The organism is Aerosakkonema sp. BLCC-F183, assembly GCF_041929145.1.
Lineage (GTDB): Bacteria > Cyanobacteriota > Cyanobacteriia > Cyanobacteriales > Aerosakkonemataceae > Aerosakkonema.
The window spans coordinates 1-57671 of the sequence record NZ_JBHFNU010000040.1 but is presented as its reverse complement, the minus strand read 5'-3'; the positions used below and the strand labels follow the sequence as shown (position 1 = coordinate 57671).

At 44.0% G+C, this 57671-nt stretch carries 47 protein-coding genes and 3 pseudogenes (1 of these 50 running past the window's edge); 28 read left to right on the top strand and 22 right to left on the bottom strand.

Annotated features, from left to right (window positions below; translation table 11 throughout):
• The 19 genes from ACE1CD_RS09765 to ACE1CD_RS09675 form a co-directional block, all read left to right on the top strand.
• Positions 1–1076 carry the 3' portion of a glycosyltransferase gene (locus tag ACE1CD_RS09765; protein WP_374823563.1) on the top strand. It extends 226 nt beyond the left edge of the window, so only the last 1076 of its 1302 coding nucleotides appear in the window; the start codon falls outside the window, past its left edge; its stop codon occupies positions 1074–1076.
• Positions 1077–1099: 23 nt separating this feature from the next.
• Positions 1100–1771: a class I SAM-dependent methyltransferase gene (locus tag ACE1CD_RS09760; protein ID WP_374796777.1), complete on the top strand. Its 672-nt coding sequence runs from the start codon at positions 1100–1102 to the stop codon at positions 1769–1771.
• A 34-nt stretch (positions 1772–1805) separates the two neighbouring features.
• On the top strand, positions 1806–2873 hold the full coding sequence (locus tag ACE1CD_RS09755; RefSeq protein WP_374796779.1) for an NAD-dependent epimerase/dehydratase family protein: 1068 nt from the start codon (positions 1806–1808) through the stop codon (positions 2871–2873).
• 486 nt (positions 2874–3359) lie between these two features.
• Positions 3360–4367 (top strand): hypothetical protein, encoded by a 1008-nt coding sequence (locus tag ACE1CD_RS09750; RefSeq protein ID WP_374796781.1) that lies wholly within the window; start codon positions 3360–3362, stop codon positions 4365–4367.
• 47 nt (positions 4368–4414) lie between these two features.
• Positions 4415–5518 carry a hypothetical protein gene (locus ACE1CD_RS09745; protein WP_374796783.1) on the top strand — a complete coding sequence of 368 codons (1104 nt, stop codon included), beginning with the start codon at positions 4415–4417 and terminating at the stop codon, positions 5516–5518.
• 2 nt (positions 5519–5520) lie between these two features.
• On the top strand, positions 5521–6204 hold the full coding sequence (locus tag ACE1CD_RS09740) for a class I SAM-dependent methyltransferase (RefSeq protein WP_374796785.1): 684 nt from the start codon (positions 5521–5523) through the stop codon (positions 6202–6204).
• A gap of 3 nt (positions 6205–6207) precedes the next feature.
• Positions 6208–7341 (top strand): glycosyltransferase family 4 protein, encoded by a 1134-nt coding sequence (locus ACE1CD_RS09735; RefSeq protein WP_374823560.1) that lies wholly within the window; start codon positions 6208–6210, stop codon positions 7339–7341.
• A gap of 53 nt (positions 7342–7394) precedes the next feature.
• Positions 7395–8078, top strand: a complete 684-nt coding sequence (locus tag ACE1CD_RS09730; RefSeq protein ID WP_374796789.1) for a class I SAM-dependent methyltransferase — start codon at positions 7395–7397, stop codon at positions 8076–8078.
• A gap of 16 nt (positions 8079–8094) precedes the next feature.
• Positions 8095–9531 (top strand): hypothetical protein, encoded by a 1437-nt coding sequence (locus tag ACE1CD_RS09725; protein WP_374796791.1) that lies wholly within the window; start codon positions 8095–8097, stop codon positions 9529–9531.
• Entirely contained in the window at positions 9476–10747 is a 1272-nt protein-coding gene (locus ACE1CD_RS09720) for a glycosyltransferase family 4 protein (protein ID WP_374796793.1), read from the top strand. Before ACE1CD_RS09725 ends, ACE1CD_RS09720 begins: the two co-directional genes overlap by 56 nt.
• A gap of 88 nt (positions 10748–10835) precedes the next feature.
• Complete coding sequence (locus tag ACE1CD_RS09715; protein WP_374796795.1) at positions 10836–11708, top strand: class I SAM-dependent methyltransferase; 873 nt, start codon at positions 10836–10838, stop codon at positions 11706–11708.
• A gap of 132 nt (positions 11709–11840) precedes the next feature.
• Positions 11841–12023, top strand: coding sequence for a hypothetical protein (locus ACE1CD_RS09710; RefSeq protein WP_374796797.1), 183 nt, complete (start codon positions 11841–11843; stop codon positions 12021–12023).
• A 6-nt stretch (positions 12024–12029) separates the two neighbouring features.
• The gene (locus ACE1CD_RS09705; RefSeq protein WP_374796799.1) at positions 12030–13190 is read left to right on the top strand and encodes a glycosyltransferase family 4 protein; all 1161 of its coding nucleotides are present in this window, start codon (positions 12030–12032) and stop codon (positions 13188–13190) included.
• A complete protein-coding gene (locus ACE1CD_RS09700; RefSeq protein ID WP_374823557.1) occupies positions 13190–14458 on the top strand; it encodes a glycosyltransferase in 1269 nt (422 codons plus the stop codon). Before ACE1CD_RS09705 ends, ACE1CD_RS09700 begins: the two co-directional genes overlap by 1 nt.
• Positions 14459–14481: 23 nt before the next feature.
• Positions 14482–15288 (top strand): 2OG-Fe(II) oxygenase, encoded by an 807-nt coding sequence (locus ACE1CD_RS09695; protein WP_374823554.1) that lies wholly within the window; start codon positions 14482–14484, stop codon positions 15286–15288.
• 115 nt (positions 15289–15403) lie between these two features.
• Positions 15404–16129 (top strand): class I SAM-dependent methyltransferase, encoded by a 726-nt coding sequence (locus ACE1CD_RS09690; protein WP_374823552.1) that lies wholly within the window; start codon positions 15404–15406, stop codon positions 16127–16129.
• A gap of 15 nt (positions 16130–16144) precedes the next feature.
• The gene (locus ACE1CD_RS09685; RefSeq protein ID WP_374823747.1) at positions 16145–16726 is read left to right on the top strand and encodes a YdcF family protein; all 582 of its coding nucleotides are present in this window, start codon (positions 16145–16147) and stop codon (positions 16724–16726) included.
• Positions 16723–17733 carry an SGNH/GDSL hydrolase family protein gene (locus ACE1CD_RS09680; protein WP_374823549.1) on the top strand — a complete coding sequence of 337 codons (1011 nt, stop codon included), beginning with the start codon at positions 16723–16725 and terminating at the stop codon, positions 17731–17733. The genes ACE1CD_RS09685 and ACE1CD_RS09680 overlap by 4 nt, the downstream gene beginning before the upstream one ends.
• A gap of 654 nt (positions 17734–18387) precedes the next feature.
• Entirely contained in the window at positions 18388–19752 is a 1365-nt protein-coding gene (locus tag ACE1CD_RS09675; RefSeq protein WP_374823546.1) for a glycosyltransferase family 4 protein, read from the top strand.
• A gap of 61 nt (positions 19753–19813) precedes the next feature.
• On the opposite strand, the gene ACE1CD_RS09670 is transcribed toward ACE1CD_RS09675, so the two are convergent.
• The 12 genes and pseudogenes from ACE1CD_RS09670 to ACE1CD_RS09615 all read right to left on the bottom strand — a co-directional run.
• The gene (locus ACE1CD_RS09670; RefSeq protein WP_374823543.1) at positions 19814–20287 is read right to left on the bottom strand and encodes a TspO/MBR family protein; all 474 of its coding nucleotides are present in this window, start codon (positions 20285–20287) and stop codon (positions 19814–19816) included.
• Positions 20288–20884: 597 nt separating this feature from the next.
• Positions 20885–21277, bottom strand: coding sequence for a hypothetical protein (locus tag ACE1CD_RS09665; RefSeq protein WP_374823541.1), 393 nt, complete (start codon positions 21275–21277; stop codon positions 20885–20887).
• A 151-nt stretch (positions 21278–21428) separates the two neighbouring features.
• Positions 21429–21845, bottom strand: a complete 417-nt coding sequence (locus ACE1CD_RS09660; RefSeq protein ID WP_374823538.1) for an Imm1 family immunity protein — start codon at positions 21843–21845, stop codon at positions 21429–21431.
• A gap of 623 nt (positions 21846–22468) precedes the next feature.
• Entirely contained in the window at positions 22469–23668 is a 1200-nt protein-coding gene (locus ACE1CD_RS09655; protein WP_374823535.1) for a ribonuclease III domain-containing protein, read from the bottom strand.
• A gap of 85 nt (positions 23669–23753) precedes the next feature.
• Complete coding sequence (locus ACE1CD_RS09650) at positions 23754–24242, bottom strand: hypothetical protein (protein WP_374823532.1); 489 nt, start codon at positions 24240–24242, stop codon at positions 23754–23756.
• A complete protein-coding gene (locus ACE1CD_RS09645; protein ID WP_374823529.1) occupies positions 24223–24660 on the bottom strand; it encodes a hypothetical protein in 438 nt (145 codons plus the stop codon). Before ACE1CD_RS09645 ends, ACE1CD_RS09650 begins: the two co-directional genes overlap by 20 nt.
• A gap of 136 nt (positions 24661–24796) precedes the next feature.
• Positions 24797–26059 (bottom strand): SufS family cysteine desulfurase, encoded by a 1263-nt coding sequence (locus tag ACE1CD_RS09640; RefSeq protein WP_374823527.1) that lies wholly within the window; start codon positions 26057–26059, stop codon positions 24797–24799.
• Between the two features lie 89 nt (positions 26060–26148).
• Positions 26149–27507: a Fe-S cluster assembly protein SufD gene (sufD, locus tag ACE1CD_RS09635; protein WP_374823524.1), complete on the bottom strand. Its 1359-nt coding sequence runs from the start codon at positions 27505–27507 to the stop codon at positions 26149–26151.
• Positions 27504–28292, bottom strand: coding sequence for a Fe-S cluster assembly ATPase SufC (gene sufC / locus ACE1CD_RS09630; RefSeq protein ID WP_374823522.1), 789 nt, complete (start codon positions 28290–28292; stop codon positions 27504–27506). Before sufC ends, sufD begins: the two co-directional genes overlap by 4 nt.
• Positions 28293–28461: 169 nt before the next feature.
• Entirely contained in the window at positions 28462–29328 is an 867-nt protein-coding gene (gene sufB / locus ACE1CD_RS09625) for a Fe-S cluster assembly protein SufB (RefSeq protein WP_374823744.1), read from the bottom strand.
• A 63-nt stretch (positions 29329–29391) separates the two neighbouring features.
• Positions 29392–29604: pseudogene (locus ACE1CD_RS09620) on the bottom strand (LAGLIDADG family homing endonuclease); the annotation flags it as partial.
• A 666-nt stretch (positions 29605–30270) separates the two neighbouring features.
• Positions 30271–30981 (bottom strand): annotated as a pseudogene (locus ACE1CD_RS09615) (Fe-S cluster assembly protein SufB); the annotation flags it as partial.
• A gap of 213 nt (positions 30982–31194) precedes the next feature.
• On the opposite strand from ACE1CD_RS09615, the gene sufR reads away from it, so the two are divergent.
• Entirely contained in the window at positions 31195–31887 is a 693-nt protein-coding gene (sufR, locus tag ACE1CD_RS09610) for an iron-sulfur cluster biosynthesis transcriptional regulator SufR (RefSeq protein WP_374796827.1), read from the top strand.
• 8 nt (positions 31888–31895) lie between these two features.
• A complete protein-coding gene (locus tag ACE1CD_RS09605) occupies positions 31896–32153 on the top strand; it encodes a hypothetical protein (protein ID WP_374796829.1) in 258 nt (85 codons plus the stop codon).
• Between the two features lie 46 nt (positions 32154–32199).
• On the opposite strand, the gene ACE1CD_RS09600 is transcribed toward ACE1CD_RS09605, so the two are convergent.
• The 4 genes and pseudogenes from ACE1CD_RS09600 to ACE1CD_RS09585 all read right to left on the bottom strand — a co-directional run.
• Positions 32200–32982: an SDR family NAD(P)-dependent oxidoreductase gene (locus ACE1CD_RS09600; RefSeq protein WP_374796831.1), complete on the bottom strand. Its 783-nt coding sequence runs from the start codon at positions 32980–32982 to the stop codon at positions 32200–32202.
• Between the two features lie 38 nt (positions 32983–33020).
• Complete coding sequence (locus ACE1CD_RS09595) at positions 33021–33506, bottom strand: DMT family transporter (protein ID WP_374796833.1); 486 nt, start codon at positions 33504–33506, stop codon at positions 33021–33023.
• Between the two features lie 192 nt (positions 33507–33698).
• On the bottom strand, positions 33699–35876 hold the full coding sequence (locus ACE1CD_RS09590) for a thioester reductase domain-containing protein (RefSeq protein ID WP_374823519.1): 2178 nt from the start codon (positions 35874–35876) through the stop codon (positions 33699–33701).
• A 140-nt stretch (positions 35877–36016) separates the two neighbouring features.
• A pseudogene (locus tag ACE1CD_RS09585) lies at positions 36017–36352 on the bottom strand (AMP-binding protein); the annotation flags it as partial.
• Between the two features lie 869 nt (positions 36353–37221).
• Here ACE1CD_RS09585 and ACE1CD_RS09580 point away from each other — a divergent pair.
• On the top strand, positions 37222–37860 hold the full coding sequence (locus ACE1CD_RS09580; protein WP_374796837.1) for a histidine phosphatase family protein: 639 nt from the start codon (positions 37222–37224) through the stop codon (positions 37858–37860).
• Between the two features lie 140 nt (positions 37861–38000).
• On the opposite strand, the gene ACE1CD_RS09575 is transcribed toward ACE1CD_RS09580, so the two are convergent.
• Positions 38001–39083 (bottom strand): ATP-dependent 6-phosphofructokinase, encoded by a 1083-nt coding sequence (locus ACE1CD_RS09575; protein ID WP_374796839.1) that lies wholly within the window; start codon positions 39081–39083, stop codon positions 38001–38003.
• A 182-nt stretch (positions 39084–39265) separates the two neighbouring features.
• On the opposite strand from ACE1CD_RS09575, the gene ACE1CD_RS09570 reads away from it, so the two are divergent.
• Positions 39266–40429, top strand: a complete 1164-nt coding sequence (locus ACE1CD_RS09570; protein WP_374796841.1) for a succinylglutamate desuccinylase/aspartoacylase family protein — start codon at positions 39266–39268, stop codon at positions 40427–40429.
• Between the two features lie 80 nt (positions 40430–40509).
• Here ACE1CD_RS09570 and ACE1CD_RS09565 read toward each other — a convergent pair whose 3' ends face one another.
• The gene (locus ACE1CD_RS09565) at positions 40510–41688 is read right to left on the bottom strand and encodes a class I SAM-dependent methyltransferase (RefSeq protein WP_374823516.1); all 1179 of its coding nucleotides are present in this window, start codon (positions 41686–41688) and stop codon (positions 40510–40512) included.
• A gap of 288 nt (positions 41689–41976) precedes the next feature.
• Positions 41977–43161 (bottom strand): NAD(P)H-quinone oxidoreductase subunit H, encoded by a 1185-nt coding sequence (locus ACE1CD_RS09560; protein ID WP_374796845.1) that lies wholly within the window; start codon positions 43159–43161, stop codon positions 41977–41979.
• A 136-nt stretch (positions 43162–43297) separates the two neighbouring features.
• On the opposite strand from ACE1CD_RS09560, the gene ACE1CD_RS09555 reads away from it, so the two are divergent.
• Together ACE1CD_RS09555 and rsmH are read left to right on the top strand one after the other, a co-directional pair.
• The gene (locus tag ACE1CD_RS09555; protein ID WP_374823513.1) at positions 43298–45151 is read left to right on the top strand and encodes a M48 family metalloprotease; all 1854 of its coding nucleotides are present in this window, start codon (positions 43298–43300) and stop codon (positions 45149–45151) included.
• A 148-nt stretch (positions 45152–45299) separates the two neighbouring features.
• Positions 45300–46196: a 16S rRNA (cytosine(1402)-N(4))-methyltransferase RsmH gene (gene rsmH / locus ACE1CD_RS09550; protein WP_374823741.1), complete on the top strand. Its 897-nt coding sequence runs from the start codon at positions 45300–45302 to the stop codon at positions 46194–46196.
• Positions 46197–46446: 250 nt separating this feature from the next.
• Here rsmH and ACE1CD_RS09545 read toward each other — a convergent pair whose 3' ends face one another.
• The 3 genes from ACE1CD_RS09545 to ACE1CD_RS09535 form a co-directional block, all read right to left on the bottom strand.
• Positions 46447–50484 carry a PAS domain S-box protein gene (locus ACE1CD_RS09545; protein WP_374823510.1) on the bottom strand — a complete coding sequence of 1346 codons (4038 nt, stop codon included), beginning with the start codon at positions 50482–50484 and terminating at the stop codon, positions 46447–46449.
• A 92-nt stretch (positions 50485–50576) separates the two neighbouring features.
• Positions 50577–51005, bottom strand: a complete 429-nt coding sequence (locus ACE1CD_RS09540) for a response regulator (protein WP_374823507.1) — start codon at positions 51003–51005, stop codon at positions 50577–50579.
• A gap of 179 nt (positions 51006–51184) precedes the next feature.
• Positions 51185–53290, bottom strand: a complete 2106-nt coding sequence (locus tag ACE1CD_RS09535; protein ID WP_374823505.1) for a PAS domain-containing protein — start codon at positions 53288–53290, stop codon at positions 51185–51187.
• 1044 nt (positions 53291–54334) lie between these two features.
• Between ACE1CD_RS09535 and ACE1CD_RS09530 the strand changes: the two genes are divergently transcribed.
• The 3 genes from ACE1CD_RS09530 to ACE1CD_RS09520 all read left to right on the top strand — a co-directional run bounded on the left by ACE1CD_RS09530 (position 54335) and on the right by ACE1CD_RS09520 (position 57326).
• The gene (locus ACE1CD_RS09530; RefSeq protein ID WP_374796855.1) at positions 54335–55072 is read left to right on the top strand and encodes a response regulator; all 738 of its coding nucleotides are present in this window, start codon (positions 54335–54337) and stop codon (positions 55070–55072) included.
• A gap of 148 nt (positions 55073–55220) precedes the next feature.
• The gene (locus ACE1CD_RS09525; RefSeq protein ID WP_374796857.1) at positions 55221–56891 is read left to right on the top strand and encodes a SpoIIE family protein phosphatase; all 1671 of its coding nucleotides are present in this window, start codon (positions 55221–55223) and stop codon (positions 56889–56891) included.
• Positions 56892–56894: 3 nt separating this feature from the next.
• Positions 56895–57326, top strand: coding sequence for an ATP-binding protein (locus tag ACE1CD_RS09520; protein ID WP_374796859.1), 432 nt, complete (start codon positions 56895–56897; stop codon positions 57324–57326).
• The last annotated feature ends 345 nt before the right edge of the window (positions 57327–57671 follow it).

Here is a 57671-nt window from a genome sequence, read left to right as displayed (position 1 = left end):
ATATGTCTGCCGGAGCTGCTATAATAGCTCGTATTTTTATTGTATTCCCCATCTTGGATTGGGTAGGAATCAATTATAAAATAAATACTTTAGTTGGCATATTCATAAATGCAGCCCTCAACTATTTGATTAGCGACAAACTGGTATTTAAGAGTCAAGTAAAACACTCAAAATACCAGGATAAGTCAGAATCAGAGTCTGAATTATATTACCCAGAGGGCTTAGCGCCAGCATTGGAAAATAGCTCTGGTTTACCAAGGCACAGTGGCAGAGAAACAGGGGATTCACCATTGAAAAATGGTTGTAAAATCGATGTTTTATCAGTGGTGATTCCCGCTCACAACGAAGAAGGATGTATTGTAGAAACTGTTGAATCTATTACTGAATTACTGGAAGAAAAAGGGATTCCTTACGAAATTTTGGTTGTTAATGATAATAGTAAAGATCGCACCGAAGAATTATTGCAGCACCTCAATTACCAAAACAGCAAAGTGCGTTATATCAACAACTATTATCCCAATGGCTTTGGTTTCGCAGTGCGCTGCGGTTTAGAGAATTTTCAAGGAGACGTCGTTGCCATTGTGATGGCGGATAGTTCCGACCATCCAGAAAATATAATAGATTATTATTATAAGTTACAAGAAGGCTATGAGTGCGTGTTTGGTTCGCGGTTTATTAGAGGTGGTAAAGTAATTGATTACCCAACTCATAAATTGATGGTAAATCGATTAGCGAATCTATTTATACAGATATTATTTGGGTTAAAATTTAACGATACAACAAACGCTTTTAAAATGTACAGAAAAGAAGTGATAGAGGGTGTTTATCCACTTTTATCGCATCACTTCAATTTGACGGTTGAAATTCCTTTAAAAGCAATAGTTAGGGGTTATTCTTACACAACAATCCCAATTATATGGCGCAACCGCAAAACGGGAGTTTCTAAGTTAAAAATAAAAGAAATGGGGAGCAGATACTTATTCATAGTCCTCTATATATTTCTGGAAAGAATTCTTTCAAGAGGGGATTATGTACGTAAGCATTACTACTCAAAGATGGGGATGAAAGTAAATTAAGGCGGCGAGTTATTTTCTAACATATGAAGCAAGAAGAATATCTGAAAAAGCTCTACTCTAGTCGCTTTGACCACAGACAGCGGAAAGCAAAATTTGCTTTGTGGAAGACTTTAATAGAAGAATTTATTCAAAAGTATATAGACCCGGATTCAGTTGTTTTGGATATAGGAGGGGGCTATTGCGAATTCATCAATCAGGTGAAAGCAAGAGAAAAATATCTAATCGACCTAAATCCCGATGCTAAATTATACGCGGATGGGTCGGTAAAAATATTTAATGTTGACATTCTGAAGGCTGATAAGGCGGAAGAACTGACCGAACAGTTTGATATTATTTTTGTATCAAACTTTTTTGAACATTTAAGCTGCAAAGAAGATTTGGTGAAAGTGTTATTGTTCTGCTTCGATCGCCTAAATCCCGGAGGCTCTCTCTTGATTATACAGCCAAACTTCAAGTACTCAGTTAAGGAGTATTATGACTTTATTGACCACGAATTACCAATTACTCATCTTTCGCTCAAAGAGGTTCTAGAGGCTATTGGTTTTCAGATCGCTGTTTTAATTCCCAGGTTCTTGCCTTATTCAACCAAAGGTAGACCCAGTTCGCCCAAACTTTTAAGCTTATATCTGAAGTTACCATTTGTTTGGCAGTTTTTGGGCGGACAGATGTTTGTTAAAGCATCAAAACCCCTCTAAATAATGGAGCGATAACAATTAAGAGGTCAAGGAAGTGAACAGAAAAGTTTTAATTACAGGAGGAGCGGGTTTTGTTGGTAGCTCTTTGGGGCTGGAGTTAGCGCAACGCTATCCAGACTGGAAAATTGCTGCTTTAGATAACCTGAAACGACGGGGTTCGGAGTTAAATTTGCCAAGGCTGAAGCAGGCAGGAATAGAGTTTATTCATGGTGATGTCCGGAATAAAGAAGACCTCGATCCTGTGGCACTTGAACCAGACTTAATATTAGAGTGTTCTGCTGAGCCATCGGTGTTAGCTGGCTATACTTCTCCTGGGTACGTACTGCAAACAAATTTAGTCGGAACTATTAATTGTCTGGAATTGGCACGGCAGACTCAGGCAGATTTTATCTTTTTGTCTACGAGTCGGGTTTATCCGATCGCGCATCTCAATGCTTTAAAATTTAGAGAAACTGAAACCAGGTTTCAACTTTTGGATGAGCAGTCTTTGCCTGGTGTTTCGAGTCAGGGTATTTCAGAAGAATTTCCCTTAGACGGAGCGCGATCGCTCTACGGATCTACTAAACTGGCATCAGAGTTGCTCATCGCTGAATATGCCGATGCTTATGGACTGAGAACTGTGGTCGATCGCTGTGGTGTGCTGACTGGGCCTTGGCAAATGGGTAAGGTCGATCAAGGTGTATTTGCTTTATGGATGGCCGCTCACTATTTTGGGCGATCGCTCAAATACATCGGTTATGGAGGTACAGGCAAACAAGTGAGAGATTTCCTACACATAGCAGATTTATTAGACTTAATTGATATACAAATTCAGAATTTGGATCGCCTGAAAGGGCAAACTTTTAATGTGGGAGGTGGCACAGAAAATACACTTTCTCTTTATGAAACTACTCTGCTTTGCCAAGAAATTACCGGACAGCAAATTGCCATTACCCCAGTAGCCGATAACCGCACAGGAGATGTTCCTATTTATCTGACAAACTCCCATAAAATTATGCAAACTACCGGATGGAAGCCGCAAAGAAATGCTCAAACCACTTTAACTGATATTTATCAATGGATTTCTGAATACAAGCATATAGTTGGTAATGTTTTTGCGTAGTTAAATAAATTAATCTTTCCCCTTATGATTGCACAGCATACTTACTCTTTGAAAAAATTTATCCTGACAGTAGCAATACCTATTGTTGCCATTTGGTCTGTACTATTTTTGTTGGGATATCCCTTACCATGTATAGACGATCTTTTCTTTACAGGAGCAGCGATTAACTTATCTAAAGGAGGAGAATTTACCAACCCGTACTTAGAAGTGTGGAACTCCGCATTGAGTAGCGGTAAATTCTACTTTCAACCTCCTTTTCACTCTTATACTTTAGCTGGGTGGCTAAAAATTGCAGGTATTAGTACAGCTAGCTTACGGTTATTCCAGTATTTATGCTACAACACATTCTCTTTATCTTGTGCGCTGCTGCTAAGATTTTACGGGTTTCCCAGACTTACAGCAATTTGTGCAACTGTTCTTTTCGCGGCGTGGCACTGTAACCCCAACCCCTACTATAGTACAGGCTTCCGCCAAGATGCTCTGGGAATGGCTTTTTTGGGGTTAGGTCTATGGCTACTCACACGGGATAACTGGTGGCGATACTTTCTGGGTTTTAGCTTTGTTGAAAGTGCTGTTTTCGCTTCACCGATTACCTCTGCCTACGGATTTTCTTTTGGCATAGCTATCTTAGGGATAAATTTGCTCTCTACAGGTGGCCTAAAAAATATTAATACTAAGTATATTCAGACAAGAGTTTTAGCGCTTTTAGCAGCAACCGTGCTAGTTTTCACTCTCTTCTTACTCTGCATAAATTTTGAACTTAAGAGTTTTTTGTCAGACTTTCTTCTGACTGCTTCTTGGCGGCAAGCTGGCAGCATTAAGGGAATCATTTTATTTTTTAGGTTGATGACAGAGTACTATGGCCCTGTTTTGAACGTACCCAGTTACATTTTATTTTTATTAATAGCTATAATAGTTTTTCAAAAAAGGCATTTCATTCCCGTAAACTTAAAAATTTTATTTATTGGGCTAACTACGGGGATGATTTTAAATATGTTCCTTTATGGCTTGGCTTTGTGGTTTAATTTTTTCTTTGTTTGGCTTGGAATTGTCTGCATAGTTTCTAAGATTGGGGGAGCAAAACAGAGGATATATGTAGCTATAATGGCATTGATGATTTATTTGTCCAGTCAAAGCTTAAATATCATATCTTTGGCAGGAAGAGAATATCTGCCACAAGCAAAATACCAACAAATTAGAGAAACTGTCCTAGCTAAACCAGACAGAAAATATGCTATAGATGAAGTAGCAGCTAGGTTTGTGTTTGACTATAAATTGCCTAAAAATTCTATAGACTTGACTTTTATGGGACCAATTGGTGCCCCTCAACTATTAGCAAAAGATAAGCCATCCGATGTTACGTGGATCGCGAGTACACATCGGCTAGCAATGCAATATCCAGAATTGAACATAAACTACCCAAGAGTTGAATTTTTAGGCCGCAGTTTCAAATCGCTACCAAGAAAGCCTTTTGAGCTTATAGTGATTCCTTAATAAGGAATTATGGTTTGTTAGTGGTAGCTCGATAGTAGAAAGTAAAAATGACGACTTCAGCCCAATTTACTTGCATCACTCCCGGTCTTCCTCCGGCGATCGATGGAGTAGGAGATTATGCCCTTAACGTGGCTAAGCAACTCCGCCAGGATTTTAACATAGAAACGCATTTTATTGTGGGCAACCCGTCTTGGGCTGGCGCAAAAGAAATCGATCGATTTGCGATCGGCCAGGTAAGCGAACGTTCTGTCGATAATCTTTTATCGCTGCTGGATAGTAACAGTCAGAAAACGGCTACGATTCTTCTACACTACGTTGGCTATGGCTATGCCAAGAGAGGTTGCCCTTTTTGGTTAGTTAATGCCTTGGAAAAGTGGCGAAAAGTTAACAACAATCGCTCTTTGGTGACGATGTTTCACGAACTTTACGCCACAGGGCCAATATGGGCCAGTTCGTTTTGGCTGTCCCCAGTGCAAAAAAACTTAGCTATTCGTTTGGCAAAACTGAGCGATCGCTGTCTCACCAGTCATCAAGGCTATGCCCAAATCTTACACCAGTTAAGCTCCGGCAAACATTCTCAAATCCACGCCATCCCAGTCTTTTCCAATATTGGCGAACCAAAACAAGTCCCCCCCCTAGCACATCGTCCTCGCTCTTTAGTGGTTTTCGGCAGTTCCAGCAACCGCCTGCGAGTTTATCAGAGGTCGTTATCAAATCTGGAATTGACTTGCCAACAGTTGGAGATTGAAGAGATATGGGATGTGGGGCCACCTACGGGTCTCGATCTTTCTAAAATTAATGGCATACCAGTAGTGGTGATGGGTAAGAGAACGGCGGCGGAGATTAGCGCGATCCTATTAAATTCTGTAGCTGGCTTTTTTGACTACCATACGCAGTATCTGGCTAAATCCGGTGTTTTTGCTGCCTATAGCGCCCACGGAACGATCCCGATCGGCATTTTCTACAATGCTTTGCAGATGGATGGTTTGGAGGCGGGGAAACACTACTGGCTGGCAGATCGTCCTACAGGAAGGCTGAGTTTGGAAGTAGGGCAGGCGATCGCAGATAATGCCTATACTTGGTATCAAAGCCATAACTTATCGCTACAAGCGAAAACCTTTGCCACACAACTGTTGAGCCAAAATAATTAAGTATGGATGGATCTCTGGAAACCCAGCGTCAGCTAGCAGCACAAACCAGTGGCGGTATTAGTAGCGATCCGGTCTACGCAGCGTTTGAACGGGTATTGATACAGCTCGATCTCAAAGGTGATATTTTAGATTTTGGTGCGGGTACGGGAAATTTAACTCGGCGGCTGCAAGCGTTAGGTCGCTTTCGATCGATTAGTGCGATCGATATCATCCAGCATTCTCCCCAAGTTGATGATTCTATTAAATTTCTGACCGGAGATTTAAATTATCCCACCGACATCCCTCCCGAAACATTTGACATTATCGTCTCCGCAGAAGTAATCGAGCATTTGGAAAACCCCAGAGCAGTTGCACGCGAATGGTTTCGATTGCTCCGTCCCGGTGGAACTCTGATTTTTAGTACACCCAATAATGAAAGTTGGCGATCTTTATTGGCTCTTCTATTACAAGGACATTTTGTACTTTTTGGCGATACTTCCTATCCGGCACACATTACCCCACTTCTACGGAAAGATGTCGATCGCATCCTCAAGGAAGCTGGCTTTTCTGCACCCAAATTTATTTTTACCGATATGGGTGGTATTCCTAAGTTTCCCTCACTCCATTGGCAAACCATTTCCGCAGGACTGCTCAAAGGGTTGCGTTACAGCGATAACTTCCTGGCAATTACCCAAAAACCCGCATGAAAAATGAAAATTCTGCTTTACTCCTCAGTTTTTTGGCCGTCTACAGGTGGTGTTGAAACTATCAGCGCTACTTTAGCTGAAAATATTGTTCGTTTGGGGCATGAATGCCTAGTTGTTACCGAAACGCTTGCCAAGTCAGATGAAGAGCCGCGTATCTATAAAGTCATTAGAAAACCTAAACTTAAAGAACGTTTTGAACTGACCAGACAATGCGATTTAGTACATTCTAATGGCGCGAGCGTAGCCATGTTTCCCTTCGCAAAATTAAACAATAAACCTTTTATCTGGACACACAATGGCTACCAAGTTTCTTGTATTGATGGGTTAGGCTGGGTGGATGGCGAACCCGCTCCCATGACTCCCTTAGCTTCGATAAATTATCATTGGCAAAAAAATGGCTTAAGTTATGTTTTAAAAGAGTCAGTTAAGTTATACATTAGGCGCTATATTGCAGACAACGTAGATTTAAATATAGCTTGTTCAAACTGGGTAGCTAAACGACAAACTTGCAAAAATCAAGTGGTCGCTCATACACCTTATTCGTTAAATAAGTTCAAAGCTGCCAAAAACATTCAAAATCACCAATATGATTTTATCTACGTTGGACGTCTGGTTAGCGAAAAGGGAGTTCCCGACTTAATCCGTGCATTTCACTTATTGATTTCAGAGCCAATCCATAGTACTAAAACCCTGGCTATAGTAGGTGATGGAAATATCAGACATTCTCTAGAAAAGCTTGTCCAACAGCTAAGCTTGACAAATAATGTGTTTTTCTTTGGCTCTAAATCGGGTCAGGAATTAGTGGAAATTATCGCTAAGTCTCATATTGCCGTTGTTCCTTCAGTCTGGGAAGAGCCATTTGGAGGAGTAACATTAGAACTTTTAGCCGCTGGCAAAAATATGATTGTTTCTGAATTCGGCGGACACGCAGAGTGTGTAGGAGAGGCGGGACTGAAATTCAAAAACGGAGACGATCGCGGCCTTTATGAATGTATGATTAAACTAATCAAAGATAGCTCTTTAGCTGAAAAACAACTTGAAAGCGCTGCTTTTCAACTAGATGCTTTTGATGAAGTAAAACTTACTAAAAGATATATTGAATTATATGAAGAAGTAATTACAAAAAAATCAAATTAACTTCCGTCAATTCCCATCTATTATATATAGACAGTCATTTTCAGGAGAGTGCAATGCTAAGCACCAGTTCCCACGATAAACCAAGTTTTGCCTACGACAAAGATTACTATATTTCTCATTACGGACGAGTATTCGCCGATAAAAAATACTATAATCTGCTTTCTTTTTATTGGAAAGAGGCAATTTTTTCGGCGAATCATCTCGATGTTAACCTTTCTGTTTTGGATTTTGGTTGCGGGTTAGGACAAGTTTCAGCAGCTTTACCAAATGTGGCATTTTTTGATTTTTCCGAGTTTGCCGTAAATTTTCTGAGACAGCGCGGCCAAAAAGCTTTTGGTAGTGTAGAAGAGATTCCGCAGAATCATTTTGACATTTTACTGTCATCTCATTCTCTCGAACACTCTCCTACTCCATCTGATGACTTGAAAAAATTTCACCGCTATGTGAAACCAGCAGGTAAATTAATCTTGATTCTTCCCATAGAAGTAAAATTAACCCCCAGTATAGAACCCGATCATGACCAACATTTTTATTGTTGGACATTTCAGACAATTACTAATCTTCTCCTGCACTGTGGCTGGCGTCCTATTCGTCAAACTAAACTGTATGGCCCTTTTCTTTTAGGCAAACTTGCGTCAACCTTTTCTGAAGAACGAGCGGTTAAAATTGCCTATTCTTTGGGTCTTTTAAAGAAAAACTACCAATCACTTATGACAATTGCTGAGTCGATGATTTAAAAGAGGAGTTATTTTAGTGAAGCTACTAATTGCTCTGCTAGCCGTTGCCAGTATATTTTTATTCTCATTTTCCAATTGGCGTCGCGCTGTAAAGATAGCGTTTTTCCTTATAGTTATTGAGGGTGCGCTGAGAAAATGGGTGTTACCGCAAGCTAGCGAACTAATTTATTTTTTGAAAGATTTTTTCCTTTTAGGAGCTTACATTAAGTACTATGTAGCGGGGGGAGAAAGAAAATTTCCGATTAAAAATAACTTGGTTAATGCCATGATTTTTATGGCGGCAGGATGGTGCCTGTTGCAGGCTTTTAATCCAAGTTTAGGTTCGCCCATTATTGGCTTGTTTGGATTAAAAACCTATCTCTTCTATATTCCCTTTATTTGGATGATGCCAGTTTTATTTCCCACAGAAGAAGAGCTTTACAAATTTTTGCGATCGCACCTTTTTTTACTTATACCGGTTGGCATACTGGGCGTTGTTCAGTTTTTCAGTCCGGCATCCAGTCCGATTAACTCATACGTTCAAAGCGAAGTGGCAAAGGTGGATGTTGCCACATTCATAAATAGCGACTTAACAGCTGGAGGTGTACGCATAACAGGAACATTTTCATACATTAATAATTACGCAGCCTATTTACTAGCGTGTTTTAGCTTACTACTACCTCTACTTTCATTTAAGCAGTCAAGGTGGTGGCGGTGGGCTACTATTGCTGAATTGCTTTTATGGACAGTTAACTCTTTTATGACTGGCTCTCGCAGCACAGTTTTTAGTGCTGTGATAATTTTGGTGGGCTATCTGGGTATTAGAACTCTCACCAATCCTTATGCTGTTTTCCGTTTGTTCAAGCCTTTCTTGATACCAGCTGTTGTTGTTTCTATGGCTTCCCTAATTTGGTTTCGCCCAGCCGTGGATGCTTTTCTGAATCGTACCAGCGCAGGTCGAGATATATACGATCGCATTTTTGGTACTTTATCTGAGCCTTTTAACTATATCAATTTAAAAGGAGTTGACGGCTATGGTGCCGGTGCGACGCACTTAGGAGGTGCAGCGCTTCGGCTTGCTTTAAATTTACCCCCTGGCGAAGCTATTCCTGTCGGTTATGAGGCAGAAATGGGGAGAATAGCTTTAGAGCTAGGTGTAATCGGTTTTATCATATGGTATGCGTTAAGAGTAAGTATAATTATTTCTCTTTTTATGGTATTCTGGAAATTGAAAAGACCGTTCCTTCGTCAGTTAGCACTAACCGCTTTTCTTTTACACGCAATTTGGATCAACGGGCAGCTTGTTTTTCACCATACCTTCGCAACTTACTACTGGTTTTCCACCGGTTTTATCTTTCTATTACCTCGGTTGGAACAAGTGATGAATTGGCAAGAACAATTACAATGGTTAAACCAAAATGCCCAAGCCGCGTATCTCCCTGATTCACCCGATCGGCAATCCGAATTCTCGTGAAGCTGCACTGGCTTTGTGGGAAGCCGATCTGCTCGACGAAATAATTACCACAATTGCTTACAATCCTAAAGGATGGGTATCTCGGTACTTAAATTTATTGCCAAAAACAATTAAAAACCGAGTAGCTGATGAATTAGGGCGGCGGACGTGGATTGCGCCAAAGGGTGTTTGTATGCGGACGCATCCTTGGCAAGAAGCAATGCGAATTGCTCTCGTGCGGACAAAATTGAACGCTCGCTTAGGTTTTAGTTTACAAGAAACAGTTGATTGGATTTACGCTTCGATCGATCGCCACGTCGCTCAGCATCACCTTGACAACTTAGATGCTATTTACGCTTACGAAGATGGAGCAGCGACAACATTTCAAGTCGCTAAACAACGCGGGATTCTCTGCTTATACGATCTGCCCATTCTCTTCTATCGCAAAAGTCGCGACATTCAAACAGAAGAAGCTCAGCGTTTTCCAGAGTTTGCCTCGGCGTTACAAGCAGCGAGGGAACCTGCTTGGAAAATCGAGCGGAAAGAACAGGAAATTCAATTAGCCGATCGCATTTTCGTCGCCTCTTCATTTGTGCAAAATTCATTAGTGGAAGCTGGCGTCAAACCAGAAAAAATTAACGTCATTCCCTTTGGCGCACCCATCGATTATTTCTATCCCAAACCCAAAACAGACAAATTATTTCGGGCTTTATTTGTCGGTCGGATCGGCCCGCGCAAAGGCGTCCACTATTTACTGCAAGCGTGGCAAGAATTGAAATTACCAGAAGCTGAATTATTGCTAGTGGGAATTAATGAATTTCCGGATAATTATTTGGCACAATATCAAAATAAAATTCGTTATATTCCATCCGTACCTCACGCTTCATTAAACAACTATTATTCTAGTGCCGATGTTTTAGTTCTGCCCACACTTGTGGAAGGACTTCCTCTGGTGGTGTTGGAAGCGATGGCTTGCGGTATTCCCGTTATTACTACCCCAAACGCGGGCGTTTCAGATATCATCGCTGACGGTGAAGAAGGTTTCATCGTACCCGTTCGCGATGTAGAAGCCCTGAAGGAAAAATTAGAGTGGTGTTACAGCCATACCTTAGAATTAGCGGAAATGGGACAACGCGCTCGACACCAAGCCGAACAACTAACCTGGGCTCGATATCGACAGCAGTTGGCAAGCCGAGTCAAAGAGGTTTTAAGCCCCGGCGATAGTGGAGGTTCTTGAACAAGCTGCACGGGTTTGCGCTCAAACCCATACAAGAATTTTTAAACTTTGGTATAATTGTCAATCGTTCAGAAAGGAGAAACTTAGGATGAATTTTGATGAAAAATTAGTTGAAATTTTAAAAGGGAAGTTTGAATACGAACAAAGTCCAATTTGTGCGACACCTTCAGGAAATTATTTTTGGTATCGCAAGCGCCAAGAAGTTATAAAATTGCTTAAACGCAATCTTAACTTGTTGCATCATAACCAAACGGAAAAATCAGTACCTTATCTGTTTGTCGATGTTGGCTGCGGCGAAAGCATCGATCTATTTTTAATTCGTCAATTTTTAGAAAAAAATTCGTCAGGTTGGCGTTTGATAGGTTTGGAAGCTGAGCCTACTGCATTAGAAGTAGCTAATCTTAAAAAGAAATATTATCATGTAGATAATGTTGATATAATACCTTGTGACGTTACCAAAACATTACCATTTAAAGATAGCGAAGTTAATGTAATTTATTGCTCTGAAGTGATCGAACATCTGATCGATCCAGAGTTATTTATAAAGGAAATCAAGCGGGTAACGAAACCAAACGGATACCTAATTATTACTACACCAAATGAACCAAATGTGTTTCAGGGTGCGTATTGGGATCGGAAACGCCGTGAAAATATGCGAGCGGAAATGCAGGCGATGAAGGATCAATCTCAAAAAGTCAATATAGAAACTGAAAATGTCTTCTTGCACGGCCATGTATCGTTAAAAACAATTAGCGAGTGGGATAATACTTTAGAAAAAATAGGTTTTAAAATAGTCGATCGCGGACGCGGTGCAGTCACATACGGGGCAACACCATTTTATGACAATGCGTGGATTTTAGGTGGTCGCTTTCTGCTAGAAGCATTTCTAGATCTACTACCGCGACAGTGGGTATGCAATCTGTCAGATCAATTAATTGGTCTATATAGACTGGAGAAATGATTGGGCAGTCGATCGAGCAGCGATCGCAACTTGAGGCAGTAGCAAAAATTAGCGAACATAATCAATAAATGTGGCTCGCGATCGCCAACCTCATACTTAATAAAAATTGATGGGAAGGAGAGATTTACTGGTATGTTAAAAAAATTGGATCGCAGTTCGATCGCATTATCGATAGTACTGCTAAGCGCGATCCCCACCATTCGATTTGCTAGCCCAAAAATAAAAGGCTCTTGGTTGGATACATTTCTTTATGTTTCTTGGGACGAAGGTCTCTGCCCTGTTACTCTACTCGTACTTCCCCTAGCTTTGCAGTAACTCAGGATGTCAAACATTACTAGACAAGGTAAGATTTACCTGTGTTTCCCTAACATCTTTGAATTTAAGGGGGGAATACAAGTTTATTCGGCTTTCTTCCTAGAGGCGCTCCAAAGTTTGTACCCCGATCGAAATTACGAAGTTTTTCTCAAACACGATACTCGATCGCTACCAGAAGTACCTTTCTTAGAGGGTACTAACTTTCACTTTACAGGCAAGTGGCCGTTGCCTTTACGAACCTTTGCTTTCGCTTCTCAAATTCTAGGATACGGTCTGTATCAACGTCCCGATTTAATTATCTTAACCCACCTTAACTTCACCCCCGTTGCCTACTGGTTGAAACGTTTGGCAAATATCCCATACTGGACGATCGCTCACGGTGTAGAAGCTTGGAATATCGATCGTCCAAGCTTGCAAAAAGGTTTGCAAAACGCCGATCGAATTATTTCAGTCAGCGGTTATACTCGCGATCGCTTACTCAAAGAACAAAACCTCGACCCGCTCAAAATTTCTCTCCTGCCTAACACCTTTGATGCCAGTCGTTTTCAAATTGCGCCCAAGCCGCCATATCTGATGGAACGTTATGGATTGACCCCAGAAGATGCGGTGATTCTCACAGTAGCCAGATTAGACAAAAGCGAACAATATAAAGGATACGATCGCATTATTCAAGCTTTACCGGAAATTCGGCGTTATATTCCCAAATTGCGCTACATTTTAGTAGGAAAAGGGGACGATCGCCCCCGCATCGAACAGTGGATCGCCAAACTCAACTTGCAAGACTGCGTTACCCTAGCCGGATTTATTCCCGATAGCGAACTTGGCGACCATTACAATCTTTGTGATGTTTTTGCCATGCCCAGCAAAGGCGAAGGATTTGGCATCGTTTACCTAGAAGCCTTAGCTTGCGGAAAACCTACCTTGGGAGGCGATCGAGACGGTGCGATCGACGCCCTTTGTCACGGCGAATTGGGAGCTTTAGTTTCTCCCGATAATGTAAGAGAAATTACGGAAACCTTAATTTCTATTTTACAGGGTACTTTCCCTCACCCTCATATGTATCAGCCTGAATTATTGCGACAAAAAGTAATCGATACTTTCGGCTTTGAACGTTATAAAAAAACTCTCTCAGAGTTGATTGAAAATTCTCCCATAGGAGTCAGCTAATGAAAGTATTGCATATTATTCCTTCCGTATCGCCGCGTCGGGGAGGGCCAACCCAAGTCGTTTTGAATTTAATTAAATGCTTGCGAGAGCAAGGAATTGACGCCGAAATTGCTACCACCAACGACAACGGCCCAGACGGACTTTACCCTCTAGATGTACCCTTAAATCAGCGAATTGAATTCGAGAAAGTGCCCGTTTGGTTTTTTGAGCAATTTTCGCCACCCGCCAAAGGAGTACAAATAGCAAAAGATAAAGGATTTGTCTTTTCCGCACCACTGACTCGTTGGCTTTGGGAACATATTCGAGATTACGATATTCTAGACAACCACTATCTTTTTTCGTATCCTTGTACTTGTGCCGGTGCGATCGCCAGATGGCAAAAAGTTCCTTACACCGTCCGCGCAATGGGTCAACTTACTCCTTGGGCGTTATCTCAAAGTCGCCTTAAAAAGCAAATTTATAGCTTTTTAATCGAGCGAAAAAATCTCGCTCGCGCCGCCGCTATTCACTGCACTTCCATCGGTGAAGCCGAAGATGTCCGCAACTTTGGCATTGAAACTCCCACAGCTGTTCTACCGCTTGGTGTGGAACCGCCAATTTTGCGACCCGCCGCTAAGCAGAAAATACGCGAAATTTACGGCATTGCTCCGCAAACGCCAATAGTGCTGTATCTTTCTCGCCTTCATTATAAAAAACGCCCGGATTTGCTGCTGCGATCGCTCAGCCAATTAGCGGAGCGAAACTGTGATTTCCATTTGATCTTAGCGGGTTCGGGAGAACCAGATTACCTCAGCTATTTGGACAACTTGATATCGTCGCTAAATTTAGCAACTCGCACCTCTATACCCGGTTTTGTCATCGGTGAAGATAAAGATTTGTTGCTGCAAGGTGCCGATATCTTTGTTTTGCCATCCTTTTCCGAAAACTTTGGTATTGCTGTTGGAGAAGCAATAGCATCTGGTTTGCCAGTAATTGTCACCCCGGATATCCAAATTTCGCAGGAAATTACTGCCTTTGAGACTGGGTTAGTAGTAGAGGGAGAAGTCGAACCTTTGGCAAATGCGATCGCCCAATTGCTAGAAGCTCCCGAAAAGCGCCAAAAATTAGGCGAAAATGGCAAGCGCTTGGCGAGCGATCGCTATTCCTGGCAGAAGATCGGCCACCATCTCGCCACCGTCTATACTTCCATTCTTCAGCAACAACCCATTCCCCCATATCCAGACAACTCAAAACTGAAATGCTCAACTGTTTTAGAAACAGAAAAATGAATTAGTTTTTTGAGGAAAATTAAATGATTAACTACAACTCGATCGAATCTCAAATCGATAACTTAGCTAAAAGCTTTGCCGAATCAAAACCCGTCAGACATCTCGTTATCGATAACTTCTTGCCCGAAGAAATTGCCACCCAAGCTTTTAGCGTCTTCCCCACAATTGAAGAAATGGATGTCTTAAAAGACTTCCGTCAAGATAAAGCTCAAGACCCCGCCATTAACAAATTCAATCCCATTTTCAGCGAGATCGTATTGCAACACCTGCACTCGCAACGACTTATCGATCTTCTTTCTCGAATTTCTGGCATACCCAACTTACTTTCAGATAACCAATTGTATGCCGCCGGACTCGCCCAAGGAGCAAACGGCAGCTTTTTAAACGTTCACTTAGATAACAGTTCTCACCCTGTTAATCCTTGGTATCGTCGGTTGAATTTACTGCTTTATTTGAACAAAAATTGGACAGAAGAAAAGGGAGGCCATTTGGAACTATGGTCGCCAGATATGTCCGAGTCAGTAGCAATTTTACCGAGCTTCAATCGCATGGTTATTTTCGCAACCGACAAACAATCTTGGCATGGCTATCGCCGCGTCAATACACCAGATGGCGATAGCCGCAAATCCATAAATCTGTACTTTTTTACAGAGGAATCTCCAGACGGAACAGACTACTACCACGTCACATCTTTCCGAGCGAGAAAGAATGAAATGCTCAACAAAATGCTTTATCCTGTAGACAATTTAGTTCGCTCTTTCGCTCGTGCTTTGAGACCGCAGAAAGATGCCCATGCTGTTCTTTACGATCGCAAAGGGAAAAAGGACTAATTCCTCAGCAATATCGAGCGCATACAAGTCTCAATCTCCGCATCCCTCCCCATCTCCCCATCTTTGGCGGTAGTTGTGGGAAACTTAGATCGGAATGCACTAGCCCCTCAAAAAAATGTCCTACTCTCAACGCCTGCTCCAAAAAGGTAATCGCCTGACTCGTTTTGCACATCAATCACGCTTTAGCGCCGTTTTGAATGTTCTTGGCAACACTCGATACGATCGAGCCTTAGATTACGGATGTGGCGACGGTTGGCTGCTCAGAACAGCATACGAGCAAAACACAGTAAAATCGGGAATAGGCGTTGATGTAGATCCCTATATGCTGTCAGCTTGCCAGGAAATATTCGCGGATATACCTGGCTTTCAATTTTGCAAACCAGAGGAATTATCGCAAAAAATACCGCCACAAAGTTGCGATATAATCTTCTGCACTGAAACGCTCGAACATATCGGTCATCCTGAAAAAGCTTTGCAGCAAATCTTAATTTATTGCAAACCAAAAGCCACAATGGTAATTTCTGTACCGATCGAGATTGGGCCATCGCTTTTATTGAAGCAAATGGGACGTTATTTTGCTAATAGAAATGGAAACTATGGTTACGAACCATATAAGTTAAAAGAGATATTTTCAGCGGCTATTCTATGGGATGCTCACAGTTTTACTTCTTCTCACTCTTTGCAGTCAGACTACACAGGCCACAAGGGATTTGATTATCGTAAAATAGAGAAAATATTACAAGAAAAAGTCAAAATCGAGCGGCGGATTTTCTCTCCATTTCCCTGGAGTGGCAGTTTCCTTAACAGCACGGTAATTTGGGTGTGTAGCGTGGAAAGTTAATAAACATTGGCTAGTGTGTTGAATCGCAAACGGAAGCGATTTAAGTTACTCTTGTTAGCAAGCACCGCCCTGACGGTGTTGCTAGTCATAATTCCGGTGCGACTGGCGATCGCTCATCTGCAAGCACCCCAACCCCAAGCTATATTCACATTGGGCGGAGGAATAGAGCGAGAAATTTTTACCGCCGAATTTGCCCTCGCTCATCCTACATTAGAAATTTGGGTTTCTACTGGCGTACCGACTTACAGAAGTAACGAGATTTTTCGCGCCTACGGTATTCCAGAAAGCAGACTGCATATAGATAGACGAGCAGTAGATACCGTCACCAACTTTACCACTTTAGTTGCCGATTTCAAAAGTCGGCATATGCAACATTTGTACGTAATTACCTCAGTCCATCATATACCGCGAGCGATGGCGATCGCTACCATCATTTTCGGCAGCCAAGGTATCGCCTTTACACCCGTTTCGGTGCCATCCGGCGAACCGACCGAATCTTGGCTTCGCATTTTCCGCGATGTTTGTCGTTCGTTGCTTTGGATTTTTACAGGTCGTACTGGAGCCAGTTTTTCTAATACATTGGAGGTTTGGCGATGAGGATACCTGCTAAGTACTGGATACCGGGTTCTCTAGTTGGTATTTTTATCGTGAGCGAGGTGACATTGCGGCTGGCTTTGGGTTTGGGAAATCCAGTTTTAGTACAAACTGACCCCGATACAGGCTATCGATTTAAACCAAATCAAAAAGTATTTCGATTTGGCAAGCACATTCAGTACAACCAATATTCTCAGCGTTCCGAACCGATTACGCCAAAAAAAACTCCGGGAAAACTGAGAATATTAATGACTGGCGACTCGGTTCTTAATGGCGGCAATCCCACAGATCAAAATCAAATTATTACAGAACTTTTTGAAGCAAAATTATCTGCATCCGGACATCCGGCAGAAGTTCTCAACGCTTCATCCGGTTCTTGGGGAATAGGCAATCAACTTGGATATCTGCGGGAATTCGGTACTTTTAACGCAGATGCCGTCATCCTGCAAATAGGTACTCACGATTTAACTCAGCCTACCAGTAATAGTGCGATCGTCGGCCATCATCCCTCTTTTCCCACTCATCCGCCGCTGCTGGCAATTCAGGAAGCTTGGACGCGCTACGCTTGGCCGAACTTAGCCTTTCGGTTAAAGCTGGGTTCTTTGCCGGGAGAACTTCCGCCTCCCACTTCTAACGATCCCGATCGGCAGTTCCAAGAGAATATGCAAAGTTTAAAACAGATAGTGATGCTGGTTCGCACACAAAAGATACCAGTATTTGTTTTATTTACCCCGAATTATGATGATTTACTGCCAAAACCAAAACAGCCCAAGTATAAATCCGAGTTTTTACGGTTGCTAAAAAGTTTACGAGTTCCTATGATTGACGCTCATGCGGCTTGGTCAACTTTACCACCTGGAACTGTAGAAACTTACTTTCGAGATTGGGTACATCTGACAGTACCAGCGCATCAAGCGATCGCGCAAAAACTGTTCGATCGACTTTGTGTAGGTCGCCAGTTAACAACCTGCTTACCTAAGAAGCCTCCTCCTTTACCGATCGTGCCTTAAAGAATCTTTTAGCCATTTGCTTCCGTCAGTAATGTAACGGTGGCGATATGTACAGCCAGCAAATCTGTTTACGTACAACAGCAAAAATACGGGTTGGCAACCCCGATCCATATTTATACAGTCTTTTCCCCAGGATCTCCGGAATAATAAGTGAGGGTTTTGTAGACTTTATAGGTAAACTACTTTACCCGCAAAGGCACAACCTATGAGGGAAAGAGAGTCAGAGCTAAACAAGCTCAAAAGAAAGCTACCTAATTCCGAATGCAGCAAGATCGCTCGCTGTCTGAAGAATTAAAATTTCGCCTTTGAATTGCAAAACTACCCCGAAAGGGCTGATCTCAGCTACAATCGGTCGCCTTGTGCTACAACCAATTGCACTGCCTTAAGTCCTTTCACCAAAACCAAAGGCTTGACTAGAAAGCGATACACCCCAGTGAGCTTTCGATTTGCCTACTCTGGGAACGGGGTATCCAACGGGGACATCTAAGTAAATTAATTCAGGGAAGGAGGTTTGAGACGCTAAAGATCCGGCTTCTCAAGACAGGTCTCCCCTTCTTTTGGCTGGGTATGAAAAAATAAATGGCTCCAGGGGAAGGGATGGCTCTAGTTGCGTCACTATTGTTTTGACCTCACGAAAGCTTTAGGGCATGATAAATGGGAATTCTACAAGGGGAACACAAGTTGTACCAGTTTTTGACTCACCGGCGAGGTGCCATAAGGAATGGAAATATTCCCAAACAGCAGCATTCAGTCAAACTATCTATTATTACGCAGTTTTATCCACCTGACTATGCCGCTACCGGACAGCTCATTGAAGAGCTAGCCTCGCAGTTGAGGCATTACGGTATGTACGTCCACATCTTCACAGGACAGCCAGGGTACGCCTTTCAAAAGGAAAGCGCTCCCAGCGAAGAATATAAGGACAAGATGTCGATCAGGCGATCGCGCTCATCTCGGCTTTGGCCCAAACGAATACGCGGTAAAGCGGTCAACGGTCTGTTATTCTGTGTGCGATCGGCAGTCCACTTACTGAAAACCTGTTGGAGAGGTGATGTTTTACTCGTCACCACTGCACCGCCTTTCTTACCTATTTTGGGCTACTTAGCTAATGTTTGGTTTGGATTGCCCTATGTATGTTTGCTGTATGACTTGTATCCGGATGTGGCGGTGGAACTGCAAGTCGTCCCCGTTCACCATTGGTTAGTTCGACTGTGGGATGTAATTAACCAACAAATTTGGAAAAACGCCCAAGGGGTAATAGTCCTCAGCCCCTCTATGAAACAGCGCATCGTCGCCAAGTGTCCGGAAGTCGCAGATAAAGTTGCCGTTATTCACAGTTGGGCCGATCCCGATGCGATCGTTCCGATGCCCAAACAAGAGAACTGGTTCGCCCAAAAGTACAAGCTGGTGGATAAATTTACGGTTCTTTATTCCGGTAACATGGGGCGCTGTCACGATATGGAGACAATTGTGGAAGTGGCGGAACTTCTACAAAACGAACCCATCCAATTTGTCTTTATAGGAGATGGCGCTAAGCGTCAAGCTTGTGAGGATAGAATCAGCGAGCTGGGTTTGACCAATTGTTTGTTTTTGCCTTACCAGCACAAGGAGAACCTTCCCTACTCCCTGACTGCCTGTGATTTATCTTTAGTTACCGTCAGTCCGGGAATGGAGGGATTGGTTGCTCCCAGCAAACTTTACGGTATTTTAGCGGCTGGGCGTCCGGTGGGAGTAATTTGTGAGGAACGTTCCTATTTACGCCAGCTGGTTGAAGAAGCGAAGTGCGGTGCTTCTTTCCGGAATAACGACGCGATCGGTTTGGCTAATTTTATTCGCCGTTTGGTTAGCGATAGCCAATTAGCCGATCGCATGGGTAAGGCGGGTCGTTCCTACCTCAAATCAAACTTTACACTGGACATTATTGCCCAAAAATATTCTGAGGTTTTGCTGGGCAAAGCCATAGTCACAGAACCCGAACCAACACCGCCAACTCCGATCGCCGTTAATCAAGCTCACTAATAATTACTTCGGCTTCGCAGATACCTGTTTCGGGGTCTGGCAGCAATTAAATATTTCGCCGCTACTCGTCTTGAGGATTGAGGCGAATCATCTCCCAAGTGGTGTAAGTTCCGATCGGACTCCAAATCGCGTAGGGAAGAAGCAACAAAGCTGCCCAGCCAGAAACAGTCGAGACTGTTATTGCTAAAATTACACCCAAAATCGAACCAATAGCACCAATAATAGTGCCTACTTTGAGACTGCGAAGCCTAAACATAACCGGGGTGTAGGCTACGATCGCAATCTCCACCAGAATATAAAAGGCCATCAGCCACCAAGTTCTAGCAGTTCCAGGGTTTTTTTCCCACACAATATAAGCTGACCAGCCACCGCAAATAAAAATAAATGTCCAAATCAAAGGGATAGCAAATTCAAATGTTAGCCATTGGGGACGCTGTAAGCGTTTGAACCACTTAACATCGCTAGGAGTAAACAAGTTGCTCCCCAGCGCAATTAATAAGCCTACCGCCGCAATTACCATCCAAGATTTAATCATTACCCTACCTTTACTTTTTGACGCCGACAGGCCACTTCTATAGAAATTTTCTCAAGTTAATAGCTCAGTTTAATCAGCCTGTGGTGATAATATTTATGGCATCTATCTTTAGATAGAAAATATAAAAAATTAAGCTCGGCTGTGTGGGCTTATTTTATGGTTTTTAGGAGTGCGATCGCGCTTTTCTTTTTACCGCAGATACACGCAGATAAACGCAGATGAAAAAAGGGCGAAGCACACTTGATAACCTTTCTATTTTGCTCTACCCATTCGTTCTTTTGCCAGGTCGTAAGCTGGATCGTGTTCGGCAAAGCTTACCACATACACCCGTTTAGGCGCTGGTGATTCGTAAACGCGATACACTAGCCGATAGGAAATTCCGCCAAAGTCAATGTCTAAGGTACGGAAGTCCTCTAAACGTCCTCTTAAATCGTGATTTGGGAAACCCTTACAACCGTAAGGATCGGCAGATAGGATAGGACGATATTCATCGCTAAAAGCTGTTATCAGTTCTGATGGGAGTGCTGGTAAGTCTTCAGTGATAACCAGGGGATGAATTTGGAAAATATATTTAGATTTAGCAGTTAATTCGACTCCTTATGCAATTGAATAGTGGCTGGAACGGAAGTTTTGTGTAGCGATGTCTTGCACATTTTTCTTGAACTGGCTGACAGTCATAATTTGCCATCCTTGTTCCTTCAATGCTTTAATTTCCGGATCGAATTCCTCATCATCTTCGACAATGGTAACGGCTTGAGTGGGAGCGTCAGGATATACAATGTTAGGCCAAGCTTCATCGGGTGTTTGGAGTGCTGATAAAGAAACTCGGTGGATGCGTCGCAATAAGTCTTGATGCGCTTTGCGATCGCTTGGCGCTACCTCTATTTCCATTTCCAAAGTTTTAACTAGGTATTCTAAGTCTTTAAGCACAGTTTCTAAGGGATGCTGTGTTATTTTCTCTGTCTGCTGTGGGATGATAACTTCTGACATGGCTAGATGTCTGCTAGTGTTTCAACTATTTTAACTGAATTGGTGTGGAGAAGGCGATCGCTCTTTTCTTTTCACCGCAGATGAAGACAGATGGACGCAGATAAACGCAGATGAAGAAAGAGCGATCGCGCCGCTTCGCTAACGCACTTCATTAAAGCACTACCAATGATTTATCTTCTTCCCAAGAAAGTGACGACTCAAGTTGTCCTAATTCGGCAAATGTTTTAGCAGCAAGCAAAACTTTCTGTAAATCAACACACATCTTAGCCTGGTAATTTCCCTCTTGTCCACCAACAACCAGCTTTTCTATTTCATCTGGTTTTGATAAATCTACTAAGTTAGTAAAACTGATGTTATCGAAAGTTACATTAACGATATATTTTCCGGATTCACCACTACCAATAGCCATATAAGACTCGTCATCATTGCCTAATGTGACTAGAGTTTTGCTTTTACCGTTTAAGTCACGGATGGCAGATTCTATTTGATTCCAAGTAGGATTTTCGAGAAATTCACCTTCATCTCTGTTGCTAACCCAGTTTTCTATTGATAGATTTGAAACAAACATTATTGCCTCCTTCTGTTTGGTGGTTTAATTGTGATTGTCTGCTGTTATGCTTTGCTTGGCGATCGCGCTTTCCTTTTAACCGCAAATGAACCACAAACTAATACTAATAAAAAATTTATCGCTGGTAGTTGACAATCGGCTGAGAGGTTGTTATTATTCAAATAGACAATTAAACTGACCAAACCCAGTGACTAGGGCGTAGTTAGGGACTACGGAAAGTCTTTAGGTTTTGACTGACCTGACCTGACTTGTTAGAATTGACTAAACTAACTTGTTAGAATAAGCTGTTTTCTCCTCCAAAAAGAGCGTCGAAGTAATAGTCACACTTCAGCGTCCTTGATTAGGAAAAAACCTTTTAGGGTCAAGGAACCGCTTTCTTTTACCCAAAAGAAAAGAATTTCATCCTGGCATCATTCGATGGTCAGTTTAATTTTCCCCAATTTTAGATATGAATCAAAGGCAACAGTGTAAGAGAATTAGATCGGATAATATATTTAAACAGTATTAAATTTTGTATTAAACTTTGTCAAAAAAGTAGAAAGCAGGGTCGGTATTGCCAACCCTGCTTTATTCTTCAAAAGTATTACCTCAAAATTTGAGCGCTTTTTGATTCTTAATTAAGATTATTTAGGCAAAAACAAACTTTCCAAAATTTCCTCTTTTACTTCGGAGGTAACATTAGCAGCACCGATACACTCCAGTAGCAGCTTATTAGCATCATAATACTGTTTAAGCAAATCTTTTTGCTTATCGCTGAACTGCAAATTGTGACCGATCGCTAATCTTAATTCCTTAAGCCAATTTTCACCGTTAGCTTTTCGCCAAGTGTCAAAACTTTCTTTTTCTTCCTTCGGATCTGGCATTTCAGCTTGTAACTTTTGCAGCGCTTGTTTCAGTTCAGGTTCAAAGTTAATAACAGAGATAGATGCAAGAACATTTGCGGGAGAGAGATGGGGATTAGCTTTAAAGGCAAGGTCAAGAGCAATATCATTAGCAATATCATTAGCACGACTAAAGTTAGTCGCAAACTGACGAGCTTGAGAACCTCCACGAGTAGGGTCAAAGTTACGAGCAAAAGCACTACCAAGAATACGGATTAAGGCAAGGTAAAAAGCTCTAACTTTTCTTGGTTTGTAAGAAGAATCAACTGGCAGAGATTTCTGTTTTACCCAGGTAAGAAGTTTCTGAAATTCCTCATTATCATTAACTAAGGAATCAATCTCTCCTTTCATCTGCCACAATACTTGAGTGGCTTCGTCAGCATTCATATTACTAACTGCCAATAAACTGTCTGCTGGCAATTGTTGTTCTACTATAGAATTATCTGTCAATAGCGCGTCTACAGCATTAGCAATTAAGTGCTTAACAAGCCAGTCACGGGTAGGAGAAAAATCCCGGTCAAAGTTCAGGTAAATTGCACCCAACAAAGCCTCGAACATCTCACCAAAGAGATCCTTCTGCTCACTTTCATCTTTGCCGTTCTCGCTTCTGCCAAGCAAACATAACTGCCTTAAATTCAATTTTCGTGCAAATTCATAAGCATTCTCTCGGCTTACAAGTTTACTTTTGCATTCAGTTAGCGTAAATTGACTAAAATTCGGGAATTTTTTATGTAAGTAGTCGATGACAACAGCACCAAGAATGGAGTCGCCTAGTATTGCTAGCCGTCTGTACTCGCGCTCCTGTAAGTCTTGTTGTTGCCGATTCAGGCTGGGGTTATCGTAGATGTACGAAGAATGAGTCAGAGCAATTTCAAGGAGCTTTGTTTGGTTAAAGTCGGGAATAGCGATCGCTTTTTTAACAGCCTCGATATTTATAGCCACCTTTGGATTGATCCTCCTAATTTTAGTAGTAAATTTTCATAGCCGTTCTGATTTCCAACAGCAACTAACGTGAACAAGGTTCCTGTCAGTTGGAAGTAGTATTACCTTCGGAATTACTTTTGCTCGGTTCATGGATAACAGACATTCTCTCACTGAGAATCACTCTAAATTTCTTTTTCAGAGTTTTGGGTACATCTAGCTTTTTTGTATACATTCCATTTTTAAATGTTTGAACTTCAGAATGAGAATAGTTGTCTTCAGTAGGTTCGTGTACTGCTTTCCACTCGTACAATGTGGTTTCATTTGTTCTTTCTGGTGCTGGAATATCTTTTACCTTGAATGTCAAAATGCCATACTCTCCATAGCTGGGGATTAATACATCTTCAGGTTCGCTATACTTTGAGCGATTTACAGAAAAATCTGGAAATCGAATTCCTGTTGGCATTACACGCCCTTCTACTATTTCCATTTCTTTATAGCGGAAGTAAAGTTTTTCCTCTGGTGAGAAATCTGGATCGACTGGGCGACCAGCGCGGTACATTCTTTCTGGGCGATCAGGATTGGAGGTAGACACGGATTCTTTCTAGTGAAATTTTAATTTCTTCTCGGTTAGGATTTACTTCCCATACATTCGGATTACCTTGACCATCAGAGATTACAGCTAAAATTTCGCCTGTGTTGAAACACTCAAGATCGGCATATTTTTTACCCCTTATAAAGCAAATTCCTACACCTTCCTCTACCGAGGGTGTAATTTGAGTAGGGGGAAAATTCATCTCAAATAAAACTGTGAGGGATTCTCTTCCCCAGAAGAGAGCTATTGAGTTTGGTGGATTAGCACCATAACTATCCCAGTTAGCTGGTAAATTTTCTAATTCTTGTAATTTTCCGATACTTTTGAAAAACCATGCTTCTTCGTCAGTCTTAGATATGTCAGCTTCTGGAATATAAGGTTTTACTGCCGATTGTTGTAATTCTTTGTTTTCACTCATAATGGCTTGCTGCCAGGTGCTTCTATTTTTAGAGATTGCTTTTTTAGGTAAAAAGCAACTATATTATATTTTACTACTACCTCTACTAAGAAGAGTAATAAAATGGTAGAGTGAGCAAAAAGCCCACCCTATCATTCTACCCAAAGATACCACCAAAAAACTCGATCGCTTCCTTCAAAGCCGCAATAAACACATCAATTTCTTCCCGCGTATTGTAGAAATACAAACTCGCTCTCGCTGTAGATTGCGCTTTGATATAACGGTGCAAAGGTTGAGTGCAGTGATGTCCGGCGCGAATGGCAATTCCGGCTTGATCTAATATTGTAGATAAGTCGTGGGGGTGGACTTCTCCAGCAGTGAAAGCAGCGAGTGCAGCTCTACCTTCGCCGTTACGATCGGGCTGTGGGCCATAAGTTTGGATTTGGGGAATTTGTCGCAATTGTTCAAACAAATAAGCTGTCAATTCTGCTTCGTAAGCATGAATTTTATCCATGCCAATATTGCTGAGATAATCGACAGCAGCACCTAGTCCTATTGCTTCTGCAATTGCAGGTGTTCCGGCTTCAAATTTATGCGGTAAATCTGCATAAGTAGAATGGTCTAAAAACACATCGGCAATCATTTCGCCACCACCCATAAACGGAGGCATTGCTTTCAGTATTTCTCGCTTACCGTAGAGGAAGCCGATACCAGTTGGCCCGCACATTTTGTGACCGGAAGCTACTAGCCAATCGCAATCGATCGCACGCACGTCGATCGGCATATGCGGCGCTGCTTGGCAAGCATCAATTAATACTTTCGATCCGTAGCGATGAGCGATTTCGCTAATTTCTTTAACTGGATTAATACAGCCCAGCGTGTTGGAAACGTAAACGGTAGAAACCAGTTTTGTTTGATCGGAAACCAGTGTTTTGAACTGTTCTAAATCGAATTCTTGGTTTGGTGTCAGTTCCACAAACTTCAGCACTGCGCCTGTAGTTTTAGCCACAAGTTGCCAAGGAACTAAATTGCTGTGGTGTTCCATCACCGAGAGAATCACTTCATCACCCGGTTGCAAATTTGTCAATCCCCAAGCATAAGCTATCAAGTTAATTGCTTCGGAAGCATTGCGGGCGTATATAATTTCTTCAGGTAAAGCTGCATTGACAAATTTAGCAATTTTTACCCTTGCGCCTTCATAAGCATCTGTAGCTTTGGCGCTGAGAGTGTGGACGCCGCGATGCACGTTAGAATTGTACTGTTCGTAGTAATTTCGCAGCGCGTCGAGAACGGCGACAGGCTTTTGAGAAGTAGCGGCATTGTCCAAGTAAACTAAAGGTTTGCCGTTGACTTCCTGGTGTAAAATGGGAAAGTCAGCACGAACGCGATCGGCTAATGTTTTTTCTTGAGTAAAAGTCATAGGAGAAGAGGGGCTAGGGGCTAGGGTCTAGGGGAAGAGGGAAAGAAAAATCAAAAGACAATTTTGCCTTACCCACTCCCCCATCACTATTAAATCGATCGACAAGCAACGCACTGAGAAAGCATTATTTCCACGGAAGTCAGCGGAATCAAGTTAATAATTTCCGCTGCAAAAGCATCAACCAGCAAATTGTAGGCGCTGACTTTATCTAAACCGCGACTTTGCAGATAAAAGATTTCCTCATCATCCAACTGACTCACCGTTGCGCCGTGCGTACATTTGACGTTATCGGCAATAATTTCCAGTTGGGGTTTTGTATCGACTCTCGCTTTTGGCGATAGCAGCAAATTGCGGTTGAGTTGTCCCGCATCTGTCAGTTGCGCGGCTTTAGCGACAAAAACTCTACCATTGAATACAATATGAGAGCGATCGCTAGCAATATTCTTCTGCAACTGACGAGTCGAACTGTGAGGACAATTCAAAATTATCTCACTGTGAGTATCCGCCAACTGTTCCCCAGAAATCATCGTCAAACCGTTGAGAGTGGTTTCTGTTTGTTCGCCAGTTTGACAGATTTCTAAATTATGGCGCGATATTTTCCCACCCATATTAATCGCATTGCAGGTATAGCGACTGTAACGCGCTTGGCTTACAGCCGTCTTGCCAATGTGAAAAGCTACCTTGCTATCTCGCTGAATGCGACTGTGGTTAACTTGGGCATTTTCTTCAGCCCAAATTTCCGTTACCGTATTCACGAAGTAGGGATTAGCATTGTTTACACACCAGTCACTAATTGTCAAGTAATCTTCAATCAAAGTTACTTGACTGTTAGTTTCTGCTACCACCAAACAGCGCGGCTGAGAAATGATCGGCGATTGACTTAGCGTAGAGATAAACAGCAGATGGATAGGCGTTTCAACGATTTGATTTCTAGCCACCCATACGACTGCTGCATCTGTCAATCCCGCCGTATTGAGGGCGGTGAAAACTTCAACTGCGCCTTGTTGCTTGCCTAAATAATTTGGCAAACGCGAAAGATAATTTTCAGGTAATTGAGTTAAATTACCAACGAATATACCACTTGGGATATTAGCAACCGAAGACAGTTGAGGCGCATAAATGCCATTGACAAAAACCAACCGACTGTCTGCTGCTTCCGAGAAAATCAGCGGTTTAATATCGGATAAAGGTAGAGATGGAATTGCACTCGTTTCCGGTAGCTGAAAATTCACCTGCAACAAAGGCGAAATATCGGTAAAGCGCCACGCCTCATCCCTTGTGGTGGGGAAAGTGTGTTCGAGGACGACAGATGATGCGCGATCGCGCAATTCCTCCATCACCCTCCCCGCCTGCGGGGAGGATTGGGGTGGGGTGGATTTATAAACCCGATCTAACAACTCCGCCAGATATGCATCCTTATTTGTAGAAGTTAAAACTTGACTACTCATCGCGCCGCCACCTCAGCTTCTTCTTCCCGCACCCAATCATAACCGCGTGCTTCCAATTCCAGCGCCAACTCCTTAGTTCCGCTAGTAATAATTCTGCCGCTTTCCATCACATGAACAAAATCCGGCACAATGTAATCTAGCAATCGTTGATAGTGAGTAATCATCAAAGTCGCATTATCGGGTTTTGCCAATTGGTTAACCCCATTCGCCACAATTTTCAGCGCGTCGATATCCAAACCAGAATCAGTTTCATCCAGAATTGCTAACTTCGGTTCCAGCAGCGCCATTTGCAGAATCTCATTCCGCTTTTTCTCACCACCAGAAAAACCTTCATTGACACTGCGACTCAAAAAAGCCGGATTCATCTTTACCACTTCCAGCTTTTCTTGAATTAATTCATCAAAATCAAACGCATCTAATTCCTCTAAACCCTGACTCTTGCGGCGGGAATTATAAGCAACGCGCAGAAAATCTAAATTACTCACTCCCGGAATTTCTAACGGGTATTGAAAAGCCAAAAATACACCACCCCGCGCCCGTTCTTCCGGTTCCATTTCCAGAAGATTTTGTCCCTGAAAAATTACCTCACCGCCAGTCACCTCATAAGCGGGATGTCCAGCCAAAACCTTGGAGAAAGTACTCTTACCGGAACCATTTGGCCCCATAATGGCATGAACTTCACCCGCCTTAATTTCCAAATTCACACCCTTCAGAATTTGATTCCCATCAACATTCGCCGTCAGATTGCGAACTGACAGAATCACCTCACTATTTTCAACAATCATGTTTCCTCTTTTCTTCCTTCGCGACCTTCGCGTCTTCGTAGTTCGTTATTTAATTTCAGACATAAGGTGGGCAATGCCCACCCTACAAAATATTTTGTGGATATTTTGTGGCACAGGCGTCTCGCCTCTGACTCGATTGCTAGCAGGCAAGATGCCTGCTCCACAAGAATTACCCGACACTTCCTTCCAACTTCAAACTCAACAACCTGTCAGCTTCCACAGCAAATTCCATCGGCAATTGATTGAACACATCCTTACAGAAACCGCTAATCATCATCGAGATAGCATCTTCTTGGGAAATGCCGCGTTGCGAGAAGTAGAATAATTGGTCTTCCCCAATCTTGGAAGTAGATGCCTCATGCTCAACTTTCCCGGTGTTATTCTGCACTTGAATGTAAGGGAAAGTATTCGCTTGGGCATTATCGCCGATCAGCATCGAGTCGCACTGGGAATAGTTTCTCGCACCTTCTGCTTTTGGCCCTATTTTCACCAAACCGCGATAACTATTTTGGGAATTGCCAGCAGAAATACCTTTGGAAATAATCGTGCTGCGAGTGTTTTTGCCGACGTGGATCATCTTGGTTCCTGTATCGGCTTGCTGCTTGTGATTGGTCAGCGCTACCGAGTAGAATTCTCCCACAGAATTATCGCCAACTAACACGCAACTGGGATATTTCCAAGTAATAGCAGAACCAGTTTCTACCTGCGTCCAAGAAATCTTGGAATTGACTCCTTGGCACAAACCGCGTTTGGTAACAAAGTTGTAGATACCGCCTTTGCCATTTTCATCGCCAGCGTACCAGTTTTGCACTGTAGAATATTTGATTTCGGCGTTATCTAAAGCAACTAATTCTACTACCGCTGCGTGCAATTGGTTGGTGTCAAACATGGGCGCGGTACAGTTGTGGACGGCAATTCCGCGCACCAGGTAGCTGTGAGTTTCGGCTACATCAATGTTGAAAACTAAATCGTCCCACGGTTCGCGAGTAATTTCTTGTATGGGTACTAGGAAATGCGTTTCCGTTTGCCGTACCATATCCCAAGTTTTATCTGCTGTGTAGCCGACGTGGTATGAAGGTTGACGGTAGATGGTGCGTTCTGACTGGTTGGAGAATTTTGCCTCTCCACCCGGACGAGTTTGAATCCAGCTATGAACTCCCAGACGGTTGAGAAGCATCTGCACTTGCTGGGCTAGGGCTTCGGAACTGGTGCAGTAGCGAACCATTTGGGAACCGTTACGTTCGCACACATTCCCATCTCCCGCTAAATAAGCATCCAGCAAAATCTTGGTTTGTCTTGTTCCCAAGTTCATCAATTCAGGGCTGAGGGTTTTGGAAGCCGCCCCTTTACCGCAGTGGTGTGCAAACCAATCCGAGTATTGCTGGGAGTAGAAGCTCAGTCCCAAACCGTTGCGATCGGGTTGTTCGGTGAGATAAGCTTTCCGTCCGGTAACTGTTTCCACCAACTGGCGGGCGCGATCGGCTAAAGTTTTTTCTGCTAGTCCGAATGACAGTTGGTTCGTATACTGCCGATTAGCTTGGTTGTAATAAGTGCTGCCTTCAGCCAGGTAATAACCCAACAGTTCCACTTCTGCATCGCTGAACTGCTCGTTCTCCTGCACATACAGTTTTGGAACGAGAACGAAATCTCCTTTTTCCAAATCTCCCGCTTTTATCCATTCTGGTTTGGCTGCAACCAGTTTTTTCGTATCGACTTCTGGCAACCAGCCGTTACGCGGCTGGCGTTTCGTCACCACTTGAGAACGCTTAATTGCCAGTACAGGATGTTCTGGTGTCAGTCGGAATGCGTTGTATCGAGACACCGGACGAATAGTAATCATTTCGCCTTTGTGGTGTCGCACCATCGCTGCACGCACTTTCTGGACTTTTCCATCGCGATCGTAAACCGTGTCACCAGGCTTCAGGCTCTCGATGTTAACCCATCCGTCTGGAGTGGAAACCTGTTCGCCTGCTGGGTGGCAACCTTCCAGGTAGCTGACATAACTGCCTTCTTCTGCTATAATTAGCGTCCGCTCGAATTGCCCGGAGTCGCCTGTGTTGATGCGGAAGTAGGTGGACAATTCCATCGGACAGCGAGTGTTTTTGGGTATGTAAACGAAGGAACCATCGCTGAAGACGGCTGAGTTGAGGGCGGCGTAGTAATTATCTGCGATCGGCACTACGCTGCCAAGGTACTTTTGCAGCAACTCCGGATATTCTTTCAAAGCTTCCGAGATGGAACAGAAGATCACGCCTTCCTTGGCTAACTTTTCCTTAAAGGTAGTCGCAACGGAAACGCTATCGAAGATGGCGTCTACGGCTACGTTGGAAAGGCGCTTTTGCTCGGATAGGGGAATGCCTAGCTTCTCAAAGGTTTCCAACAAGGCAGGGTCTACTTCCTCCAAGCTGTTGAGCTTCTTGGGCTTTTGCTTGGGAGCCGAGTAATAGATAATATCTTGATAATTAATTGGTGGATATTTTACTTGGGGCCAGGTTGGTTCAGCCATCTTCAGCCATTGCCGGTATGCTTTGAGGCGAAACTCCAGCATGAATTCTGGCTCGTTTTTCTTGGCTGAGATCAGACGAATGATATCCTCGTTAAGACCGCGAGGAATAACGTCTGCCTCGATATCGGTGACAAAGCCGTATTTGTAAGGCTGATTGACTAAGGTTTTGACGGTGGCACTCATGTTTATCGTGTTCTCTCGTGTTCTAAACAAATCTCTAAGGATGGCAGATGTGTGGGCTGCGATCGCGCCGGTGAGGTTGGATGCCAACACTTGCCCCCAGGCATTACAATAGACTTAAACAACAAATTTGTTGCTCAATTCTATTTTAAAGTACATTAACAACAATTAAGTTGTCAAAGTCAAATTTAGGTCGTTGACCGATCGCCAGCCGCTATGACCACCACTCAGCAACCCTCTACTCCCTCTACTCCCTCTACTCCCTCTACTAAACAAGACATCCTGCAACATTTGATGAAGCGGGGTCAAGCAACGGCACAGGAGTTAGCCGATTCGCTGGACATCAGCCCGCAAGCAATTCGCCGCCATCTCAAGGATTTGGAAGCAGAAGAGCTGATCGAGTATCAATCGGTACAGGTGGGCATGGGGCGTCCCCAGCACGTCTATCGTTTGAGTCACAAGGGACGCGATCGCTTCCCCAACAGTCACGGTAGATTTGCAGTTGCTCTCCTGGATACAATGGCAGAAACCCTCGGTCACGAGCAGGTAGATCTAATACTACACAAACAATGGGAGCGCAAGGCACTCGAATATCGCGATCGCGTCGGTACGGCTTCCCTCCAAGACCGCATTCTCAAGTTAGCGGAACTACGTAAAGCCGAAGGCTACATGACCGACTGGTATCCTATAGAAACTGATGGTGCCAAAAACGGCAATTGTTTTCAGTTCATGTTCATCGAGCATCATTGCGCCATTTCCGATGTTGCCGAATCTTTCCCCAGTGTTTGCAGCCACGAATTAGATATGTTTGTCAATATTTTCCCGGATTGTACGGTAGAGCGCACCCACTGGCTCATTAATGGAGAGCATCGCTGCGGTTATCTAATTACAAAAAAAACTAAAATTTAAAAAATTATATGAACGCACCACAACAACCCGGAACTCAATTTTTAACTCTAGAAGAATCAGCCAACGTTGATGCTGCTCTCTTAGCTTCTCACGAGAAATTTTTAACGAGATTAACTATTTCATCTTTAAAGTTGTTGAAACATATTGCCCAAGAGTACGGCGTTACTGTTGAAGATTTGACAACTCCACAAATCATTGCCTGGTTTGAGAAAGATGGGAAAATACGTCGAGAGCAAGGTAGTGAGGCGGCGTTTCTGAAGTGGTAAATTTTGATTAGGATTTTTTATTTTACACGCGATCGCTCTCGCATTTCTACCAAAGCGAACCCGCCGATACGGTAATGTCTTGCATCGTAATTCCAAAAGCTTCATCGCGACAGAGAAATAGTGCTAATGCGCCGATCTCTTGAGGCTGAATCATCCTCTTCTGAGGATTAGCCTGTTTTGTGGCACTAATGTAATCTTCTAAACTCTGGCCACTGCTTTGGGCCAGTTCTGCCATCCAGTTTTTCCCCAAGTCGGTTTCAACCCAACCCGGACTGATCGCATTACAGGAAACGCCGTGAGCGGCACCTTCCAAGGCCACACAGCGGGTTAAAGCTACAACTGCCGCTTTGGAAGTACAATAGGCAGGATTCGTGGCAGAACCGACTGAGGCAGCAGTGGAGGCAATATTGATAATCCGACCCCATCGGCGCGAAATCATTCCCGGCAGACAAAGCTTTATGGTGCGATAGACACCATTGAGGTTAATATCGATGACTTGATGCCATAGCTCGTCGGGATGTCCGCATATTGTCTGTTCTAGACCGATTCCCGCAGAATTGGCTAGGATATCTACTTTACCGAAGTTTTCTACTACAGCATCGTAGAAAGCTTGCACCGAGTCAGTAGATGTCACATCAAGGTCGATCGCCAGCGCCCTAACTCCCCGTGCTTCAATTTCCGCTTTGCATGGACTCGTGCTAGCAGAACGAGAGCCGATCGCCACATCAGCCCCACCTTCAGCAAAGGCGAGAGCCATCGCCCTGCCCATACCAGAGGCTCCGCCCGTTACCATAGCGACACGACCTGTCAGAAATTTTTCTTTGCTCATCTCCCAATCCAAAAGTTATATCTAAAATGGCAATGCTTTTATAAATTTTCTAGCTCTGGGGATTTTATGGGTACCTGTGGGATTAAAAGAGAAGTATCTTGAATTGGCGGAAGTGGCTCTTCTATTTTGACAGGCTCTGTAGCTTCAATCTTAACATTCATGCCGCTTTCACCCACTCCCATTCCTGCTTCTCCAACAGCGACTGGTTCTGGATTCAATTTCAGGATAACCACTCCAATTATTATTAGTAAAATAGCTCCTATTTTTAAGGGACTGGCCGACTCATTGAGCAAAAAAATTCCTATGGTTGCGATCAAGGCTGTTCCCAAACCAGACCAAACCGCATACACGACACCCAACTCAATTTTTTTGATGGCAAGCGTCAATATAATAAGACATAAACCATAAAAGACAAACATCAAAACAGAAGGCAATATTTTAGAAAATCCTTCTGATAATTTCATGCAACTCGTGCCGATTACTTCTAGAATGATTGCCAATATTATATATATCCAACTGCTCATTGTGTAAGTGTTTTTGTAGTGTGTTTTTAGAGTTTGTTTTGTTTTGAACTGCTTTTCTATGACAATAGCAGTTCAGAATGCAAAATTCAAGGTGGGACGGCTCTGCCGATCCAGCCTGAAGCCGTCCATTTCAAACGATAACACTCGATCTTGGGGAAATATTCGTCTAGACAGGCTTTCAGTTTCATAGATTCATGTTTGTTTGAGAAAAGCCGATGGGGTTAAAAAACTATTATCAGTCAAATATGAAAAGAAAGTGGCAATCAATTGGCTATCTACTGGCGGACAAGAGATAGATGTATGATTCAGTCCTTCTAAAGTATTTTTGCAGTCAAATAACATCGCCATTGAAGTCATTTCTAGATAAGTTAGCAAACTGTTGGGGATTTGTTCGGTAAAGAGAGGCAACATAACTCCCAAACCTGTCTGTTGGGAATTCATTGCGACTTTTCTCAATTGCGATTGCCACTGGCTGTATTCTATTAGTTCGATCGCGTAACCAAGAGCGCAAATTTCCTTGACGAAATTACTCAAATGTAAAGGCTGAGGATGAACTAAATGAAAAACTTGCCCCAACAATTCTTTCTGCTTCGATAAATAAACAATTGCTCTGCTAACATAATCGACAGGAGTCATATCTATTGTGATATCCAAGTCGGGCGCACTACCTTGTTCGATAAACTGTTCGATTAGGCGACATAGCATATCCTGAGTGTTAAATACACCAGTTTGACTATGTGCGCTAATCATTCCTGGGCGATAAATAATAACTGGAATTCCTCGCGATTTAGCAGTTTCCAGCATTTTTTCAACCACCCATTTACTTTGACAGTAACCACCATAAACAACTTCGCAATCATCCAGGCTATCTTGTTCTTCAATTTTTCTCTTCTTTCCAGAATATCCTGTCGATTCAAACACTCCTAGCGAAGAGACGTAATGTACGGGTTTGAGTTTAATTTGAGTGGCTAATCTCAATATTTCCTGAGTTCCTTGCACGTTGGTAGCTCGTAAGGCGGGATAGGGATAAAGTAGATTCACATCAGCACCAGCGTGATAGATGAGATCGATTTCACTGGCTAGATAGTAAAAATGCTGTTCCTCCAGTCCCAAAAGCGGCTGTGATAAATCACCAATTATAGGAATAATTCGAGAATTGAAACTTTGATTTTCCAGTGAATAACGTTTGAGGTTTTTTTGGATTTTATGTTTGCCTTCGTCGCTTGTATTGCAGTTACGAACTAAGCAATAAATTGTGGCTGCGGTTTGGTGAAGGAGTTCATCGAGTAAAAAGGCTCCTAAAAATCCAGTTGCCCCCGTCAAAAAGATTGCATCTGGTTCAGTTATAAGTGGAGTGGAGTTAGAAAGAGGGCAAATACTCGATTCTAGAATTGCTTCTTGTTGTAAATCTTTGACATTTATTCCTTCTAAAAGAGCTACTTCTGAGTGACGAAATGTTTCGATCGCTTCCGCAATCCCAACAATCGTCGGGTTTTTTAATAGGGAATGCAGGGGTAAATTGACTCCAAAAGTGTCTTTCAATTGGGAAAGTAACTGCATTATCAGTAAAGAATGTCCTCCCAACTCAAAGAAATTGTCCCGAATGCCAATGGGATGCACGTTTAGCACTTGCACCCAGATATCAGCCAACTGTTTCTCGACAGGGGTACGGGGTGCGACAAACTCTTGCGCCAAAATGGGTCTATCTTGAGTGGGTGCTGGAAGCGATCGCCTGTCTACCTTACCATTAGGAGTGAGGGGGAAAGTATCTAGAAACACAAAAGCCGAGGGAATCATATATTCTGGTAACTTCTGTTTGAGGAAGTTCCGCAGTTTTGGTACCAGAGCTTCCTTGCTTTGCATCGGGTTATTGGCGTAAGCATACCAAGGTTTGAGGTTTGGTTGTGTATTTATGGCAGGAATAACCTCGTTTACGGTTGTTTCTATTCCTTCTCGCACCAAGATTGCGTCATAGCAGCCGTTAGCACCATCTCCCGACCAAGTAATGTAGATTTTATAAGGGATTTCGGATTGCAAAGACCACCAATCTTCTGGTTCTATTCCTGCTAGCTCGATTGCCGAACGCAACTCACCTACAGTTTGGCGAAAATGAGCGCCAGACAGCAATTCGATCGCTTTAATATCTCCCCACATCCGTGCATTAGGAATTCGCTTGATTCTCAATCTTTCTGGATTGGTTTCTTTGATTCGCTCTCGGATAGCAGTCAATGTTAAATTATCCTGCTGCCAATCTAAATCTAAGGGATTTGCGATCGCCAAAGAAGTCTTTTTACCCAGATGGAGAACCACATCGTAACGATATCGAGTCAACTCATTTTGATAGCGTCCCCGTTTGATTTGAATTTCCACATGGCTAATTTGGGGGAGATGTTGCCGAAGGGCGATGAAAAAAGCTGGATCGATCGTCAGTTTCTTTTCTTCGGCTATCCGTTCTTCGATGCGTTAGAATGAGATGACTTGATTTGACCACAATCAAGTCGTTCCGATGCCAATTTATCCTGGGTTAAGATTATTAACAGTTTGGCGTCTTCCACCATAAACCCTAATCGTTCTGGCGGATAAGCAGGATCTAATGGAACATAAGCACCGCCTGCTTTGAGGATTGCCAAAAGTCCCACAACTAGGTCTAGCGATCGCTCCATACAAATGCCTACCAGTACCTCTGGTTCTACTCCCTGGCATTGCAGATACTTCGCTAGTTGATTAGCACGGGAATTCAACTCAGCATAGGTAAGTTGCCGATCCTCAAATACTACTGCTACCGCATCCGGTGTTCTTACTACCTGCTCTTCTACTAATTGATGGATACACTTGTCTGAAAGCAACTCATATTCAGTGTTTTTAATTTTTTTGTACTCTGGCTTTTGCGACTTAACATCCATAAGGTCACCCGATAAGTGGATTTTGTCTTTCCGATTTTGGATTGGCTGGGCTTAAAAATAACAAAGCTTGAAATTCGTCAATTTTTTTTGATGATTACCCTTTAAATTGGAGGCTTGAACACTTTTTTCGAGCGGTTATATCGGATTTCGACTTCACCAAAAATGTCGTCAGTTTATTAATTAAATATAATAACGCTTCTCTCAGGTAGGAAAAGTAGGAAAACTAGCAATCTTCAAAGTAGAGTTAGATGTTGTATCCTTTGTGCGGATATTACAGGGCAATAGTTCTTTTATTTGAAAAGCTTCAAGCACCGCTCATCTTCCTCATTTAGATACTATTGGGCTGGGAGGTGCGATCGCTAAAATATATATGAAACGGGTCTTTAGGGTTGATGGTGGAAAATGTTTGTATATGTTACAGATAGCTGGGATGGTGGGTTACGGCACGGGAACTTAATTATTGCTTGAAAGTTTTGAAATTATCGCCCGTGCCTAACCCACCCTACGATTAAATAAGTTGTTATTATCACCACAACAACGGGAGAGCCTTCCTGACAATATTGCCAGTCCTGCTCCGAGAAAAATGGTTTCGAGCGCACGTTTAATGTTCATGTTTTTGCCTGTTGTATTAATGGGCAATAATATTTTATTTGAAATTTGAATATTTGTCAAATTTTTATCAAATGTTTGCATTAGATAGAAATAAAAAACACTAATAACACATTTTCCAGGCATTGCAGGTTCCGCTGATGCGATCGCACTATCGGTGATGAGACTAAAATTTCAATGGACACCAGCGAGAGAAAACTACTGTGAGTCTAAAGCTTTATTTCCTGCGCCACGGACAAACGGGATGCAGTCGGCAAAACTTCTTCTGCGGTTCGATTGACCCAGAATTAACGCCAGACGGCGATGAAATGGCAAAGGCTTTTGCCACCTTCTACCGTTTGTTACCCTGGAAAGCTATTTACTCCAGTCCGATGGGACGCACCAAGGCGACAGCGCAACCTCTATGCGACGCTATCGGAATGGAAATGCAACTGCGAGATGGATTAAAAGAAATCAATTATGGCAAGTGGGAAGGTTTACCGCCGGAAACAGTCGATCGCGAATACCACGACGACTACATCCGTTGGACAGCAGATCCCGCTTGGTATCCACCGACTGAAGGGGAACCTGCTGTAGCGATCGCGCACCGTTCCCTGGAAGTAATTGAAGAAATCAAACAGCGCTACAACAACGGCAATGTTTTAATTGTCTCCCACAAAGCTACCATCCGCATTATTCTGTGCAGCCTCCTGGGAATTGACGTAGGGCGCTTCCGCTATCGCATCGGATGTCCCGTGGGATCGGTCAGTATCGTTGAATTTGGCTCTCACGGGCCATTATTGCACGCACTGGCCGATCGCACCCATCTAGACGATCGTTTGCGTAACTTACCCGGAACTTAGGGGTCGCGGGGTCGCGGGGTCGCGGGGTCGCGGGGGAGCAGAAGAATTAATATTTTCCTTTTTCCCTTTTCCCTTTTCCCTTTTCTTTTTGCTTTTGACTTTTGACTGAGTGACTTTTGACTTTTGACTTTCCCTAGTCCCTAGTCTCCCAAACAAATACCCAAACCTCGCGCAGTTTTGACCAGAGTACCGTTGAGATCTACAGCTCGGTATTGCGCGATCGCTTCTGCGATCGGCACATCGACAACTTGGCGGTTTTGCCAGCTTACCATGCGATCGTACTTACCCTCTGCGATCAGATCTACTGCCGCCACACCAAAAGCAGAAGCAGTCAATCGATCCAGCGGCGAAGGCGTTCCGCCTCTTTGGATGTGTCCCAAAACTGTGACTCGCGTTTCCGCATTGCTACAAGCACAGATTTTATCAGACAAATATTGTCCGATCCCACCCAATCGACATTGCCCCAAGCGATTGGTACTCATGACAGGTTCGCCTTCTTCAGTGCGAACAGCCTCCGACACTACTATCAAAGAGTAATTCTTATCCTGAGACTGGCGATCGTAAATTTTTTGGCAGATATTGGCAATTTGATAGGGAATTTCCGGAATCAGGATCACATCCGCACCTCCGGCAATTCCCGCGCTGATGGCGATGTGTCCCGCGTCGCGCCCCATCACTTCTAGGATCATCACGCGACTGTGACTGGCAGCAGTAAAATGCAATCTATCCAGCGCTTCTGTGGCAATGTTGACAGCAGTATCGAAGCCGATCGAATTTTCTGTGCTTCCCAAATCGTTATCAATAGTTTTGGGTATCGCCACAAGGTTGAGATTGCCTTGCAGCGCCAGTTTTCTTAAAATAGCCAGACTGCCGTCGCCACCGATTCCGATGATGGCGTCTAAACCAAGCTGATGGTAACCTGCGATAATATCTTCCGAGCGATCGCGCACAGTTCCATCCGACATCGGGAAAGCAAATGGGTCGCCCTTGTTTGTCGTTCCCAATACCGTACCGCCCGCCGTTAGCAAATTATCAACCTTATCCAGGTCAAGCGGTATAAATTGAGGCGGATCGCTCATCAATCCTTGCGTAGCTTGACGAATGCCCAAAACTTTCCAGTTGTATGTACCTACAGCGCGACACACAACGGCACGAATCACAGCATTCAAGCCAGCGCAGTCGCCACCGCTGGTCAGAATTCCAATCCGTTTTTGTTCTCCCATATTATCTCTTCTAGATTCAGTCTTTAATTAGTCAAGCAGTAATTTGTAGAGAAGTGGCGATCGCTTAATTATTTTATTGGTATTTCCCCACCTACAAAGCCTGACCTACTCATTACCGCTCTGGAGTGATAATCTCAGGTTTATCCGAATTATATCTGAAGCTCAACTGCAAAAAGTATTCTATGATTCCCATCATTTCTACCATTCCTCTGGTACAGCTTGCTTCTGGCGATCGCCTCCACCTCCAAGTATATCAATTCGTCGGCGCTAATCCCGGTAAAAAAGCCTACCTTCAAGCCAATTTACATGGAGCGGAAATAGTTGGCAACGCCGTTATTCATCTGCTGATCGAGTTTTTGATGACACTCGATCGCACTGACATAACTGGTGAAATTTTGCTTGTCCCTGTCTGCAATCCACTCAGCACCAACCAGCGTACTCACTATTTTTCAACAGGTCGATACAACATCTATGATGGCAAAGACTGGAACCGGATATTTTGGGATTATGAGAAAGAATGTCAAGATTTGGAAACATTTGCCCAATCTCAACTAAGCTTTGACGAAGCTACTATCAGGCAAAACTATCTAAACAGGATAAAGTTAAGCTTTGAAGAACAGTTAAAAAAAATCAACTCACCTAGCAGCGTGCCTTATGACGAATTATATAGATATCATCTGCAATCATTGTGTTTAGATGCGAATTATGTGATTGACATACATAGTTCTAGCAATCAAGGTATCGATTACATTTACGGATTTAAAGGTAGAGAAGAAAGCGCCAAAACTTTTCTGCTAGATTATGCAATTTGGCTAAATGAATACGATGGTATTACGTTCGACGAAGCTTTTTTGAAGCCTTGGTTAGCGCTAGAAGAGACATTGGCATATTTGGGTAAGCAAATCAAATTTGATGTGGAATCTTGGACCCTAGAACTTGGTACTGGAATGCAGATGAATCCCCAATCAGTTTCTCAAGGAGTATTGGGTATTAAAAATTATTTATCCCAAAAAGGTTTACTCTCCATTCCAGGATTTCCCTTACCAGAAACGAAAACGCATCAAATTAATTTCACGCAAAAAACACAGCACAAAAAATATTATGCGCCTGCTGGCGGTATGATTCAAGAAAGATTGCCTTTGGGCGCTTCAATAAATGCGGGAGAAAGACTTTACCAAATTATCAGTTTTAACAAAAAGGGTGAATTACCTACTTTGATTGATGTGAACGCCGCCAAAGGTGGGATAATATTCGATCTATCCACAAATTATTCGGTTAATCAATCAGAATATGTATTAACTGTTTTAGAAATGGATAGTCATGTAGAAACTGCACTTCCCGAATAATTGCTCTCCTTCAAACCTAATTTACTTACTTGGTGTCTTTATGCAAGCGAAATACTCAACTTCTTGAACAAGTTGAGTATCTATGGCATACTCAAACCTTTCAAAGAGTGCAATCTTTCTTTTTCTGTCAATCCTTTACATTGAATTAATACACCAAAACCGCCTAAACCCATTGGGTTCATCATTTGGTGTAAAGCATCGCGACGCTGCAAAATTTGCAGGATTGCTTTACCATCGGTAGCGTTACTGGAAGAGAGAGAAGCAATGCGATCGCCCAATCCCAACGCCATCAAAAATAACGCTTGTTGAGTAAAACCAATCTTCTGCAAACCGCACAATTCACCCCATTTTTCCAAAGCGGTAAAATTGACGTGGGCGGTAATATCTTGTTGGCCGATATTTATATAAGGATTGTCGTGATGTCGGTGCTGATAGTAACATTGTAGGGTGCCTTGATTGCGGGCTGGGTTATAATAGCGATCGCCAGGATAACCGTAGTCAATCGTCAGCAGATATCCGCGCTGTAGTTTATCTGCAATTGCACTTAACCAATCCAAAGCAGCTAAGTTTACTTCGCTGCGATAACCGTCAGGATAAACACGCGATATTATGTCAATTCCTAATAATTCAAAATATTGATTTAATCTCTCTGTGGAAGGTTCATCCGTAACTTCGATAAAATTAATACCATCCTGAATTGTGACATAAATTTCTCGCAGTTGTCCTCGCTCGATCGCAAACTGATGTACCGGAAAGGCATCGACTAATTCATTAGAAAAACAACAACCGACAATCGAGTTACTTGGTATTTCTGAAAGTTCGCACCAACGCAGAGGAAAATCTTGCAATCGCTGTTGTTGTTCTTTTTTAAGCGCAGGTGATTTTTCAACAATCAGGTATTCTATAGCATTGAATAAATCGGGATATCGGCGTTGCAGATAAACCAAAACATCACCAGCTAAAATTCCCTGTCCCGCGCCCATTTCCACCAACGTAAAAGGTACGGGACATCCCATAATTTGCCACATATCAGCAAATTGTTCCGCCAACAATTCGCCAAAATCGGCACCCATATGAGGCGAAGTAACAAAATCACCTTTCGCGCCAATATTAACTCGATCGCTCGCGTAGTAACCGTGCTGCGGGTGATACAACACCAAATCCATGTACTCGGCAAACGTAATGCGTTGTTGAGGAGTTTGGGAAATGCGAAGTGCGATCGCTTCACATAATCTCATATCCGGTAGCGTCGGTTGCATAAAAAATCCCTTTCTTATCTGCGTTTATCTGCGTTTATCTGCCTACATCTGCGGTAAAAATTTAACCCCCGATTCCCAGAGATAATCTTTCGCATCGCTCATATACTACCGATTCCACGGGACATAATATAATTCCCTACTGTAATTATCCATACAATTTTAAATTTTAGGCGCTTTTTTAGATAAGTTATATTATCACCATAAAAACGGGAGAGCCATTTTCCGTTTTGGATTCTAGATTATGGAATGAATTCAATCCAAAATCCAAAATCTAAAATCCAAAATTCTTTATCGATCGACCGAACCCATGATAATGTCGATACTGCCCAAAATAGCCACAATATCGGCAACCTTCATCCCCTTAAGGATGTGGGGGAAAACTTGCAGATTGTTGAAATCTGCCGGACGAATTTTCCAACGCCAAGGGAACACATTATCATCGCCAACCAAATAAATTCCCAACTCACCTTTTCCACTTTCCACGCGAGCGTAAATTTCGCCCTTGGGAATCTTGAAAGTAGGGGCAACCTTCTTAGCGATGTACTGGTAATCAAAACCGCCCCATTCAGATTTTGGCCCTTCTGCCAACCGCTTGGCTTCCAAATTCTCGAATGGCCCACCGGGTAATCCCTTAATCGCTTGGCGAATAATCTTCACCGACTCGCGCATTTCGCGAATCCGCACCAAATAACGGGCGAAACAATCACCGGCAGTTTCCCACTGCACTTCCCAGTCGAAATCGTCGTAGCACTCGTAGTGGTCAACTTTCCGCAAATCCCACTTCACCCCAGAAGCACGTAGCATTGGGCCAGAAAGCGCCCAGTTAATCGCTTCTTCGCGAGTAATCGTACCGATACCCTCCGTCCGCCGCCGGAAAATCGGGTTATCCGTGATCAAGCGTTCGTACTCGTCAACTTTGGGCACCATATAGTCGCAGAAGTCTTCGCACTTGTCAACCCAACCGTAGGGCAAATCTGCGGCGACTCCGCCGATGCGGAAGTAGTTATTGTTCACCAAGCGATAACCTGTAGCGGCTTCCCACAGGTCGTAAATCAATTCCCGTTCCCGGAAGATGTAGAAAAAGGGAGTTTGAGCGCCAACGTCAGCCAAAAATGGGCCAAGCCACAGCAAGTGATTGGCAATCCGATTCAGTTCCAGCATAATGACGCGGATATAGCTGGCGCGTTTGGGAACTGGGATATCGGCTAACTTTTCGGGTGCGTTGACGGTGACAGCTTCGTTGAACATCCCTGCTGCGTAGTCCCACCGACTCACGTAGGGAACGTACATAACATTGGTGCGGTTCTCGGCAATTTTTTCCATGCCGCGATGCAGGTAGCCAATGACCGGCTCGCAATCTATCACATCTTCACCGTCTAGGGTGACAATTAACCGCAGTACTCCGTGCATGGAGGGATGGTGAGGCCCCATGTTGAGTACCATCGGTTCGGTTCTGGTTTCAATTCTTGCCATAGAACAGCAATTTTAATTTTTGTTGCGTTCCTACAATTATATTGGTTTGAGCGTTTGCCATTACGTTAAGACAGACATAAGTATGGATAGCAAATTTCTTGGGTAATGATTAGCAATCGTTAGACATTTTTGTTAAATGACTGAAGAACAATTTGACGCCCTCATCCAAAGCTTGCAGAAATACGCACGTCAAAACCCGACTAACTACAAGTTTCGGGTCGCTTTGTTGGCTGCACTTGGGTACGGCTACATTTTCTTTGTCTTTGTATTGCTGTGCGGGATATTTTGGATCGCGACAAAAACGCTGGTGTTCAGTATTGTAATCGCAGTTGGGATGGCGCGATCGCTCAGCTTGAGTTTCCCCAAACCCAAAGGCGTCGAGATCTCCCGCAGCGAACTGCCCGCACTATTTGCCCTCATCGACGAACTGACAGAGGCGCTACAGGCTCCCCAATTTCACCATATCATTTTGGATAACCAACTCAACGCGGCTGTTCTGCAAGTACCCCGTTTCGGCTTTTTGGGTTGGTATCGCAATTATTTATTTCTGGGACTTCCATTAATGCAGTCCCTTTCCCCAGCAGAGTTTCGTGCCGTTGTTGCCCACGAATTGGGACATTTATCTGGCAATCACAGTCGTTTTGTCGGTTGGATATATCGACTTCGGAATATTTGGTATCAATTCGGAGAAGGATTGCAGGCAAATGGGCAAGGCGGATCTATATTATTTGGTGGTTTTTTTAAATGGTATGCGCCTTTTTTTCGCGCTTATTCGTTTGTCTTGGCACGCGCTCATGAATACGAAGCCGATCGCTGTGCGGCAGAACTGGCTGGAACCCATAACGCCGCCCAAGCACTGATTAATCTTGACATAAAAAGCGATTACTTGAGAAAGTATTTTTGGCAAAACATTTTCAAACAAGCGATCGATCGATCTTCTCCTCCCGAAGCCACGATTACCAACTTAGTGCAGCAGTTGCGAAATGAGGTATCATCAGAAGATGCCGCTGTTTGGTTAGATCTCGCCCTAGCGGAAAAAACCAATAACGAGGATACCCATCCTTGTTTATTCGATCGCCTTTCTGCATTTGGTTATCTTCCCAACGGATATCAGTTACCTTTACCAGCGTCGGTAAAGAAAACTGCCGCCGCACATTTCCTGGGGGAAGCGTTGCCAAATTATATCGATCGCTTAGATACGGAATGGCAAAATGAGATATCGCCAATTTGGAAACAGCTACACGAAAAGGCGCAGTTGCGATCGCAAAATCTCCAAACTCTAGAAACACTCGCCCAAACTCAATCCCTAACGATCGAACAGCAAAGGAAACGCGCTCAACTAACTGCCGAATTTAAAGGTAACACGGCTGCAATTCCCCTCTACCGAGAAGTTCTCGCCCAACAACCCCAGCATTCGATCGCCAATTTCGAGTTAGGACACTTATTAATAGAAGAGAAAGATCCTGTCGGTATCCGTCACATAGAAATTGCGATCGCACAAGACCCCGAACTTTTAATCCCAGGTAGTCGCCTAATTTTCGGATTCTTAAAACGGCAAGGCAAAAACGAAGAAGCCAAAATTTATCTGGAAAAAATCGAACAAAATTATTACACTTGGCGACAAGCAGCAACAGAACGAAAAGAAGTCAGCTATCGCGATAAATTTGCTCACCACAATTTGCCAGACACCGAAGCGACCCAACTCGCTCAACAGTTAGCCACTTACCCTCAAATTAAAGAGGCATTTTTGGTACAAAAAGTAGTGACTCACTTGCCAGAAAACCCATTTTATGTATTGGGAATTATCCGTCGCTACGTCAGCGTTAAGGTGGCTGACTACAAAAGCGATACCGAACTGATTGACTTAGTGCAAAATCAACTCAACTTCTCCGGCGATGTTTTCGCGATCGTCCTCAACGAATACAATAGAAAACTAGCCCAAGTTCTTGGCAAAATAAAAGGTGCGTCTATTTATCGCCGCTCAATTTAGCAGTAAATTTGCTAGTTGCATGAATACGGTGCGTCAGAAGCTTAAAATTATAGTTTATTGCCTAAAATTATTCTCTCTGACGCACCCTACAGAGTTTTGACTTTTGACTTTTGACTTTTGACTTTTGACTTTTTGGCCCCTTATAATGATGGATGCGATCGACAATTATTTAGAAAATGAAACAGACACTCCCCCATTTGTACACATTCCCGTACTGGCGCGAGAGTTAATTGATGGGTTGGCAATTCGTCCCGGCGGACATTACCTAGATGCTACCGCAGGCGGCGGCGGACATAGCCGTTTAATCCTAGAAGCTGCATCCGATACAAAAGTACAGGCGATCGATCGCGATGAAGATGCTATTTCCGCTGCTCAAAACAACCTCGTCGAGTATAACCAACGCATCCAATTTTGGCACGGCAACTTTGCTGAATACAAACCAAAAAATCTTCAATTTGATGGTATAATAGCAGACTTAGGCGTCAGTTCTTTCCATCTCGATACAGGTTCGCGAGGTTTTAGCTTTCGTCACGAAGCTGAGTTAGATATGCGAATGGATCGGCGACAATCCCTTACAGCAGAAGAAATAATCAACCATTGGGAAGAAGCCGAACTAGCAGATATTTTCTATAAATATGGAGAAGAGAGACTATCGCGGCGAATTGCCAGAGCAATCGTACAGCAGCGTCCGTTCCACACCACAACTGAACTAGCAGAAGCGATCGCACGCAACGTGCCTCGCCAATATCGCTATGGTAGAATTAATCCAGCTACCCGCGTGTTTCAAGCGCTGCGAATTGTTGTCAACGCAGAATTGAAATCTTTGGAAACTTTCCTAAATTTAGCACCCAACTGGTTAAAGTCTGGTGGCAGAATTGCTATTATTAGCTTTCACAGTTTAGAAGATCGCATCGTCAAGCATAGTCTGCGTGAATCACCGATATTGCGAGTGCTAACAAAAAAACCAATCATCCCTCAAGAAGATGAGATCGAACAAAATGCGCGATCGCGTTCTGCTAAACTCAGAATCGCAGAAAAACTTTAAAAAAGTCAAAAGTCAAAAGTTAAAAGTCAAAATAAAGAACATGATTCAAGACTCGCGTTTGAGCTTCCCAGACTCTTGAGTGAGACAAAAATACTCGTGTTTGAGTTTCCCAGACTCGTCGTTGAGTTTCGCAAACTCGTGGATGAGTCAAAAATACTCGTCGTTGAGTTTCCCAGACTCGTGGATGAGTCAAAAAAGCCAATCCAAAATCCAAAATCCAAAATCCAAAATCTAAAATCGGGTGACTTCCCTATTTCAACAGCCTCCTAGTTTTCTTAACAGGATTACCATTGGGAGATGAAGGTAACTCGCGAGGGATTTCCACTCGAAAAATAGAACCTTCGCCGAGCTTACTTTTAACAGTAACCTTTCCCTTCATTAAATGCACCAAAGATTTGATAATAGCCAGACCTAAACCCGTACCGTAGTGTAACTTTGTGGTACTTTGATCCAACTGGCGGAATTCTTCAAAAATTTGTTCTAAATTTTCCTCAGCAATGCCAATTCCCGTATCCGTGACGATTAAAGCCAATCGATTGGCTCCCACTTCAGACGCCTCTACCTTCACCTTACCGACATTGGTAAACTTAATAGCATTCGAGAGCAAATTCATCAAAACTTGGCGCAAACGGGCACTATCGTTAACGATTAGCGGATTAGTCAGATTAATAAGAATCTGATATTCTAATTGCTTATCTTCCGCGAGCGATCGCAGTTCTTCAGCTGTCGCTGTCACCAGATTCGCCAGATTTATCTGTTCCCGTTCCAATTCCATACGACCCGCCTCTATTTTGGAGAGGTCGAGGATATCGTCGATCAGCGTCAATAGCTGTTTGCCATTATTAAGAATACGCTCCACCATATTTTCTTGGCCAGATGCGAGAGATTGTCCTGCATCCATCTGAGAAACTTCGGTTTCTGTAGTTGCCTCGTGCGGCTGCTCAGATCCGCGTGCGAACAAATCAACATCACTTTTTCTGGATGTTTCGACAACAGTATCATTGCGAGCTCGCATCGCCGATCGCAATATCAATTGCGAAAAACCGATAATCGCATTCAACGGAGTACGCAGCTCGTGAGACACACTCGCCAAAAACTGCGATTTCAATCGAGCTGCTTCCAAAAGTTGCAAATTTTGCAGCTGAATTTGCTGACGTTGATTTTCTAATTCGCGGTTTTGATTGGCGAGGAGTTGGTTTTGGTGGGCCAAGCGATCTTCTCGTTCCTCCAGCGCCTTGATCAATCGGGCATTATTAATAGCGATCGCCGCCTGTTCCCCCACCGCCACCAGCAAATGCCGATCTTCCCCATCGAAAGCATAGGGATCTTGCCAATTACCGATCGCCAGTATTCCCAAGCGTCCCGCTTCCGCCGACTCGATCGCTACAGCACACACGGAAGCGGGGATTGAGGAAGGAAGTAAGGGAGAGAAAGAGGAAGAATTTTGGATTTTGGATTTTGGATTTTGGATTGAATTTCCCTCTCCCTCTTCCCTCTCCCCTTGCGACTTGCCGCTTGCTTCTGCTGGAGAGAATTGAAATTCACCTGTAGAAACAGCCTTTGTCAACCAACCATCTACATCATCTAAAGCATCTTCTAGCTGCAAACTTTCCACACCCATCCCAGCTGCCACCGTCAACACCAAGCGATCGCACTGGGCATTATGCAGCACAATAAAGCAAAACTGCGCCCCACAGATAGCATCGCAAACGGACTGAACCATCACCTGCAAAAGGTCTGGTAAATTGCCAAGACGTTGATTGAGCAAATTAGTCAATCGCTGAAGCGTCCGCAGTTGTTGCTGCTGTTCTCCCAGAATGACGATCGCCTTGCGGAGATTCTGTGTCGCCTCTTGCGATTCTCGATATAGCCGCGCATTATCAACTGCCAGCGCCGCACGACGGGCCAAATCCTCCGCCAACTTTAAATCGGCTTGAGTATATTGACGACTCGACTCAGATATCCCAAAAGCGATCGCGCCTAACGTCCGTCCGCGAGCTACCAACGGCACGCACATAATAGACTTGGGAGCAAGCTGGCATAAAATCGTCACTTCCTTTTCATCAAGAACATCGGCAAATAGCTTTTCATCATTTATTTTCGGGTACAATTGCGACTGCCCGGTTTGTAAAACCTTCCCCACAATAGAAGTTGCTTCCTTAAGCGACTTAAAAATATTGCCGTCCAACGAACCGGATAACGAAGCATTCAGATTGACTGAGTAACTTGTCTGCAATCCCTGCAAAGAAGCTATTTTGGATTGGTCTATATGAGAAAAAGCCACCCGATGCAGAGTAGGAGAAATCTGCATCGAAGCTGCTGTCATATTTTCCCCAGATCCGGTATTCAGCGCCGCCACATTTAAAGCTGCGCCTAATACTCCCGCATCGAGGACATCAATAACGCACCAATCGGCAATTTGAGGTACAGCGAGATCCGCCAAATTTGACCAGGTAACATCGCACTCCAGAGAAAGAGAGAGAATAGTACTCGCATCCGCGAGAAAGCGTTGTGAGTCTTCAGCCCGCTTGCGATCGGTAATATCGCGGGCCACGCTCAATACATATTCCGGGGAACCGTCTTGGGCCAATTCTGGCACAAGGCGAGCTTGATAGTATCTCGTCTGACCGTGGGGTGTTGGGTAATCAAATTCAATTACCTGTTGTAAACCGGTTGCAAACGCATCGCGCAAACCCTCTTGCCACTTTAATTTCATTTCCCCAGGCAATTCCAACTCTGAGAGAGTCTTGCCAATGATAGTTTGAGGCATGGTACCGGTTCCCCTTTCCAAAGCTGGACTGACGTAGATTAAACGCCATTCTTTGTCATACCGGGCGATAATGTCGGGCGCATTTTCCACCAAAGCTTTGAATTCTTGTTCGCGACGGTATAAAGCCTCCTCCGCCCGCTTCCGTTCGATCGCAAAAGCAACGTTGCTGGCGATCGTTTGTGCTAGTTGAATTTCCTGTCCAGTAAACTCATGCGGCGCGTTGTAGTAGAGCATGAATTTGCCGATCGGCTTTTCTTGAGCTATTAGCGGAATAAATGCTAAAGCACGAATTCCCTCATTTATAATCGTAGATTTGAGATTTGAGTTTGCCGATTCAACTTTTTCCCTTAAATCGGCAATCTCAAATCGAAAATCTGCAATGGTTGATGTTTCCACATCAGCAATGCAAATCGGCTGCGGATTATTGGTATCCGCAGTCCAGGGCGAATGTCCTTCTACACTGCGCCGATACTCCTCCGAAAGTTTGCACCAAGCTTTAAAACGCATTACCCCATCTGCATCGAACAGAAGTACAGAAGTGCGATCGGCTTTCAAGGCGCGTTGCAAACCTTTTAAGGCTACTTGATACAGTTCTTCCAATCCCGCCGCACGACTGACCGCTTCTGTAATTTGGTAAATAGTTTCCAGTTGCTCAAAGCGGCGGCGTAACTGTTCCTCAGCCAGCTTCGTCAAAGTGATATCGTTAATAATGCCTGCCATCCGTATCGGTCTGCCTTGCCGATCGCGTTGCGCTTTGCCTCGCGTCATACAGTAGCGATATTCCCCCGAAAGATGGCGCAGGCGAAATTCCAGATTGAATTCCGCATTGTCACAAAGATGACGGACGAGCGCTGCTTTTACTTTCTCTCTATCTTCCGGATGAATCAGTTCGGACAATGACTCCCAAGTACGAGCAACGTCTTCACTTTCTCCGCCCAATTCAGAACCAGATAAACCGATAATTTCAACTAGGCGATCGTTCCAATAAATTTCGTTTTTATTAATATCCCAATCCCAAATAGCCTCGGAAGAACCTTCCAGTACTAAACGATAACGTTCTTCGCTGATTTTGAGCTTCTGTTCAATTAGTTCTGCTTCTCTTTCCGCTCGATAGATGCGAATCGCATTGCGTAAGCTTCTCGATAGAGATTCGGCAGAAAGTTTTCCCTTAGCAAGATAATCGGATGCTCCTGCTTTCATCATTTCTACAGCAATTTGCTCATCTCCCTGACCGGTCAAAACCACTATGGGCATTTTGAAACCGGCAGAACGCAATTGCGTCAGCAGTGTCAATCCGTCTGTATCTGGTAAGCGATAATCTAGAAAAACGCAATCAAAAGCGATCTGCTTTAAAACTGCGATCGCATCAGTGCAGTTATCAGTTTCTAGAATTTCGATCTCTTCACCGCTAGCCTTGAGCGCTCGGCGAACGGCCATCCGATCCACCAGATCGTCATCGACTACAAGTATTTTCCATTTCTCTGACATACTTTGTCCTTTGTTAAAATCATTAGTCATTTGTCACTTTCTAATTGCTAATTGCTAATTTTGAATTAACCATTAGCCATTAGCTATTAGCTATTAGATATTGACCAATAACTAATGACTAACTAAGGCATTTCGTTCAGCGTCCAATACTTGTTAACCGCTGCCATAACCTCCACAAATTTAGAGAAAGTAACGGGTTTAACAATATACCCCGCTACATTCAGCCTATAAGCATCTACTTTATCTTTTGCCTCATTGGAAGTCGTCAGCACTATGACAGGGATTTTACCCAATTCCGAGTCTGCCCGTAATTCTCGCAAAAATTCAATCCCTCCCATTTTGGGCATATTCAAATCGAGTAATATCAGTCGCCGCATCGGGGGTACGATCGGTGGTTTGTCATTATCCCGCAACATTGCCAGCGCTTCCAACCCGTTGGCCGCTACGTAGAGTCTGTTAGTGATGTTATTTTTCTGTAATGCTCGTTGTACCGTCATGACATCCACGTCATCATCATCCACGAGTAAAAGGTTGGTCACTTTTTCCTCCATCTGTCACCGCTCCACTCAACCTCCAAGTCAAAAGTTAAAAGTCAAAAGGGGTTAGGGCGTCAGGCGTCGGGGCAGAATAAAGATTTTTCCTGTTTCCGTCTTCCCGTCTCCCTTTCACTCCTGCCTCTCCCTCTTATTTTTGACTTTTGACTTTTGACTTTTGACTTTCCCGACGCCCTTCATTTTGGCCAAGTAAAGCGAAACGTAGCTCCCATACCTTGCCGAGATTCTAACGAAATCCTCCCCCCTTTATCTTCTACGATTTTCTTGACTAGAGATAACCCAATCCCTGTACTTTCAACTCGATCGCGGGGAACCAAAGTTTGAAAAATAACAAACACCTTCTCATGGTATTCGGGAGCAATACCTGGGCCGTCATCTCGAACGGCAAACTCGTATAAATCCTCTTGACAAAGTACCGAAATTTGTATACTTCCATCTGGCCGATCGTGATGCGCGATCGCATTACCGATCAGATTGGCAAATACCTGTTCCAGAAGCAAACGCTCAGTCTTCAGGATGGGCATTCCCGGCTCTACGGTAATCGCAAACGCGGTCGGGGGTGCCAGAGATTCGATGATGTTTTGCAGCAAAATGCTCACATCCACAACTTCCTCAGCCGTTTTTACCCTTCCCACGCGAGAATACTCTAGAATTCCTTCAATTAAAGCTTCCATCCGGTGAACGCGCCCACGCAGCAGGTTCATTTGATGTCTGGTCTCGTCTGTTAGCCGATCTTGCAAATCTTCTTCTAACCATTGAGACAGGTTTGCGATCGCCCGCAAAGGTGCTTTCAAATCGTGAGAGACTATGTAACCAAACTGGTCGAGTTCCCGATTGCGCTTTTCCAAATCTGCGTTAGTTTTAGCCAGGACAGAACTTAACCGACTCAGTTCGTCAGCTCGATCGCGCATAGCATCTTCTGCTGATTTTCGCTCCGTAATATCCATACAAGACCCGATATAACCAGCAAAACTACCTTCTGGCATAAATCTTGGCCTTCCCGTATCCAAAATCCACCGATATTTGTTTGACTTGTGGCGGAGACGGTATTCCATCTCAAAAGGCTCACGGGCATGAAAAGCTTTTGTGTAGGTATCTAAGCAGCGCTCAAGATCCTCTGGATGGACGTCCGCTATCCAACCGTTCCCTACTTCTTCCTCTAGGCTTTTGCCAACAAAAGTAAGCCAAGCTTGATTGAAAAAGGTACGCAGACCATCTGTTCCCGACACCCACAACAGCACCGCAGCACAATCCGCCATCGTGCGGAACCTTTCCTCGCTCTCCCGCAAAGCCGCCTGCGCTGACTGGGACTCTCGGTAGAGGCGAGCGTTGTCTACAGCTAAAGCAGCGCGACAAGCAAGATCCTCTGCCAATGCCAAGTCAGAAGTGTTGTAGTGACGACCCGACTCAATACCGGAATTCGATACAGTGGAAACGAAAGTAATTGCCCCCAGCGTCCGCCCACGAGCGATCATCGGCACTACCATCGCTGACTTAAAACCGATTTCTCGTATGATAGCCAAATGTTCCGCATCGCGGGCAACAGCAACTAGCAAAGAATCGTGTACTTCCGGATACAGCTCGGATTTACCCGATCGCAACACATTCGGAACGCCATACTGAGCGTTGGGATCGTGCGGGTAGCGGTTCTGCAACTCTTGGGCCCACGCTACCTTTGACGGATCTGTGTGGGCCACTGCCAACCGCCGGATCTTGCTGAGTGTTGAAGGAACATACCCCTCTTCTCCTCTGCCTTCTTCCTCCAACACATCAATGGCGCACCAGTCGGCAACGGTTGGCACTGCCAGACGTACTACGCGCTCAAGTATAGTTTGATAATCAAGGGAACTGGCTAATTCCTTGCTTGCTTGAGAGAGAAAACGCTCGGTTTCTTCAGTTTGCTTCTGAGCTTCTATATCGGTAGCCGTACCTACCCACAGGACAAGTTCGCCTTGTTGGTTTTGGATCGGCATAGCCCTGCCCAAGTGCCAGCGATAGGTGCCGTCCGATCGTCTGAAGCGATACTCCATTTCGCAGGGATAGCCTGTCTCTAGCGCTTTTCTCCAGTCCTCCAAACACTTTTGGCGATCGTCTGGATGTACGACTGACTGCCACTTCCAGTCTTTAGTCTCCTCAATGCTTTTTCCTGTATAATCAAGCCACCGCTGATTGAAGTAATCCACGTCACCATTGCACTGGGCTGTCCAAACTATCAGCGGCATAGCATCGGCTAGGTTGCGATCGGGTTCTTCTCCCAATCGCAATGTTAATTGTTCTTCCATCGGCTCATTCCTCCTTGTGCTTGCTGGCGATCGTCTAGAAAACCCACTCTCATTCTTGGGAAAACCTGCTCAAAAAAGCCTGCGCCTTACTTAAAATCCGGTATATACCCTGAATTTTGATGGCGGCGTGGGCAGTCTTTATACAAATGACCAACTATTCACTGTCAAAGAAGCTGCCCACACCGCCGAGGCTGGGCAATTTTGAGTAACTTTGATGAAGCCAAACCGTCGAAGGCTGAGAACGTCTCCTTTCCTGGCTGGTGGGACGACAATATGTTTACACCGCTCCATCAGCTAACTGCGATCGGAAAAAGTGTTAGCCTTTTCCCGAAGCCAACAGTTTTCAAATCTAAATCCACGCTTGCGGCGGAATGGATTTGAGAGCGACTAACTTGCAGTCCCCAACACACGATATCGCACGTTTTCTCCAAATTCCTCGCTGGTGTTGAGTAAAGCAAGAGCAACGAGATGTCAAGGACAATCGCGATCGAAAATCTCCAAACCATACTTAGCTGGTAGGGCGGCTGAAAAATATTGCCGCCCCACCAACCGGATGGTGATTATGCTTGGAGCTAACCCGCTATACTCATACCAGTGGCATTTGAGATCGGTGGTTGATAGGGCATCTGCAATCTGTCCGCGTAAGGCCAATTCTAAGCATCAGACTGTAATGCAGAGTTCTCGACGAGTGCGAGTAACCAAACGCATTCAATCGCTGGTTGACTAAATGACTTTTAACCAGGAGCCTATTGACAGCCTTACGCAAAGGAGGGCAACTTTTAGATTGTGTCCGATCGGGAAGGTAACGCATCATTTAAAATCCTATTCATTACACCCAAACCACGATTGGTTTGGCAGCAGCATAGCTATTGCCTGCCGACAATGGCTTAGGATGGGAAAAACGATCTTTATAGTTTGAATCTATCGAGATGTAAAAAATCCCTTCCCCTACCGATAGGTGTAGTTTACCTGAACCCCTGGAAACATTTGTTGTTGGTTAGTTTTGCTTAAAGTGAGAAAATTTAGAAAACGGGAACGTTGACAATGAAAGAAATTCGCGTTGCCCTCATTGAAGATCATGACCTCACTCGTGTGGGGATAAGGACAGCTCTACAACAGCAAAAAGAAATTGAGGTTGTGGGCGAAGCCGCCAATGGCTATGAGGGATTAAAGGTACTGGAAGAAAAAAAACCAGATATTGCGATCGTTGACATCGGTCTGCCCGATATAGACGGTATTGAGTTAACCAGACAGATAAAAGCATCGATCGCAGAAGAGCAAGAAGCCCCAAAAGTGTTGATTCTGACACTACAAGACAACCAAGAAGCCGTACTCGCAGCTTTCGCAGCAGGGGCGGACTCCTATTGTATGAAAGATATCAGCTTCGATAATTTGATAGAAGCGCTGCGAGTCACTCAAGAAGGCAATTCGTGGATCGATCCGGCGATCGCCCGGATCGTACTCAAACAAACACGTCAAGCAACCGCACCAGCAACCTCGGCATCCAGCAGCACCGAACAAGGAGCCAATTCTAAAACAGTTGCGATCGCAGCAACGGAACCAGAGTACAGTCAAATGCTGGAAGCTTACCCGTTGACGGATCGAGAATTAGAAGTTCTGCAATTGATCGTCGAAGGATACAGCAACGCCGCGATCGCTGAAAAACTATACATTACAGTGGGAACTGTCAAAACCCACGTCCGTAATATTTTGAACAAACTTTGTGCCGATGACCGCACCCAAGCCGCTGTCCGCGCTTTGCGCTCCGGGTTGGTGGGATAATTGGCTCGTTTGTCAAAAGTTATCAGTCTCGGTCAGTGGTCAGTGGTAAAAAACAAAGAGCTACTGGCTGTTGATTGCTGACTGTTGACTGGTGAATTATTAACTGATGACTATTGACAAATGACATTCCTTGCAAGTGGAGTAGCAAATGAGTCGGGGAGATGGCAGCAAACTCAAACTCATGGTGGTGGATGACGAGCCTGACAACCTCGATTTGCTGTATCGTACTTTTCGGCGCGACTTTCAAGTCTATAAGGCTGAGAGTGGGCCAAGCGCTCTAGAAGTACTGGAAAAAGAAGGCGAAATGGCCGTGATCATATCCGACCAGAGAATGCCCCAAATGAATGGGACAGAATTTCTGGGGCGGACTGTGGAACGCTTTCCAGATACGATTCGCATCCTCTTGACTGGCTACACAGATGTAGAAGATCTTGTAGAAGCGATCAATTCAGGTCAGGTTTTCAAATACATCACCAAACCGTGGAATCCGGCAGAACTTAAAGCAGTAGTTCAACAAGCTTCCGAGACCTATCGCGTCCTCAAGCGGAGAACGAACGAACTGCGTCGCGCATTACAGCGAGAAACTCTGTTAAATGCCGTCACCAGCGCTATCAGGGAATCCCTGGATTATGCGGGTATGCTGCAAAGGATTGTGGAAACGATCGGACAAACTTTTGGAGCCAGCAGTTGCTTTTTGCGACCAATAGATGGCGATCGCTTGCTGGCAGATGTTTTTTCCTACAAAGCCACTCCCGATAATAACGTCAGCATTTCCGAAGACCTGCTGCGATCGGTGATGGAAAATCGCCAGACACAGACAGCACAAAACGATGAAAATGGCAACTCCTCCTTACAGCTGGTTGTCCCCCTGATCTGCCAGCAAGACCTGCTCGCCATACTCTCCCTCCACCAGTACGGCACCCGCGAACCTTGGTCAGCCGAAGACATTCGACTGATTGAAAGCCTCTCGGAACAAGCAGCTTTGGCCGTTTCCCAAGCCAAACTGTACCAGCGTACCCAGGAGCAAGCTGAGCAGATGCGGGCAGAGCTAGAGGTAGCTCGTCAAATTCAGCACAATCTCCTGCGCCAAAGCTGGCCGGAAGTAGAAGGAGTAAGAGTGCAAGCCTGCTGTTTCCCAGCACGAGAAGTGGGAGGAGATTTTTTTGAAGTCTTTGTCCATCCCAAAGGAGACATCTGGCTAGCAGTGGGAGATGTCTCTGGTAAAGGTGTCCCGGCTGCTTTATTTATGGCTAGCGCTATATCGGTAATGCGACGAGAACTTTCTCAGGAAAATCCACCAGAACCAAATGTTTTGATGCAGAATCTCAATATCGGTCTGTCAGACGATCTCATGAGTAACAACCGTTTCATAACGATGGTTCTGGCTCGTTATACTCCCTCGACCGGCCAGTTAGTCTACGCCAATGCCGGCCACATCTATCCCTTGGTCTGGTCTTATCAAGACGTAGCTAAAAAAGCAGACGGAATTGAACCGAATTTCCTCAAAGCTCGGGGCATTCCGTTAGGTATCTTACCCACCTGGAAAGGTGCCGCCGGGAATGCGACCGTCTTGTCTGGAGAAGCACTTTTGTTGGCCAGCGACGGTATTACCGAAGCAACCGTTACCGAAGATATCGTTATGCCAGGGAGTGTTGGTAGTAGCGGACAGAACCCGGTTATGCTGAAACAAGAAGGTTTGTGGCAGCTACTTAAAGAAGAGCCGGGTCCTTTGGACTTGAGCCATCTATTAGCTCGGATCAGGGGAAAAAACCAAGTTCAGGAAGACGACCAAACAATACTCTCTCTGGAGGTTCTGTAGTCAATGAGAACGGAGCTGCATATTCCCAGCGACTTGAAGTTTTTAACAATTGTGGAAAATTGGTTGCTGGGTAGTTTGGAAGCGGAGTTAGGCGATACTGTCATTGATTGGCCGCGCCTGTCAAATCGCCTGCGTCTGGCCTTGGTGGAAGCTTACTCAAACGTAGTGCGCCACGCTCATAGAGATCAACCAAATTTACCCATCCTGATTCGCTTGGAACTAAAAGAGCGGGATTTAGCTTTGGAAATTTGGGATCACGGTAAAGGATACGATTTATCCACCTATTTGCCACCCAGTCCGGAGGATAAGCAGGAAAGCGGCTATGGCTGGCTGATTATGAATCGGTTGATGGATAGAGTAGAATACCGCTTGCAAGTCAACGGTCGTAATTGTCTTAAGTTGGAAGCGAGTTTGCCAAGGGCAACTGAAAACTGAAAAAATTCCTCAAGCATTTTGAGGTAAACTACCCACCACTAATCCGGAGTACCGGATTTAGTGAGGGCACAACTATCTCTCCCAGGTATGGTGGATAAGCTTTGCGATTCTCCAACCTCGCCGATCGGATGTTGATGACATTAATTGGACAGTTTGTTCAATAAAAATGTCGAGATTTAGTCTAAACATAGCTGTTTATAGGAATCTGGGGGGGAGACAACAATCGGTCAACCCCTTACTGCGTGCGGGGTTGACCGATTGTTGTCAAAAAAAAATAGGTCTGCTATTCTCAAGTAGACCTAACTAATGAAAAAAATGAATTTAATACCTTCATTTTACACCCAA

Coding starts and splice junctions, on each gene's coding strand:
- ACE1CD_RS09760 (WP_374796777.1), top strand. CDS start 1,100: ATGAAGCAAGAAGAATATCTGAAAAAGCTCTACTCTAGTCGCTTTGAC.
- ACE1CD_RS09750 (WP_374796781.1), top strand. CDS start 3,360: ATGGCTTTTTTGGGGTTAGGTCTATGGCTACTCACACGGGATAACTGG.
- ACE1CD_RS09745 (WP_374796783.1), top strand. CDS start 4,415: ATGACGACTTCAGCCCAATTTACTTGCATCACTCCCGGTCTTCCTCCG.
- ACE1CD_RS09740 (WP_374796785.1), top strand. CDS start 5,521: ATGGATGGATCTCTGGAAACCCAGCGTCAGCTAGCAGCACAAACCAGT.
- ACE1CD_RS09735 (WP_374823560.1), top strand. CDS start 6,208: ATGAAAATTCTGCTTTACTCCTCAGTTTTTTGGCCGTCTACAGGTGGT.
- ACE1CD_RS09730 (WP_374796789.1), top strand. CDS start 7,395: ATGCTAAGCACCAGTTCCCACGATAAACCAAGTTTTGCCTACGACAAA.
- ACE1CD_RS09720 (WP_374796793.1), top strand. CDS start 9,476: ATGCCCAAGCCGCGTATCTCCCTGATTCACCCGATCGGCAATCCGAAT.
- ACE1CD_RS09715 (WP_374796795.1), top strand. CDS start 10,836: ATGAATTTTGATGAAAAATTAGTTGAAATTTTAAAAGGGAAGTTTGAA.
- ACE1CD_RS09710 (WP_374796797.1), top strand. CDS start 11,841: ATGTTAAAAAAATTGGATCGCAGTTCGATCGCATTATCGATAGTACTG.
- ACE1CD_RS09705 (WP_374796799.1), top strand. CDS start 12,030: ATGTCAAACATTACTAGACAAGGTAAGATTTACCTGTGTTTCCCTAAC.
- ACE1CD_RS09700 (WP_374823557.1), top strand. CDS start 13,190: ATGAAAGTATTGCATATTATTCCTTCCGTATCGCCGCGTCGGGGAGGG.
- ACE1CD_RS09695 (WP_374823554.1), top strand. CDS start 14,482: ATGATTAACTACAACTCGATCGAATCTCAAATCGATAACTTAGCTAAA.
- ACE1CD_RS09690 (WP_374823552.1), top strand. CDS start 15,404: ATGTCCTACTCTCAACGCCTGCTCCAAAAAGGTAATCGCCTGACTCGT.
- ACE1CD_RS09680 (WP_374823549.1), top strand. CDS start 16,723: ATGAGGATACCTGCTAAGTACTGGATACCGGGTTCTCTAGTTGGTATT.
- ACE1CD_RS09675 (WP_374823546.1), top strand. CDS start 18,388: ATGGGAATTCTACAAGGGGAACACAAGTTGTACCAGTTTTTGACTCAC.
- ACE1CD_RS09670 (WP_374823543.1), bottom strand. CDS start 20,287: ATGATTAAATCTTGGATGGTAATTGCGGCGGTAGGCTTATTAATTGCG.
- ACE1CD_RS09665 (WP_374823541.1), bottom strand. CDS start 21,277: ATGTCAGAAGTTATCATCCCACAGCAGACAGAGAAAATAACACAGCAT.
- ACE1CD_RS09660 (WP_374823538.1), bottom strand. CDS start 21,845: ATGTTTGTTTCAAATCTATCAATAGAAAACTGGGTTAGCAACAGAGAT.
- ACE1CD_RS09645 (WP_374823529.1), bottom strand. CDS start 24,660: ATGAGTGAAAACAAAGAATTACAACAATCGGCAGTAAAACCTTATATT.
- ACE1CD_RS09640 (WP_374823527.1), bottom strand. CDS start 26,059: ATGACTTTTACTCAAGAAAAAACATTAGCCGATCGCGTTCGTGCTGAC.
- sufD (WP_374823524.1), bottom strand. CDS start 27,507: ATGAGTAGTCAAGTTTTAACTTCTACAAATAAGGATGCATATCTGGCG.
- sufC (WP_374823522.1), bottom strand. CDS start 28,292: ATGATTGTTGAAAATAGTGAGGTGATTCTGTCAGTTCGCAATCTGACG.
- sufB (WP_374823744.1), bottom strand. CDS start 29,328: ATGGTACGGCAAACGGAAACGCATTTCCTAGTACCCATACAAGAAATT.
- sufR (WP_374796827.1), top strand. CDS start 31,195: ATGACCACCACTCAGCAACCCTCTACTCCCTCTACTCCCTCTACTCCC.
- ACE1CD_RS09605 (WP_374796829.1), top strand. CDS start 31,896: ATGAACGCACCACAACAACCCGGAACTCAATTTTTAACTCTAGAAGAA.
- ACE1CD_RS09600 (WP_374796831.1), bottom strand. CDS start 32,982: ATGAGCAAAGAAAAATTTCTGACAGGTCGTGTCGCTATGGTAACGGGC.
- ACE1CD_RS09595 (WP_374796833.1), bottom strand. CDS start 33,506: ATGAGCAGTTGGATATATATAATATTGGCAATCATTCTAGAAGTAATC.
- ACE1CD_RS09575 (WP_374796839.1), bottom strand. CDS start 39,083: ATGGGAGAACAAAAACGGATTGGAATTCTGACCAGCGGTGGCGACTGC.
- ACE1CD_RS09570 (WP_374796841.1), top strand. CDS start 39,266: ATGATTCCCATCATTTCTACCATTCCTCTGGTACAGCTTGCTTCTGGC.
- ACE1CD_RS09565 (WP_374823516.1), bottom strand. CDS start 41,688: ATGCAACCGACGCTACCGGATATGAGATTATGTGAAGCGATCGCACTT.
- ACE1CD_RS09560 (WP_374796845.1), bottom strand. CDS start 43,161: ATGGCAAGAATTGAAACCAGAACCGAACCGATGGTACTCAACATGGGG.
- ACE1CD_RS09555 (WP_374823513.1), top strand. CDS start 43,298: ATGACTGAAGAACAATTTGACGCCCTCATCCAAAGCTTGCAGAAATAC.
- rsmH (WP_374823741.1), top strand. CDS start 45,300: ATGGATGCGATCGACAATTATTTAGAAAATGAAACAGACACTCCCCCA.
- ACE1CD_RS09545 (WP_374823510.1), bottom strand. CDS start 50,484: ATGACTAATGATTTTAACAAAGGACAAAGTATGTCAGAGAAATGGAAA.
- ACE1CD_RS09540 (WP_374823507.1), bottom strand. CDS start 51,005: ATGGAGGAAAAAGTGACCAACCTTTTACTCGTGGATGATGATGACGTG.
- ACE1CD_RS09535 (WP_374823505.1), bottom strand. CDS start 53,290: ATGGAAGAACAATTAACATTGCGATTGGGAGAAGAACCCGATCGCAAC.
- ACE1CD_RS09530 (WP_374796855.1), top strand. CDS start 54,335: ATGAAAGAAATTCGCGTTGCCCTCATTGAAGATCATGACCTCACTCGT.
- ACE1CD_RS09525 (WP_374796857.1), top strand. CDS start 55,221: ATGAGTCGGGGAGATGGCAGCAAACTCAAACTCATGGTGGTGGATGAC.
- ACE1CD_RS09520 (WP_374796859.1), top strand. CDS start 56,895: ATGAGAACGGAGCTGCATATTCCCAGCGACTTGAAGTTTTTAACAATT.